The 41,529-nt window shown below is 36.5% G+C and carries 41 protein-coding genes and 1 pseudogene; 5 read left to right on the top strand and 37 right to left on the bottom strand.

What is annotated here, in order from left to right; all coding sequences use genetic code 11:
- The 4 genes and pseudogenes from CP368_RS03195 to CP368_RS03180 form a co-directional block, all read left to right on the top strand.
- Positions 1 to 176 (top strand): annotated as a pseudogene (locus tag CP368_RS03195) (IS30 family transposase); the annotation flags it as partial.
- Positions 177 to 340: 164 nt separating this feature from the next.
- Positions 341 to 562 carry a DNA-dependent RNA polymerase subunit epsilon gene (locus tag CP368_RS03190; RefSeq protein WP_025005032.1) on the top strand — a complete coding sequence of 74 codons (222 nt, stop codon included), beginning with the start codon at positions 341 to 343 and terminating at the stop codon, positions 560 to 562.
- A gap of 6 nt (positions 563 to 568) precedes the next feature.
- Positions 569 to 2,248, top strand: a complete 1,680-nt coding sequence (rnjA, locus tag CP368_RS03185; RefSeq protein ID WP_098045748.1) for a ribonuclease J1 — start codon at positions 569 to 571, stop codon at positions 2,246 to 2,248.
- A 45-nt stretch (positions 2,249 to 2,293) separates the two neighbouring features.
- Positions 2,294 to 3,241, top strand: a complete 948-nt coding sequence (locus tag CP368_RS03180) for a diacylglycerol kinase family protein (protein WP_098043743.1) — start codon at positions 2,294 to 2,296, stop codon at positions 3,239 to 3,241.
- A gap of 50 nt (positions 3,242 to 3,291) precedes the next feature.
- Here the strand turns inward: CP368_RS03180 and CP368_RS03175 are convergent, their stop codons facing one another.
- The 26 genes from CP368_RS03175 to CP368_RS03050 form a co-directional block, all read right to left on the bottom strand.
- Positions 3,292 to 5,646, bottom strand: a complete 2,355-nt coding sequence (locus tag CP368_RS03175; RefSeq protein ID WP_098043742.1) for an ATP-dependent RecD-like DNA helicase — start codon at positions 5,644 to 5,646, stop codon at positions 3,292 to 3,294.
- Entirely contained in the window at positions 5,646 to 6,290 is a 645-nt protein-coding gene (locus tag CP368_RS03170) for a lipopolysaccharide assembly protein LapB (protein WP_098043741.1), read from the bottom strand. Before CP368_RS03170 ends, CP368_RS03175 begins: the two co-directional genes overlap by 1 nt.
- Positions 6,290 to 6,949, bottom strand: a complete 660-nt coding sequence (locus tag CP368_RS03165) for a histidine phosphatase family protein (protein WP_025005037.1) — start codon at positions 6,947 to 6,949, stop codon at positions 6,290 to 6,292. Before CP368_RS03165 ends, CP368_RS03170 begins: the two co-directional genes overlap by 1 nt.
- 92 nt (positions 6,950 to 7,041) lie before the next feature.
- A complete protein-coding gene (gene mnmA / locus CP368_RS03160) occupies positions 7,042 to 8,169 on the bottom strand; it encodes a tRNA 2-thiouridine(34) synthase MnmA (protein ID WP_098043740.1) in 1,128 nt (375 codons plus the stop codon).
- 7 nt (positions 8,170 to 8,176) lie between these two features.
- Positions 8,177 to 8,518 (bottom strand): DUF1831 domain-containing protein, encoded by a 342-nt coding sequence (locus CP368_RS03155; protein ID WP_025005039.1) that lies wholly within the window; start codon positions 8,516 to 8,518, stop codon positions 8,177 to 8,179.
- A 47-nt stretch (positions 8,519 to 8,565) separates the two neighbouring features.
- Entirely contained in the window at positions 8,566 to 9,723 is a 1,158-nt protein-coding gene (locus CP368_RS03150) for a cysteine desulfurase family protein (protein ID WP_098043739.1), read from the bottom strand.
- Position 9,724: 1 nt separating this feature from the next.
- Positions 9,725 to 10,420, bottom strand: coding sequence for a 5'-methylthioadenosine/adenosylhomocysteine nucleosidase (locus CP368_RS03145; protein WP_098043738.1), 696 nt, complete (start codon positions 10,418 to 10,420; stop codon positions 9,725 to 9,727).
- Positions 10,421 to 10,438: 18 nt separating this feature from the next.
- On the bottom strand, positions 10,439 to 10,747 hold the full coding sequence (locus CP368_RS03140; RefSeq protein WP_098043737.1) for a hypothetical protein: 309 nt from the start codon (positions 10,745 to 10,747) through the stop codon (positions 10,439 to 10,441).
- Positions 10,748 to 10,749: 2 nt separating this feature from the next.
- On the bottom strand, positions 10,750 to 11,319 hold the full coding sequence (locus CP368_RS03135; protein ID WP_025005043.1) for an NUDIX hydrolase: 570 nt from the start codon (positions 11,317 to 11,319) through the stop codon (positions 10,750 to 10,752).
- A 19-nt stretch (positions 11,320 to 11,338) separates the two neighbouring features.
- Complete coding sequence (locus CP368_RS03130) at positions 11,339 to 11,542, bottom strand: cold-shock protein (RefSeq protein WP_003627651.1); 204 nt, start codon at positions 11,540 to 11,542, stop codon at positions 11,339 to 11,341.
- Positions 11,542 to 14,325 carry an isoleucine--tRNA ligase gene (ileS, locus tag CP368_RS03125; protein WP_098043736.1) on the bottom strand — a complete coding sequence of 928 codons (2,784 nt, stop codon included), beginning with the start codon at positions 14,323 to 14,325 and terminating at the stop codon, positions 11,542 to 11,544. The genes CP368_RS03130 and ileS overlap by 1 nt, the downstream gene beginning before the upstream one ends.
- Before the next feature lie 220 nt (positions 14,326 to 14,545).
- Positions 14,546 to 15,343 (bottom strand): DivIVA domain-containing protein, encoded by a 798-nt coding sequence (locus tag CP368_RS03120; RefSeq protein WP_087175793.1) that lies wholly within the window; start codon positions 15,341 to 15,343, stop codon positions 14,546 to 14,548.
- A complete protein-coding gene (locus CP368_RS03115) occupies positions 15,319 to 16,119 on the bottom strand; it encodes an RNA-binding protein (protein ID WP_087175792.1) in 801 nt (266 codons plus the stop codon). The genes CP368_RS03120 and CP368_RS03115 overlap by 25 nt, the downstream gene beginning before the upstream one ends.
- Positions 16,119 to 16,421, bottom strand: coding sequence for a YggT family protein (locus tag CP368_RS03110; RefSeq protein WP_087175791.1), 303 nt, complete (start codon positions 16,419 to 16,421; stop codon positions 16,119 to 16,121). Before CP368_RS03110 ends, CP368_RS03115 begins: the two co-directional genes overlap by 1 nt.
- A complete protein-coding gene (locus tag CP368_RS03105) occupies positions 16,421 to 16,861 on the bottom strand; it encodes a cell division protein SepF (RefSeq protein ID WP_025005048.1) in 441 nt (146 codons plus the stop codon). Before CP368_RS03105 ends, CP368_RS03110 begins: the two co-directional genes overlap by 1 nt.
- A gap of 17 nt (positions 16,862 to 16,878) precedes the next feature.
- Positions 16,879 to 18,237: a cell division protein FtsZ gene (gene ftsZ / locus CP368_RS03100; protein ID WP_087235781.1), complete on the bottom strand. Its 1,359-nt coding sequence runs from the start codon at positions 18,235 to 18,237 to the stop codon at positions 16,879 to 16,881.
- A 14-nt stretch (positions 18,238 to 18,251) separates the two neighbouring features.
- Positions 18,252 to 19,610 (bottom strand): cell division protein FtsA, encoded by a 1,359-nt coding sequence (gene ftsA, locus CP368_RS03095; RefSeq protein ID WP_025005049.1) that lies wholly within the window; start codon positions 19,608 to 19,610, stop codon positions 18,252 to 18,254.
- A gap of 62 nt (positions 19,611 to 19,672) precedes the next feature.
- On the bottom strand, positions 19,673 to 20,530 hold the full coding sequence (locus tag CP368_RS03090) for a cell division protein FtsQ/DivIB (protein ID WP_098043735.1): 858 nt from the start codon (positions 20,528 to 20,530) through the stop codon (positions 19,673 to 19,675).
- 16 nt (positions 20,531 to 20,546) lie between these two features.
- Entirely contained in the window at positions 20,547 to 21,653 is a 1,107-nt protein-coding gene (gene murG, locus CP368_RS03085; protein WP_087175788.1) for an undecaprenyldiphospho-muramoylpentapeptide beta-N-acetylglucosaminyltransferase, read from the bottom strand.
- A 1-nt stretch (position 21,654) separates the two neighbouring features.
- Entirely contained in the window at positions 21,655 to 23,034 is a 1,380-nt protein-coding gene (gene murD, locus CP368_RS03080) for a UDP-N-acetylmuramoyl-L-alanine--D-glutamate ligase (RefSeq protein WP_098036559.1), read from the bottom strand.
- A 9-nt stretch (positions 23,035 to 23,043) separates the two neighbouring features.
- Entirely contained in the window at positions 23,044 to 24,012 is a 969-nt protein-coding gene (mraY, locus tag CP368_RS03075) for a phospho-N-acetylmuramoyl-pentapeptide-transferase (RefSeq protein WP_025005053.1), read from the bottom strand.
- A gap of 6 nt (positions 24,013 to 24,018) precedes the next feature.
- Positions 24,019 to 26,178, bottom strand: coding sequence for a penicillin-binding protein (locus CP368_RS03070; protein WP_098043734.1), 2,160 nt, complete (start codon positions 26,176 to 26,178; stop codon positions 24,019 to 24,021).
- Entirely contained in the window at positions 26,178 to 26,540 is a 363-nt protein-coding gene (ftsL, locus tag CP368_RS03065) for a cell division protein FtsL (RefSeq protein WP_087175785.1), read from the bottom strand. The genes CP368_RS03070 and ftsL overlap by 1 nt, the downstream gene beginning before the upstream one ends.
- Positions 26,541 to 26,553: 13 nt before the next feature.
- Complete coding sequence (gene rsmH, locus CP368_RS03060) at positions 26,554 to 27,501, bottom strand: 16S rRNA (cytosine(1402)-N(4))-methyltransferase RsmH (RefSeq protein ID WP_087175853.1); 948 nt, start codon at positions 27,499 to 27,501, stop codon at positions 26,554 to 26,556.
- A 4-nt stretch (positions 27,502 to 27,505) separates the two neighbouring features.
- Entirely contained in the window at positions 27,506 to 27,937 is a 432-nt protein-coding gene (gene mraZ, locus CP368_RS03055) for a division/cell wall cluster transcriptional repressor MraZ (protein WP_087175784.1), read from the bottom strand.
- A 192-nt stretch (positions 27,938 to 28,129) separates the two neighbouring features.
- Positions 28,130 to 28,462, bottom strand: coding sequence for a DUF3397 domain-containing protein (locus CP368_RS03050; RefSeq protein WP_087175783.1), 333 nt, complete (start codon positions 28,460 to 28,462; stop codon positions 28,130 to 28,132).
- A 93-nt stretch (positions 28,463 to 28,555) separates the two neighbouring features.
- Here CP368_RS03050 and CP368_RS03045 point away from each other — a divergent pair, with 93 nt between their 5' ends.
- Complete coding sequence (locus CP368_RS03045; RefSeq protein ID WP_081776546.1) at positions 28,556 to 28,690, top strand: DUF4044 domain-containing protein; 135 nt, start codon at positions 28,556 to 28,558, stop codon at positions 28,688 to 28,690.
- A gap of 39 nt (positions 28,691 to 28,729) precedes the next feature.
- Here CP368_RS03045 and mreD read toward each other — a convergent pair whose 3' ends face one another.
- From mreD to CP368_RS02990, 11 genes are all read right to left on the bottom strand, one after another.
- Complete coding sequence (gene mreD, locus CP368_RS03040; RefSeq protein ID WP_098036556.1) at positions 28,730 to 29,269, bottom strand: rod shape-determining protein MreD; 540 nt, start codon at positions 29,267 to 29,269, stop codon at positions 28,730 to 28,732.
- Positions 29,269 to 30,120, bottom strand: a complete 852-nt coding sequence (gene mreC / locus CP368_RS03035; RefSeq protein ID WP_087175782.1) for a rod shape-determining protein MreC — start codon at positions 30,118 to 30,120, stop codon at positions 29,269 to 29,271. The genes mreD and mreC overlap by 1 nt, the downstream gene beginning before the upstream one ends.
- A 45-nt stretch (positions 30,121 to 30,165) precedes the next feature.
- On the bottom strand, positions 30,166 to 31,170 hold the full coding sequence (locus CP368_RS03030; protein WP_025005061.1) for a rod shape-determining protein: 1,005 nt from the start codon (positions 31,168 to 31,170) through the stop codon (positions 30,166 to 30,168).
- A gap of 95 nt (positions 31,171 to 31,265) precedes the next feature.
- Positions 31,266 to 31,889, bottom strand: a complete 624-nt coding sequence (locus CP368_RS03025) for a RadC family protein (RefSeq protein WP_098043732.1) — start codon at positions 31,887 to 31,889, stop codon at positions 31,266 to 31,268.
- A 39-nt stretch (positions 31,890 to 31,928) separates the two neighbouring features.
- Complete coding sequence (locus CP368_RS03020) at positions 31,929 to 32,606, bottom strand: HAD family phosphatase (protein ID WP_087175780.1); 678 nt, start codon at positions 32,604 to 32,606, stop codon at positions 31,929 to 31,931.
- On the bottom strand, positions 32,596 to 33,870 hold the full coding sequence (locus CP368_RS03015; RefSeq protein WP_087235783.1) for a folylpolyglutamate synthase/dihydrofolate synthase family protein: 1,275 nt from the start codon (positions 33,868 to 33,870) through the stop codon (positions 32,596 to 32,598). The genes CP368_RS03020 and CP368_RS03015 overlap by 11 nt, the downstream gene beginning before the upstream one ends.
- Entirely contained in the window at positions 33,871 to 36,510 is a 2,640-nt protein-coding gene (locus CP368_RS03010; protein WP_098045747.1) for a valine--tRNA ligase, read from the bottom strand.
- A gap of 298 nt (positions 36,511 to 36,808) precedes the next feature.
- Positions 36,809 to 37,897: a glycerophosphodiester phosphodiesterase family protein gene (locus CP368_RS03005; RefSeq protein ID WP_098045746.1), complete on the bottom strand. Its 1,089-nt coding sequence runs from the start codon at positions 37,895 to 37,897 to the stop codon at positions 36,809 to 36,811.
- Positions 37,898 to 38,013: 116 nt separating this feature from the next.
- Positions 38,014 to 39,897: a flavocytochrome c gene (locus CP368_RS03000; RefSeq protein ID WP_098045745.1), complete on the bottom strand. Its 1,884-nt coding sequence runs from the start codon at positions 39,895 to 39,897 to the stop codon at positions 38,014 to 38,016.
- 166 nt (positions 39,898 to 40,063) lie between these two features.
- Positions 40,064 to 41,185 carry a hypothetical protein gene (locus tag CP368_RS02995; RefSeq protein ID WP_143468302.1) on the bottom strand — a complete coding sequence of 374 codons (1,122 nt, stop codon included), beginning with the start codon at positions 41,183 to 41,185 and terminating at the stop codon, positions 40,064 to 40,066.
- A 3-nt stretch (positions 41,186 to 41,188) separates the two neighbouring features.
- Positions 41,189 to 41,416 (bottom strand): hypothetical protein, encoded by a 228-nt coding sequence (locus tag CP368_RS02990; RefSeq protein ID WP_143468301.1) that lies wholly within the window; start codon positions 41,414 to 41,416, stop codon positions 41,189 to 41,191.
- Positions 41,417 to 41,529 lie beyond the last annotated feature (113 nt).

Here is a 41,529-nt window from a genome sequence, read left to right as displayed (position 1 = left end):
GCACCAATGAGAACTGCAATGGTCTTTTGCGTCAATTCTTCCCTAAGGGCAAGAGCATGAAAGACAAGTCAAAAGCTTATGTTCAACAGGCAACTGATGCCATTAACCACAAATATCGCCGAATCCTCCAATATCACACAGCAGAGGAACTCTTCAAGCAATATATTTCTTCATAGCCTAACTGTTGCACTTAATTTGACAATTCAGGATAATTTTCAAATGAATATAGATCTAAACATATTTATATACTTACCTTTACAAATATGATAAAATTTTTATTAGCTATAGAGTGATTTCACTCTAAATTGAACGTTTATACATTAATTAAGGAGAATCATTTATGATTTACAAAGTTTTGTATCAAAAAGACAAAATTGTCAACCCACGTAGAGAAACTACTCAAACTCTTTACATGGAAGCTGACAACATGGTCGAAGCAAGAAGTACGGTTGAGGACAACACCCCCTATAACATTGAACTCATCCAAGAATTAACAGGCAATTCTTTGGCTTACGAAAAAGAACACGCTGACTTTAAGTTAACTACGTTCGATAAGAAGTAATAAAGAGTGCGAATTAAAAATAATGAAGTAGCCGTTTATGCAATCGGGGGTTTGCATGAAATCGGTAAAAATATGTATTGTGTCCAGTATCAGGATGAAATTATCATCATGGACTGTGGTATTAAATTCCCCGAAGACAATTTATTAGGTATTAACTACGTTATTTCAGATTATTCATACCTAATCAAAAACCGTAAGAAGATTAAGGCTCTTGTAGTTAGTCACGGACATGAAGACCACATTGGTGGTATTCCATTTTTATTGGAAAAGATTCCTGAAATTCCTGTTTATGCAACTCCATTTGCCCTCTCATTAATCAGAGGCAAATTGGAAGAACATGGTATTTTGAAGACTACCGAACTGCATGAAGAACATGAAGATACGGTTTTAAAATTTAGGAAATTATCTGTTTCTTTCTTCAGAACCACACACTCCATTCCTGATACTTTAGGAATTGCTGTTCATACACCGCTTGGTGCTGTTGTCTTTACCGGTGACTTTAAGTTTGACTTAACTCCTGTTATGAATCAACCTGCACCAGATTTCCAAAAAATGGCTCAATTAGGTAAAGAAGGTGTACTTGCCCTTCTTTCAGATTCTACTAACGCTGAAGTTAGTCAATTTACTAAATCTGAAAGATTCGTTGCACAGTCGCTTCATAATATTATTACTGGTATTCATGGGCGAATTATTTTCGCTACATTTGCCTCTAACCTTTATCGTGTTTCTACAGCTATACAAGCAGCTATCGATACAGGTAGAAAAGTTGCCATTTTTGGACGTAGTATGGAAAATGGTGTAGATAACGGAATCGATTTAGGATACTTAAATGTTCCAAAGGATTTAATTGTTGATGCAGAAGAGATTAACAAGCTGCCACCTGACAAAGTTATGATTCTATGTACTGGATCACAAGGTGAACCATTAGCAGCTCTTTCAAGAATTGCCAATGGTACTCACAGACAAATAACTTTACAGCCTGGCGATACAGTTATCTTCTCTTCTAACCCTATTCCAGGAAACACATTGAGCGTTAACCACTTAATTAACAAATTAATGGAAGGCGGCGCTAATGTCATTCATGGTCGTGTTAACAACGTCCACACTTCTGGTCACGGTGGTCAAGAAGAATTAAAGATGATGGTTCGCTTATCTAAGCCTAAGTACATGATTCCAGTTCACGGTGAGTACAGAATGCAGGTTATTCATACACAGTTAGCACAAGAAGCTGGTGTACCTGCTGAAAATACTTTCGTGTTGTCCAACGGTGAAGTTGTTTGTTTTGGGCCAAATGGAGCTAGAATTGCTGGTAGAATCCCTGCAGGCGATGTTTATGTTGATACTTCGGGTACTGCAGATGTTGGTAATGTTGTCGTACACGATCGTCAAATTCTTTCAGAAGAAGGTTTGGTTGTCGCTGTAGCAACTGTTGATTACAAACATAAACGTGTCTTAGCTGGTCCTGATATTCTCAGTCGTGGTTTCGTCTACATGCGTGAATCAACTGAACTGATTAACCAAGCACAAAAGCACGTCTACCACGTTCTTCGAAATGAAATGGCTAAATCAGACAAGCCTAAAGAAAGTGATATCAAGAAGGCAATTTCTGAAAATCTTTCTGATTTCCTTTACTCTAAGACTGAACGGCGACCAATGATTTTGCCAATTATTATTGAAAAGAAATAAAAAATTAGACTCCTTCGGGAGTCTTTTATTTTGAATATAAGATATATGAATAAAAAAATTAAAGTACATTTATTAGTTAATGAAGTAGCTGGAAATGGAAATGCTGTTGCAGCTGACCATTCCTTGCAAAAGGTATTAAATAATCTAAATATTCCATTTAGTCATAAAAAGAGCAATTATCCTGGCGAACTCATTAAGTTGGCTGAAGATTATGCCAATAAAAATCCTAACCCAAATGATATTTTAATCGTTGTGGGTGGTGATGGATCTTTCAATGAGGTTTTAAATGGCATTAAAAGATCAAATTTCCCTGAAACACCTATAACATATTTACCTGCTGGAACTGGCAATGATTTTGCGCGAGGAGCTGGATTAACTAACGATCCTTTGCAACTAGTTAATAATTTATTGCAAGATCCCGAGCCGGAACGCGTTGATTGCGGATTCTTTACTTCAAATATAGCTAAAATGCCGCATGGTTATTTTGTTAATAATTTTGGAATCGGCTTTGACGCATTTGTGGTTCATGAAAGCAATAATGAGAAACTAAAGAAAAAGTTAAATCATGTTAATTTTGGTAATTTGATTTATGGCTTAAATATTATTAAAGCTCTTGCAAAACAGAATACATTTACGGTTACGATCAAAACGGCAAATGAAACTGTGCGCTACGGGGATGCTTATTTCGTGACTACTACCAATCATCCATATTTTGGTGGTGGAATTGCGATTTTACCCAAAGCTGACATTTACAGTCATCATTTAGATACTGTGATCGTAGAAAAGCCCAACTTATTCAAATTTATCCATCTTTTTGGCAAATTATTAAAAGATGGATCACATGTAAATGCTCCCCAATTTCACTATATAGAGGCTAAAGAGATTCAAGTTACAACTCAAAAGCCAGAGTTTGCACAAATTGACGGTGAAGATTATGACGCCCAAGATTTTAAATTAACATTTAAAATAGATCACTTTAATTTGTTGAAATAAGCAAAAAAGCTAAGGTTTTCATTCAGATGAATGATTATCTTAGCTTCTTTTTATAATTTAATATTTTCCATTCCAATCATTGGATCTATCTCACCTGAATAAATCTTTTCAGGCGTCAAAATATAATCCTCTGGTTCTTGTTTTTCAGATTCAGGTGCTGCAACTTCATCTTTTGTTTTTTCTTCACTAGTTTCAGTAACTTTAATACCCAATTGAGCACAGATTTTATCTGCCAATCCAGTTTTTCGATCATTTCCTGGCGTATTAAAAGCTGCTGCAAAGGCTCGTGGATCTCCTACTAAAACCAAATTTTTCTCAGCTCGAGTAATCGCCGTATAAAGCAAATTTCGTTTAAGCATCACATAGTTCTGCATAGTCAAATTCAAGATAACTAATGGAAATTCTGAACCTTGTGACTTATGAATAGTAATCGCATACGCTCTGGTTAAATCAGTTAAATCTTTTTTACCAAAACTTACTTCCCGGTCATCAAAATTAGCAACCATGCATTCTTTAGAATTATCTTCATCGATACTAATTATTTTACCAATTTGGCCATTATAGATATCTTTTTCAGGATTATTTTGCAATTGTAAAATTCGATCACCAATTCTGAAAATTTCATTGCGTACTTCTAAAAATTTACTCTTAGCTTTAGGCGGATTCATTATTTCTTGAATAACATCATTTAAATTGTTTACTCCGCCGCTACCATGATACATGGCACTCAATACTTGGACATCATCCTTATCAAAGCCACGTTTTAAAGCTAATTTGACAATTTGTCCTACTGCATCCCCCACCAACTCAGGTCTACAGCTAATAAATGAATAATTCTTAGTCTTCTTAAATAAAGCTTGTTGGTCTCTGCCCTCATTTACATCGTGAGCCAGCGTAATAATCGTTGACTCATCCCCTTGTCGGTGAATTTGCTTTAAAACTGTAGTCGGAAAAGCATGTGACTTAATTAAATCGCTAAATACGTTCCCCGCACCGACAGAAGGTAACTGATCCTTATCTCCTACAAACACAATATGACGAGTTTGGTTAATGCTAGAAAGAAGCTGCTTAAACAAGAACATGTCGACCATAGACATCTCATCGATGATCAAAATTTCACCATTTAGCTCATTTAGATCTTCAGCATTTGCGTCTCCAATGCCTAACCCTAGAAGTCGATGAATCGTTTTGGCACTAATTCCGGTTATTTCTCCCATTCTCTTAGCAGCTCTACCAGTTGGCGCTGCTAATAAAAATGGTGGATCTTCACTATATAGCGATGAAGCAGGTATTTCTGCCAATTTTCTTAATGCTAGCAATATTCCATTGATAATAGTGGTTTTACCTGTCCCAGGACCACCTGTCAAAATCGAAATAGGATTGTTCAAAGCATTCTTGATAGCAAGCTTCTGTGTGTCATCATACTTAATTTTTAATTCTTGCTCCGCATCCTTGATAGCTTGTTCAATTTTCTTATCGCTATACTGTTCATCATCCTGTGCTTTTCTACTTTCCATCAAACTCTTCATAGAACGGGCAATATCGACCTCTGTTTGATAAATATTTTGTAAAAAAGCATTTTCACCATCAACTATTACTTTGCCCTTTTTCTGCAATTCATTTACACAAATCGCAATTGGATCAAATTGTGGGATTTGCAATAATTCTTTAGCACCAGTCAGTAAATCGGATAGTGGAACATAAGTATTGCCTTCACCACTCAAAGCGTCTAGCAGAACCTGATAAATGGCCCCATTTATTCTTCTTGGATCATCATTGGGTATCTCCAATTGCTTGCCGATGGTATCTGCCGTTTTAAATGCATAACCTGTAATTTCATTAACGGCAGCATAAGGATCCTCTTTTAATTTATCTAGAGCTGCTCCATGATAACATTGGTAAATCCTAGCGGCTACCTGTTTCCTTATTCCATATTGAGCTAGTTTTAAGACGATTTCAGAATAAGAATCCATCGAATTTAGACCCGACAATAAGCTATCTTTTTGCTTTTTAGTTAAAGATAACGTGTCGATTTTAGCAGGATTTTCTTTTAAAACATCTAAAGCATTTAATCCCAATTCTTCAATAATGGTACCCGCTGTTTTTTTACCAATACCTGGGAATTTATTAGAACTCAAATAATTAGTGAGTGAGCCTTCTTCATGAGGCATGATCGGCTTATAGCTATTAGCGCGAAATTGTAAACCGAATTTTTCATGCATAACCAGTTTACCATCGAAGCGATAGCTACTACCAATTTGCACATCACCAAAATTACCAGTTACCTTAATTTCGCTACGTGAATAATTTTCGAGTGAACCAATGATTTCAACATCGAGGATTTTATATAAATCTTTATCATTTTCAAAAACAATCCCGTTAATTTTACCGGTGAATTCGCTCATTACTTTTTCTTTTCCTTATCATTCAGCATTTTCATAATTGAAGCATATTGATCCATTGCCCGCTTATAGTATTTTTCATCCATTGCTTTCGCTTTTGCAAAATATGCTTCTGCCTGAGTTCGATCTTTTTCCATGGTAGAAACACCAAGCAAGAAATATATCTTAGCTGTTCGCCTATCTTTAGGAATCATGAGATAGGCTTGCTGGGCTTGAGCATTTTCGCCTAAGCTCATCCAAATATCCCCTAATAATTCTTGCACCTTATCATCAACTTTTTTGATTGTTAAAGCATACGCAAGAGCTTTTTGGCTCTGACCTAATTTTAAATAAGTTAATGCCTTCTGATATAAAGTCAAATCGTCATTAGGAATTTGGTCCAATAATGCCAAAGCTTTATCAAAATCACCCTGCATATAGTAGCTAACAGCTAAATTGTAATTTAACTCTTGCGGCTTTTTAACTAAGTGCTGCGCTTGTTCCAACAGCTGCTGTGCCTGATCTACACTACCTTGTTCAATTAAATAAGTTGATAATTGCAAATAGTTTTCAATTTTCTGTGGTTTTTGATCAATTTTTTGAACTAATAAATGAATCGCCTGATCAACCTTGCCATTATCATAAAGCTGTGCAATTTTTTTATCCATTACAGTGAATCCGTCTTTGATAACTTTCTGCCTAAATAACTAGTTTCGTTCCAAACAACTGGTTTAAAAGTCTTACCACCATCAAGCGTTTCAAGTACTGTTAAACTGGTATTGCTTAAACCGCCATTTTTACGAATATCTTTTAAAGGATAGCCTAACAAACCACCCATAATTGCTGATAAAGCTGCTCCATGACTGACTGCTAATACTTTATCATCATCATTCGGGAATCTTTCAGCCATTTCTTTAGCAAAAGACTTGCCACGAGCAATTACGTGTTCATAATCTTCACCATGTAATTCGGTGGGATCATACTTATCCGGATGATGCCAAAAGTTGTTCATTTGCTCAGGAAACTTCTTTTCTGCTTCCGCAAATTTCATTCCTTCCATATCACCTAAGTTAAATTCACGTAATCGTTCATCAATCACTACTGGCAAGTTGGCATTCATAGCATTATCAATACCTTGAGCAGTATTAAAGGCACGATCTAAAGGACTAGCAAAAATACCTCTAAACTTAGTTCCTTTTAAATGTTCACCTAACTTCTTTATATCTTTTAAGCTTTGTGGCAAGAGTGGTGAATCACCATGTCCACCTTGAAAACGACTTGCTAAATTCCATTCAGTTTTACCATGACGAACAAAATAAATTTGCATTTTTATCCCCCAAACATGTTTAATTGATATAACTAGTTTAGCACAAAGAAAAGGGCGTTCGAAAATTCGAACGTCCTTTTTTAAAATTCATTTTATACTAATTGCAATTGCTTGTCTTCTTGGTAAGCAGCATCAATATTTCCACCACCAAGACATTCTTCACCTTGGTACAAAACAAGAGCTTGACCAGGAGTAACTGCACGAGCTGGTTCATCAAAGCAAACGTCAGCAGTATTATCATCTGCATGATACTTAACAGTTACACCAACATCACATTGACGATAGCGGAACTTAGCGCTGCAGTGAAATTCCACATCATGATCTGGCTTACCAGTAAAGAATGACATATCACTAGCCTTCAAGCGACTCGCGTAAAGAAGCTTACTATCATAACCCTGTTCTACGATTAATTCGTTCTTCTTTAAGTCCTTACCAACAACAAACCATGGATCTGTTGATTCCCTAGTTGAACCTAAACCTAAACCTTGTCTTTGACCAATAGTGTAGTACATTAAGCCGGCATGTTCACCAACCACTTTGCCATCAGGGGTAACCATCTTACCTGACTTAGCTGGTAAAAATTCGCTCAAGAACTTTCTAAAGTTTCTTTCACCGATAAAACAAATACCAGTAGAATCTTTCTTCTTAGCAGTAGCCAAACCATTAGCTAAGGCAATTTCACGCACTTGAGGTTTAGTTAAGTTAGCAAGTGGGAAAATAACCTTCTTAATCTGATCTTGATTTAATTGACTTAAGAAGTAAGTTTGATCCTTATTCCCATCCTTCGGACGCATCATATGAGTAAGACCATTTGCATCTTTAACAGTTTTAGCATAATGTCCCATTGCAATATAATCAGCATCTAGATCCATCGCAAAATCTAAAAATGACTTGAACTTAATTTGACTATTGCACATTACGTCAGGATTAGGCGTTCTTCCCTTTTTGTACTCATTTAAAAAGTATTCGAAAACACGATGCCAGTATTCTTTTTCAAAATTAATTGAATAGTATGGAATACCGATTTTATCGGCAACTTTCTTTACATCTTCGTAATCTTCAGTAGCGGTACAAACACCAGAATCATCAGTATCATCCCAATTTTTCATGAAAACACCGACAACATCATAGCCTTGTTGTTTGAGTAATAATGCTGATACTGATGAATCTACACCACCACTCATACCTACAACTACTCTAGTCTTGCTATTGTCAACCATTATTCAATCAATCCTTTACCTCAAGCAATATCTTACGCTCTTCAAGATCCTTCAAAATGTAATCTAAAAGATCTACAGTTGGCGCTAATTGCTTGTTTTTAAAAATATTAACCTTTTGCAAACCATTGCGATCAGTAACAACCATCGTTAAATGAGATAAATCCTTATTAACAGTCATCTTTAACTTAGTTGGTGCATTATAAGGTGAATCATTATACAAAGGATGTTCATAATTAAAATTACCCTTAGCAGTCTTCACAAAACCAGCATCAATTAAAGCATAAAGTTTTAACTCTGGATTTAAAGTAAACTTACGTTTATCACCATTAATCACAACTATATTTGCCATATTTTCCCTCACTTATTTATAATAAGTTACTTTCTTTTTAAAAGCAACTATTTTCTTTTAGATTGAATTCTTTGAACAATTTTTACCAGATTTTCAGCAAATGATTCTACTTCTTCATCTGTATTATACCGCCCAAACGAAATACGAATTGATTCATTAATTCGAGGAGAATCTGCACCAAAACATGCAATTAATACATGTGAAGGTTCAAGTGACCCTGCGGTACATGCGGAACCACCTGAGACAGCATAACCGTTTAAATCTAAATTAGTTTGTAATGAAGTAGTAGAAACACCCTTAAACCATAGATTTAAGACATGATGAGAATATCCAGGACCATGACCACCATTGATTTTATAATCAATCTTATTTTGATCAAGTTGGTTCAAAATAAGATCTTGGAAATGCGCATATTTTGCCTGAAGATCATCATGACCAATATTGGTCAGTTCTTTAACTGCTTCGCCAAAGCCAGCAATACCGGGTACATTTTCAGTTCCAGCACGACGTTTAGTCTCCTGTTCACCGCCTAAAACCAAATTTGGCAAATCAATATCAGAATTCTCATACAAAAATCCTAAGAATTTTGGTCCATTAATTTTATGAGCAGATACTGATAATAAATCAATATTCATTGCTTTGACATCAATATCAATCGTTCCCATGCCTTGAACATTATCAACATGGAAATATGCATTGCTCTCTTTGACCAATTCGCCAATTTCTTTAAGTGGCATAATGGAACCTACTTCATTATTTACGGCCATAATCGATACTAAAATTGTATCTGGCGTTAATTCTTTTTTCAGTTCATCTAAAGAAATATGTCCCGTCTCATCAACATTTAAATAGACAACGTTGTAGCCTTCATCTTCTAATCGCTTCATAGGATTTAAAACTGAAGGATGTTCAATTTGCGTGGTAATAATCTTCTTACCAATATTTTTTCGACTGTATGCTGTACCAAAAATGGCAGTATTATTACTTTCTGAGCCACCGGATGTAAAGATAATTTCATTATCTTTAGCATTAATACTTGCGGCAATTTGATGACGAGCTCGATCAATCACATTTCTTGCTTGACGTCCCAACTCATAAGTACTTGATGCATTACCAAAATCATTTTTCATTTCATCAGTAATTACATCAATTACCTTAGGAGACATAGGAGTAGTCGCAGCGTTATCCAAATAAATTTCACGCACGTTAATTCATCTTTTCTACGTAATCACTAATTAATTTAGCAGCCTTAGCTCCAACCTTTTTAACAAATACATCAAAGTCTTCACTTGCACTGCCATCACCATTATCAGAGATTGCCCGCATTGCAACTAATGGCTTATTAAAAGCATGAGCAACTTGAGCAAAAGCAGCACCTTCCATTTCACAAGCTAATGCATCAGGGAAGTTCTCTTTTATTTCATCCTTTTGCTTAGTTGAAGCTACAAATGAATCTCCAGTAACTACTAATCCTTCACTAAAAGCAACATTTTGCTTTTTAAGATATTCAGCGAATGCAGCTCTTTCTAGTGAATCAAGTACAAATTGAGCTGGTTGTTGTGGGATTTGGCCTTCTACATAATCACCTGCAGCAGTATTATGAGCATCATAATACATGAAGACATTAGGCAAAACTAAATCTTCTTGATGAATATCCTTATGTAAAGCACCGGCGGAACCAGTCATAAAGATAACATCAATATCTACATTGCTTAACAAACTAGCTAGGTTCATCGCAGCTTGAACTTTACCAATACCACTCAAACCTAAATAAACATCATTTCCGTTAACAGAAAAATGTTCGAATTCAGTTGATCCGAACATTTCTTTTTTTTCTGCGTGGAAATGATTACGATAAAATTCGGCTTCTTCAGCCATTGGAACAATAATCGCAATCTTCATAAATTTCCTCGTTTCAAATTATAAATGAAATAATGCTAAAAGCACTAAAATAATTAAAACAAACACTATCAGAATAGCACTGTTCAGTCTTTTTTTCAGTTTTAAAGACTTTTCTTCGCGCATCTTTTCTTTATCGATAGGCTGCTGTGCTTGATAAAACTCCTCTCCATCGCCTTCCAAAGGACGTCTTCTTTCAGAATCATCCCTTTGAAAATCAGGATTAACATTAACTTCTTCTGTTGCATCATTATCAGTAAAAGCAGATTTAACTTTGTCTACTAAACTTTTTTTCTGTCTTTTACGATAATCAGAACGCTTTTCTGTCATGATTACTTATTACTTTCAGCTTGAGCATTGCGCAATAGCATATTTTCCCAAACAGAAATGGCATAAATTGTCTTAGCATCGACAATTTTTCCTTCTGCTAATAAATTCTTTAATTCATCTAAACTATACCAATCAGAAGTTAAAAATTCATCTGCATCTAATGATCTCTTTTCAGTCAACTTAGTTAACGTATCACAATAGAAAAGATGCATTTTTTCATCACAAAAGCCTGGTGTAGAATAAAATTCACTAACTTTTTCCCAATATTCTGCCTTGTAGCCGCCTTCTTCATTCAATTCACGCTTCATAGCATCAAGAGGACTAGTGTCAGTTGGGTCAACAATTCCAGCTGGAATTTCTAAAGTGACTTGCTTGATAGCTTCACGCCATTGTTTTACCAAAAGCATTTCTTGTTGATCATTAATTGCAATAACACAAGATGCAGGGCGATGCTTAACTATTTCTCTAGTCGCAGTATCGCCATTAGGTAATTTGATTTTTCGAACAGATAAATCCAAGATTCTACCTTGAAAAATCTGTTGCGATGAGATTTCTGTTTCTTCTAAATCCACTAAGTCTCATCCTCCTTTTTTAAGCTAAATATACATTAACACATTGTAGGCCATTTTTTCCTTGAGCTAATTGATATTGTACTCGATCGCCTACTCGTAATGATTTATAGCCTTCTTCCTTAATAGCTTTATAGAAAACGAAGTACGATTTGTGGTTGCGATCGTCTTCAATAAAGCCATAACTGCTTCCTTCATCAAATTGTTTAACAGTACCTAAACGCATTATTTTTCTAATCCTTCTTGTACTGCTTCAGGGTAGTTTGCTTCAACAATTTCTGCACAACGACCACAAAGCATTGGTAACTTAGGATCTGCACCAATATCAGTTCTAATCATTCTACAACGTGGGCAAGCTTCACCTTCAGCATGCTTAACTACAACAGCAGCATTAGCAAGTTGTTCAGCGTCAGCTGGAGCTGGATCATCTGAAATAGTTAACTTAGAAACAATTAAAATTTCTCTGAAGTCAGCGTCTAATTCATCAAGCATGGCCTTAGTTTCTTTATCTGGATAAATTGTTACGGCTGCTTCAAATGATTTACCAATCAACTTCTTGTTTCTTGCATCTTCAAGTGCCTTCAAAACATCATCACGCAACTTCATGAATTTAGCCCAGTTTTCAAGCAATTCATCGCGATTTGCATAGTTTTCTACTTTTGGCATATTTGCAAGTTGAACGTAATCTTCGTCTTCCTTCAAGAAGCCCCAAATTTCTTCCATAGTGTGTGGCAAAATTGGAGTCAAAATCTTAGCCAACTTAACTGCAGCATCATAGATAACTGTTTGCATTGAACGACGTGCATGACTGTTTTCAGCTTCAATGTAAAGAACGTCCTTGGCAAAATCAAGATAGAATGCTGAAAGATCATTAGAAATGAAGTTAAAGACCTTCTTGAAGACAGTAGTAAAGTCAAACTTATCGTAAGCTGCTAAGCATTCTTTGATTAAGTCATTTAACTTAACTTCCATGTATTGGTCTACTGAACGAAGATCATCGTAAGCAACACGATTTTTCTTAGGATCAAAGTCGCTAGTATTAGCAAGCATGTAACGGAAAGTATTTCTGATCTTTCTGTAGCTTTCTGCAGATTGTTGCAAGATTCCCATTGAAACAGCAACGTCTGACGTAGTATCAGCTTGAGCTACCCAAAGACGAATAATTTCTGCACCCATTTGCTTGATTACGTCATTAGGTGAAATAACGTTACCAAGTGACTTAGACATCTTGTGGCCCTTATCATCCAAAACGAATCCTTGAGAAAGAACTTGCTTGTATGGAGCTTGACCAGTGACAGCAACTGAAGTAATCAAACTTGAGTTAAACCAACCACGATATTGGTCACTACCTTCAAGGTAAAGATCAGCTGGGTAATGTAAACCATCACGTTTTTCCATGACACCTGACCATGATGACCCAGAGTCAAACCAAACATCAAGAATATCCTTTTCCTTAGTGAATTCACCATTTGGTGAGTGTTCTGAAGTAAAGCCTTCTGGCAATAATTCCTTAGCAGTATGAGTATACCAAGCGTTTGAACCTTCTTTTTCGAAGATCTTAGCAACATGTTCAATTGTTTCTGGAGTAACGATTGGTGTGTCATCTTCAGCGTAGAAAATTGGAAGTGGAACACCCCATGCACGTTGACGTGAGATTACCCAGTCACCACGATCTTTAATCATGTTGTAAAGACGAGTCTTACCCCATGAAGGGATGAAGCTCGCTTTTTCAATTTGATCAAGAATTTGATCTCTAAACTTAGCGATTGAAGCAAACCATTGAGTAGTTGCTCTAAAGATAACTGGCTTCTTAGTACGCCAATCGTGTGGGTATGAGTGAGTAAAGACCTTAAGCTTAAGAAGTGCACTAGCATCCTTTAACTTTTCGATCATTAACTTATCTACGTCTTGGTAAAACATGCCCTTAAGTTCAGGTACTTCATCAGTGTAGCAACCGTGAGCATCTACTGGACTGAAGATTGGCAAGTTATATTTTTGACCAACGTTAAAGTCGTCTTCACCAAAGCCAGGTGCGGTATGAACTAAACCAGTACCATCATCCAAAGTTACGTGGAAGCCTTCAATTACAAGACTTTCCTTGTCATAAATTGGATGCTTAGCCTTCATGTATTCCATGTCGGCACCCTTAACTGTTTGAACAACCTTATAGTCATCCCAACCGATTTCTTCAGCTACTTTATCAAGCAAGCCAGTAGCAACAACGTAACGTTTATCGCCAACTTGAACTACTGAGTAATCAAACTTAGGATTTACACAGATTGCTTCGTTTGCTGGAATAGTCCAAGGAGTAGTAGTCCAGATTACGAAATAAGTATCCTTAGGATCGATGATGCCTTTACCGTCAGTTACTGGGAAAGCAACGAAAATTGAATTTGCTTCAACATCTTTATATTCAACTTCAGCTTCAGCTAAAGTAGATTCACTTGACCATGACCAGTAAACAGGCTTCTTACCCTTGTAAATGTAACCCTTCTTGTACATTTCACCAAAGACACGAATTTCTTGTGCTTCGAAGTCATGTTGCAAGGTAACATAAGGATGATCCCAATCTGCCATCACACCAAGACGCTTAAAGTCATTCATTTGCTTTTGAATTTGTTCTTCAGCATATTGACGACAAAGTTCACGGTACTTAGCACGATCCATACTCTTACGGTCTACGCCTTTTTTAGCAAGTTGTTGTTCTACTGGAAGACCGTGAGTATCCCAACCTGGTACGTATGGTGCATAGTAACCATTCATGTTCTTGTAGCGAACAATGATATCCTTTGAGATCTTGTTCAAAGCATGTCCCATGTGGATATTACCATTGGCAAATGGAGGGCCATCGTGTAAGTCAAAACGAGGCTTACCTTCATTAAGCTTTAATCTTTGTTCATATAATTTATTTTCACGCCATTGCTTTTGCCATTCTGCTTCACGAACTGGCAAATTACCGCGCATTTTAAATTTAGTTTTACCTAAATTAAGAGTGTCTTTAATTCTCATTAACAAATTCCTTTCTAAAAAAGAAAACCTCGCCCTAATTAGGACGAGGTTAACCGTGGTACCACCTAAATTGAACTTAAAAAAGTTCCACTTAATTTGCGTAACGTGCAAAAAACGTTTAGATCATTCAGACAGCTGATCAACCTTTAGGCTCTTATGCTAATCTTCCACCAACATTAGCTCGCTGAATTGCCCTCAAGTTTTACTGCCAATCTAATTTTTATTTTTTGTAATCATCCGGGAAAACAATTGTTGGACCTGATGAACTCTTAGGTACTTCAGGTTTTAAATTAATTGTCTCATGATGCGGACTATCGCCTGTCATTGGCTTAGGAGTAGTTTCTTCTTCATCATCAGAATCATCTGACAACTCCTCATCCAAATCATCAGGTTCTTGAGAAGAGTTTACGTCATTTACATCATCGTTGTCAATATCTTCATCATCGATTGCAGTTTCATTTGCGATTTCTTCTTCTTCACCGATTGGTTCTGCACCATTACCCGGATAAAATCGTTCCGTATGGAAATATTCATCTAAAGCATGCTGCCAAGTTTCATCATTTAAATTATTTATCTCATTTTGGAGCATTGCTTGCATATGACTACGAAATTCGCCTATTTGTTTCTTTAAACGCTTGTAATCATTAGAGATAACTTCTTGCTGTTGTTTTTGATAGCCAACTTCTGTTTGAGCTTCCTTTTTAGCATCATCCAGAATACGTTTGGCTTCTGCTTCCGCATTTTCTTTTAATTGATCTACAGTTTTTTGAGCAGAAATAAGCGACTTCTTCATATTACTATACTCATCTACTTGAGCCTGCATATCTTCTACTTTTTTATTTAAAGATACTACTTCGTTCTTTAAATCTACTACTTGATCAAGTGCATCCCCATAATTATCAACAACATCATCTAAAAAACTATCCACTTCATAGCGATCATATCCATTACGACCTCGATGCTTAAATTCCTTATTATGAATATCCATCGGCGTCAATTTCGTTTCTTTGTCTGCCAAAGTTTTAGCACCACCTTATATTTTCCTTTTCTTGTAGCCGAAACATTTTCAATCAAAACACGCCCAAAATGCCTCAAACTCAAAATATCATTCTCTTTAACCATTATATTAGAATCTGCTATGTCATGCCAATTTAATTTGACTAAATGGTTTTCAATCATTTTTTGAATCTGACCACGACTTTGTTTGCTAATTCCAGATAGTACTGCATCAATTCTCATTGAAGCAACAATTTCTATCTTTTCCGTTGAATCATCCTTCGGCACTAGAACATCTTTAAAAGAAATCTCTCTTAATTTTACTTGTGCTCTTCCAATCCGAGTAACCTGCTCTTCAAAAAAATCCACTAATTCTTTTTTAGCAAAAAATTGCCATTTACCATTTTCATCAGTAATTATATCGCCAAAAGTATCAGTCTCAATTCCAGAATTAGCCAGGGTACCTAAAATCGCACTATGATTAATTTTGATAAATTTTTGTGGATATTCAATTTCATATGGCTGAATTAAATAATCGCTGGGTTGCAAATTAACCCATTCCTCGCTTAAATAAACACGTTTTTTCTCCGCATTCGAATATCCGCCATACTCTTGCATAAAAACATCATTACCCACGATGGTTTTTAGAATTGCTCTTTTACCCGGATCTAAAAAATCGGTTAAAATTGGTTCATGTTTAAAAATTATTTGATTAAAAAGACCAGTAAAATAATCAATTACTGGTCTTTCTTCTTGATTAAAATGTGGGTAAAACTTACTTGCTTGTCGCTTTTGCATTAACCTAACACCCTCAATAAAATATTAAAAATCCAAAATAGAACATAATTCTGTACAAAGTACAAAATGAATAATCCAATAATTGGAGAAATATCAATTCCAGTAGAATAGGCCAACTTAGCAAACGGACCTTTTCTGAACAAGTTCAAGTATGGATTTACAATCTTATCTAAAAAGCGACCAATTACAGAATTACTTAACATTGGTACCCAACTTAAAATTGCATCAATAACAATAAATAGACTGTAAAGCCATAAGATCCAAGTAAGAGCTACGTAAATAAAATGTATTACGTTTAACATTAACTTAAATTATCTTTCTTATCAATTAAGTCACTAATTTTGCCATCTGTCACAAATTTAGGTGGAGTGGCTAAAAAGATCTTGTCACCGATGCGTTGAATTTCACCGTTTAATGCATAAACTGTTCCTGTGATAAAATCAACGATTCGTCGAGCGGAACTATCTTCCATTCTGCTAAAGTTAATTACTACTGCCTTATTATTCAACAAGTTTTGTGCAACATCTTTAGCATCAGAATAAACACGCGGCTCATACAACACAATTTTACTTTTGGCTGAATTTAATCCTGATTTAATCGAAACAACATTGTCTCGACTAACAGAATTCAGAGGTAAGTTTTCATTATCATCTTTGTTTGAAGTAGCATATTCTTCTTTTTCCAATTCATCTTCATCATCATTGGAAATGCCGAAAAATCTACCCAATTTATCAAAAGCCATCTGTATCTACCTCCAAACTAGTTTTCACCACGATGTTTGAAGAATGGAATATCATCACTATCATCACTATCGTCTTGAGCACTAGTTTCAATTTGAGAAATACTATCTTGATCATCATTGCTAAAAGTATCGAAGCTTTCATGATCACCCTTTGGCTCAGCAGGCTTAGTATTTCTTCTTTGATTATCTTGATTATCGTTCAATCCCCAAACACTGGTTGGATCAACCATTGTTTGCTTTGGCTTTTCCGCTTCATGATCCGCATCTGCATTATTAGATGGTTGAACAGTTTGTGGACGGTCAACAGTTTGCTTTTCTGGTTGAACAGTATTATTAGCAACAGGTTCTGCTTCCTTCTTAGGTTGAGCCTTAATTTGGTGGCTACGTCCTGGTAATTGCTTTGATGCGGCTTCTTCGGCTTTAGAATCAATACCAGTAGCAATTACAGTAACTACCACTTCATCACCTAAGTTAGGGTTAATTGATGTACCGAAGATAATGTTGACATCATCACCAGCAGCCTTAGAAACAATTTCTGAAGCATCTTGAGCTTCAAACAAAGTAAGGTCAGGGCCACCAGTAATGTTAAGCAATACTTGCTTAGCACCATCAATTGATACTTCAAGAAGTGGTGAAGAAATAGCAAGCTTAGTAGCTTCTACAGTTCTATTTTCACCACTAGCACGACCAATACCCATCAAGGCTGCACCTTGGTTTTCCATAACAGTCTTAACATCAGCAAAGTCTAAGTTTACGTAGTCAGTTGAAGTAATCAGGTCTGAAATACCTTGTACACCTTGCTTCAAGACATTATCAGCTTCTTTGAAGGCATCCATCATTGGGGTCTTCTTATCAACCATTTCAAGCAAACGATTATTAGCAATAATAACTAAAGTATCAACGTATTGCTTTAATTGGGTAATTCCTTCTGCTGCGTTCTTAGAGCGCTTAGGGCCTTCAAAGCTGAATGGGCGTGTAACTACACCAACAGTTAAAGCACCGGTCTCACGAGCAATTTTAGCTACTACAGGAGCTGCACCAGTACCGGTACCACCACCCATACCAGCAGTGATAAAGATCATATCAGCACCCTTAAGTGCATCTTCAATTGTTTGTTCACTTTCTTCAGCAGCCTTTTGGCCCACTTCAGGATGTGAACCAGCACCTAAACCTCTTGTTAACTTAGGCCCTAATTGAATCTTGTTTTCAGCTTTATTACTGTTTAAAGCTTGAACATCAGTGTTTGCTGCAATAAATGAAACACCTTGTACACCGTCATCAATCATTCGGTTAACAGCATTGCCTCCGGCACCGCCAACACCAATAACTTTGATGACAGCATTCTTATTGTCGTCTGAATCGAATGTAAAATCCATTAAATTAACCACCTTTAATCAAAGAATTTCTTAAAGAAACTCTTCAAGCCATTAGATTTTTCTTGATTATTATTTTCTTCGTCCACTGAAGAATCATCTCTTGCGGACATTTTGTTTCTATTATAAGCTTCTTTGGCTTCACTTTCACTAGTAGAAACAGTTCTTTTAGAATTCTTGGAAGTTTTTGGTTGTGAAACTGGTTCTTCAACTACATTTTCACCAAAACCGTAAATTACACTGTTAACAAGATAGTCTACTTCTGACATCTTGTAAGAATAATTTACTATTCCATATGCAGCTGTATAAATTGGGTTGCGCATACCAATTTGATCTGGTTGATAAATACGTGCTTTAACGTTTAAACCATTGGCTGTCAAACTATCAATTCCTTGAAGTAAACTAGTTCCACCAGTGATAACAATACCACCCGGTTGCTTCAAAGCATTATGCTTGGCTAAACCCTTGCCAAGACGAGTTAGAATTTGCTCAAGACGTGCATTAATGATTTCACTCAGGTAAACTTCATCAATCATTTGCTGTCCATTTGAGCCTACACTATTAATTGCAAATTTATCATTCTTAGAAGCAAATTGCGGATCAGCAAAGCCATAATCTAATTTAATTTGTTCAGCATCACGTTTAGAAATACTTAAAACAGCAGAAATATCATTAGTGATATCGCTACCACCTTCCAAATCAATATTAGCGTATTTGATTTGGCCTTCCTTAATTACTGTTGCTGTACTTACTCCACCACCGAGGTCAATAATTACAGAACCGAAAGTCTTTTCACTTTCATTTAATGCAACACTAGAAATTGCCAATGGCGTTGGAACAAAGAAATTGTTGTGATAGCCTGCACGTTCAATTGCTTTTTTAATGTTATGCAAAGAACCTGTTGGAGCTGTTAACAAAATACCGGTTACTCCAAGTGAACGAGCAATCATCTTACGAGGATCATCAACCTCAGTTTTTCCATCAATTAAGAATCGACTAGGCAAAAAAGCAATTGCTTCACGATCATCTTTTGCAGCAGCATGAATCGCAGAGCGAATCGTTCTTTTGACATCTTCATTATTTACTTCTTGTCCTTCTTCACCGACATTAGCAAATCCAGTTGCTGTCTCTAATTGCAACATTCCTACTGGAATTCCGGCTACGACACTATAAATTTTTGCATTAGTCTTTTCTGCCACGCCTTTTAAAGCACGGCTGATAGCTGCTGCAGTCTGATCAATATCAACAATTTGACCATGTCTCATGCCTGAATTGGGCGTAGTAACTGCACCAATGACTTTACCCGAATCTGCCACAACTGCTTTCACGCTTGTGGTTCCTATATCAAGACCCACTAAAAGATTTGAATTCTCCAAAATTAAGCCCCCATTAATATTTGCCTTGAAAAAATTCTAACATAAATAAACAAGTAAAACAGCTACGATACCCCGTAGGCTTTCTTTTCACTTGAAGTTAATGGCCTGCTAAACGCACCTATTTCTAAATCAATTAAGCTATTTTTTCCAGCTTTAACTTTAATTTCGTCATAATATTTTAGTTTGCTCTTTAACGTTACGGTACTGCCAATAATTACATTGCCATCTTTCATAACTAAAATTACTTGTGACTTTCGTCTAGTGTTCCCACTTAATAATTTTACCTGGTTTTGGAATGATTTGGGCAAACTATTAAATAAGTTTAAATCTTCTTTTAAAGAAGTTGCTTTATTATAGCCAACAAAAATAGGTTTATCTTGATCGACTTTTGCCCAAGTAATTGCAGTACTGCCTAACTTGCCATTACTTAAAATCTTACGATAATCATCGCCATCTTTTAAATAGCCTACGGTTTTACGTTGATTAATTTGCAATATGAGCTGGTTAACATGACCTAAATGTGCTTGGGCACTTTGTATTTCAGGATACTTCTTAGATAATTTTTGGCTCAAATCTTTTTGTTGAAACAAATAATCAAAAACCTTATCACTGGCTTTGATCTTAGATGCCTTCACGATTCCTTTAATTGGTAAATCCGAAGCACCAATCACCTTAACCGCACTTATATTGGCCAAGGGAGAAATATAATAGCCTAGCCCAGCAATCGCCAAAACTGAAACTGACATTATTAAACCAAGCCGCCGTCTTAGTGACCGTCGTCTTTCCGCCTGTAAACTAGAAAGTGAGGCAGAAATCTTGGCTTGCGATTTACGACTATTTTTTTGTTGATTGAATTCATGATTCAAATAAGGAGATAATTCCTTTCTTGGATCAATCCTCGTTACTGGTTTCTTTGCCATCTGCCTCACCGGCCTCCTAGCGTGAAATCTCTTCCATCACTTTAATCACTTGATCAGATGCATTAGGTACACCTAATGCCTTTGAAGCCTGACTCATTTCTTTAGCGTATTTTTCATCAAGCAAAATATGATCAATTGAAGAAACAAAATTATTAGGGTTAAGATCATCTTCTGGGATGACCAAGGCTGCGCCAGCCTTCTCTAAATCTAATGCATTCTTCATTTGGTGATTGTGCGTTACATTAGGACTTGGAATCAAAATTACAGGTACACCTAATGCAGTGAACTCTGCAATACTTGTTGCTCCAGATCTTGAAACAACACAAGTCATTTCTGGTAATAAACCGGGCATGTTCTTGATGTATGGCAAAACCTTAATATTATTACCAATATCTACGTTCTCTAACTTCTTTTGAACTGAATCAAAATAGTAAGTACCTGTAGCCCAAATAATTTGGTATGGCTTAGTCTTTAAATTCATTAATGACTTAAGCATAATTCGATTGATAGCTAAAGCACCACGGGAACCACCAAAAACTAAAACAGTTGGCATTTCTGGACTAAGTCCCCACTTCTTCTTTATATCAATCTTTTCTTCATGTAAGCTCAAAACCTGTTGTGATCTTGGATTACCTGTTTTAACTAGCTTCTTTTTTTCAGGGAATTCTTTTGCAGCATCGTCAAAAGTGTAACAAATGCGATCAACATAGTGGCCTAAAAACTTGTTAGCTAAACCAACAACTGAATTGGATTCATGGATCATAGTTGGAATATGCATTTTAGCTGCTTCATAAACCATAGCTCCACTAACATAACCACCTGTACCCAAAACGACATCAGGCTTAAATTCTTTTAAAATCTTCCGTGCACTCTTGGTAGCTTGCAAAAACAATTTAATGGTTTCAAAGTTTTTCAACGGATGCTTACGATTAAATCCTTGAATGTTAATTGTTTTGAAATTAACACCAGCTGCAGGAACAATTTTAGATTCCAATCCTTTTTTAGTTCCGACAAATAGAATTTCATCATTTTTGCTAATTCCACGTTCTTTCAAACGTTCAATAATTGCCATAATTGGGTAAATGTGACCACCTGTGCCACCGCCGGTAAATATAACTCTCATTTTATTTAGTCTTCAATTCCTTAATAAATTTTACAAAGTAATCGCCACGATCTTCAAAGGTTCTGAATTGATCCCATGAAGCACAAACTGGTGAGAATAAGATTACATCTCCAGGTTCACTTAACTCATATGCTCTTGGAACAGCTTCTTGAAGAGTATTAACAATTACAATATCTTTAATGCCAGCTTTTCTAGCAGCATCAGCTAATAGATATTTTGTTTCTCCATAAAGAACAATAGATTTAACATGCTTCTTGAACAATGGTACTAAATCATCAAACAAGAATCCTCTATCAAGACCACCTGCAATTAAAACTTCTGGTTCTTTGAATGCAGGAATAGCAACTGTAGCTGCTTCAATATTAGTTGACTTAGAATCATTATAAACCTTGCGTCCATCAAGAGTTGTTACATATTGTAAACGGTGCTTAGCACCAGTGAAAGTACTCAAAACCGCTGCAATATCATCATTATCTGCACCCATAATCTTTGAAATTGCAATTGCAACCAAGCTATTTTGTAAATTATGAATACCTGGTAATTTGATATCTGCAATCTTCATGATCTTTTCATTGTGACTCTCAAGATATTCATCACCAATAAAGTAATCTGCATTAGAATCTGTTTCTGAGAAAGTTTGCATCTTAGCAGGTGTTACTTCTTTTTCTTTAGCTAAAATATCTTTTTGATCAAAGTTAGCAATAAAGTAGTCATCACTATTTTGAGTTCTAGTAACGTTCAACTTAGCATTTACATAATTTTCAAAGGTCTTGTGATAGTCCAAGTGAACATTATTATAAATGTCGACAATAGCAGCCACCTTAGGATCAATATCTGTTACGCCAAGTAATTGGAAACTAGAAATTTCTACTACCAAGATATCATCCTTAGTTGCCTTAGGTACTACTTCAGAAATTGGCACACCAATATTACCTACTGCATAGGCATGATGACCTGATTTTTGTAAATGATGATCCAAAATTCTTTGAGTGAGCATCACAGTGGTAGTTTTACCATTTGAACCTGTTACACAAACATAAGGAGCATCACTACAACTTAAAGCAATTTCAGGCTCTGTAATAATTGGAATATTTAGTTCTTCAGCTTTTTTAACCATTGGATTCTCATATGGAATACCTGGATTTTTAACTAAATAATCAAAATGTTCTTTTTCAAGTAAATCAACTGGGTGATGTCCGCCAATTACATGAACGCCTTTAGCCTTTAGCTCTTGTGCTTTTTCATTTTTATCAAGATCAGCCTTGTCATTCAAGGTTAATTTAGCACCTAATTTTAAAAGTAATTCGCTAACTGCAAATCCACTTTTACCTAAACCTAAAACTAAAATATTCTTATTACTATAAGTTTTAATATCCTTCATTTTTTATTTTTATCCCCAAATTGCTAAATATAAAATACTACCTACTAAACCAACAATCCAAAAAACAATGTCTACTTTCCATTCTGACCAGCCTAACATTTCAAAATGATGGTGAATAGGAGTCATCTTAAAAATTCTCTTACCAGTAGTTTGGAAAGAAATAACCTGCATAATTACACTAGCAGTTTCACATACAAATACAATACCCACTAACAAAAGTGACCATGGTCTATTAAGCATAATACTTACTGTAGCAAGACCACCACCTAATGCAAGTGAGCCTGCATCCCCCATGAAGATTTTGGCAGGCTTATGGTTGAAAATAAAGAAAGCGATCAAACCGCCAATTACACTCATACAAAAGGCTAAAATAGCCAAATTCTTTTGTTTAAATGCGATATAAGCATATGTACCATAGGCTACTACAGATAACCCGGTAGCTAAGCCATCCAAACCGTCTGAAAGGTTAACAGCATTAGAAAAGCCAACTAACCAGAAAATAATGAAGATTACAAATAATGCTACGCTATGAACAACTCCAGCAAATGGAATGTATAAACCAAAATTAAAGTGATCGCTTGAAGCAATTAATACAATCACAATGGCAATAATAATTTGTAAAGCAAGTTTTTGCCATGCTCTTAAACCCAAATTTCTTTTGTAATACAGCTTGATTCCATCATCAAGGAAACCAATGATACCGTAACCTAAAAGACTGATTACTAAAATCCAAACAACTTTGTTCAAGCTATGTTGCCATGCAGCAACCCAGATAACAGAAATTACTGCTGCAATAACAAAAATTGTTCCTCCCATTGTAGGAGTTCCTGATTTCTTTTGGTGCCATTTTGGCCCTTCATCACGAATTTCCTGTCCTTCATGATGCGAATGCATAAACTTAATTAACAACGGTAAAAAAATTACCGTCAAAATTAATGAACTAATTAAAGCAACAAAACTTGCTTGCATAATACTCATCCTATGCTACTCCTTTAAATTAACTTTTATTTTTTCTCCAGATTTTAACTCTGCTCCCTTGGCCACACTTTGGCTGGTAACAGTTCCGGTTCCCTTTATGCTTAATTTAATACCTGATATATTAGAGAATTGATGTAAATCATTAAAACTCCACCCCTTCATATCAGGACAATTTATTTTACCTGAGGTATATACAAAGATCTTGTCCCCAGACTCCAATTTCTCACTGCTCTTAATTCCTTGAGCAGTAATTCTATCTTTTTCACCTACTTTAACTAAGTTAAGACCAACTTGCTTAGCTTTAGCTGAAGCTTGAGCAACTGTCATATTCTTGAAATTAGGAACACTAACAGTCGTGGTTGAATTATCACTTTTAGCCATTGTAATAATTCGACTCATCATTGGTTTAAAGATAGAAGCTAAAATCTTTTCAGCTGTTGTCCCAGCCAAATGAGGTTGCTTGATAGTTAGGTAAATACAATATCTAGGATCCTTGGTAGGGTAAACACCGACTACTGAGAAGATGTAGTTGCTATCACCTTTCAAATAGCCACCACCTTTTGGATTAGCTATTTGAGCCGTACCGGTCTTAACAGCAATATCTGCATTGCCCATCTTGTAGGCATTACCAGTACCAGATTGCTTATTAAGCACTCTCTTCATATTGGCCAAAACAACTTTTTTAGTCTTGTTGCTATAAATCTTTGAACCAACTTTTTTGATCTCATAGCCCTTAAGGGTTTTACCGTTAGAATCAGTAATCTTATCAACTAATTGTGGCTTTACCATTTGACCATTATTAGCCAAAGAACTATAAGCTTGCATCATTTGCATTACATTCACAGTAACGGCTTGACCAAAAGCAGTAATTGCTTGGTCAACTGGTGTTTTGAATGAAATGAAGCCAGGTTGTTCTCCCGGAAGTGTAATTCCAGTCTTTTGACCAATGTGGAACTTCTTTAAGTACTTATTCCAAGTCTTTGCACCCATCTTTTGTTCCAGCTTAACAAAACCAGTGTTACTTGAACGCTCAAATGCTTGTGAAAATGGAATCGTACCCCAACCAGAAGTCAACCAGTCGTGGATAGTTGAACCACCGACATTTACTGATCCTGAACGGTAATATTCATTCGGATTGTAATTGCCACTATTAACTACTGCCGGAAAAGAAAGAACTTTAAATACAGAACCTGGTTCATAAGTATCTTGAACCAAGATATTACGATATGCTTTGGTTAAACCTTTCTTAGTCTGAGGATTAAATGTTGGACGCTGTGAAGCTGCTAAAATTTTACCAGTCTTCATATCTTCAACAACTGCAGTTATCGAAGTAGGATCATATGCTTTTTGTACATCAGTCATATGTGATTCAAGATAACTTTGCAGTTGTGAATCAAGCGTCAAATATAAGTTATTACCATTTTTAACTGGTTTATATACTTGATTGCCATTAGGCATTTGATATTCTGAAGCATCAACTGAGGAAATTCTGTAACCATCAGTACCGGTTAAAGTCTTGTTGAAGTAAGCCTCAATTCCCATAGTACCAACCAAATTTTGTTCATTGGTCTTTTTATCATATACAGGCTGAGCTAAACCAACAATATGAGAAGCAAAATTACCATTAGGATAAAGTCTTGATGGCGTAGCTAAGAATTTGATTCCTGGCAATTTCATAGCTTCAATCTTTTTCTTCTGCTTACTCGTTAATCCACTACCCGCTGTACCAAATTGAACCTGGAAAGCCTTCTGCTTGGGATTCAAATAGCGATAAATTTTATCTGCCGACATCGGCAAAACTGTAGCCAACTTTTCAGCTGTTTCAGACTTATTCACAACATATTCTGGCTTATTCTTGTAGTTGATCGATGACTTATCCAAAATCGCGTAAATAGTATATAAATGTGAGTCTTCCGCAATTGCTAATCCATTCCGATCATATATCGTACCACGTGTTGCTTTAATAACTTGATTACGCTTATAAAGCTGCTTGGTACGTGCGGATAAGTTCTGTCCATTAACTGTTTTGGATATACCTATATATAAAAATCTAGCCGTAAATACAAGAAAAACCAAAGCGACAGCTACTTGGAGAAATCTCCCCACTGTAAAGCGGTAGCTGTGGGCTTTGGATTTTTGTAATTTTAAATTACTGTTTTTTTTCATTAGCGAATTGTCCTAATGTTTTTATTAATCAGAGTTAATCCTTTTTCACGCGCAATCTTGTTTAAGCGTGAAGTAGAAGTTAACTCACCAATTTCTTGACGTAAATCGGTGATCCTATTCTGTTCCTTAGCAACTGTCTGCTGAGTTTGACTTAGCTCATGTTGAGCCGAAGTTGCAGAAATACTAGAAGAAACCAAGAAGATCATCATTCCCAAGGTGACGATACTTCCTATTGCTAGTAAAGTCTTTTCTAAAATATTGTAAGGAACTTTATGCGGATCAAGGGTAATTCGTTGACGTTTCTGCGAACCATTCTGTTTTCTAGGTTCATATTCAATTTTTCTTGCTGAGCTGTCAGCCATAGCATTTTCCTCTTTATAACTTCTCTGCAACCCGTAGTTTTGCACTGTGTGAGCGGTTGTTGTTTTCTAACTCGGAAGTTGAAGCAGTAATCGGTTTGCGATTTACCAAACGAAGTGTTGGTTTCATATCGTCTGGCACAAAGGGCATTCCTCTTGGAACCTCAACCTCTGAATACTTCTTAAAAATCTTTTTAACGATTTTATCTTCATGGGACTGAAAGGTAATCACGCTAAGTCTGCCACCAGGTCTTAAAATCTTAATAGCTTCTTCAAGTGAAGCCTGTAAAACATCAAGTTCGTGATTAACAGCAACTCGTAAAGCTTGAAAGCTTTTCTTAGCTGGATGTCCTCCAGTCCTTCGTGCATACGCGGGAATCGCCTCTTTAATAATGTCAACCAATTCAAAGGTTGTCACAATTGGCTTATCCTTACGTCTTTCTACGATCCTATGAGCAATCTGCCGGGAGAATTTTTCATCTCCATATTGATATAAAATATCTGCTAGCTCTTTTTGACTTAAGGTATTAACTAACTGATATGCATCCGTATCTTGACTTTGATCCATTCTCATATCTAACCTTGCATTATAACGATATGAGAAGCCACGATCAGCTTGATCAAACTGAGGTGATGAAACACCTAAATCGTAATATATGCCATCTATTCCATCTGCGTAACCCAGCTTAACTAGATCCTGCTCCAGATTACTAAAGTTGTCATGTACTAATTTCAATTTAGGTTCACTATCTGGCTGCAATAAATCAGCGAAGTTCAACTCTGCCGATTTTATCGCATATTCATCTTGGTCAAAACCGACTAACGTACCAGTTTCAATTTTACTTAACAAATACTTGGCATGCCCACCGCCGCCAAAAGTTGCATCTACATAAAGACCACCGTTTTTTGGTTTTAAATTATCTATAGTTTCGTGTAAGAGTACACTGGTGTGTTTGAATTTCATAGTTTTATAGTTCAATGTCGTCCAAATTTTCAGCAATATCATCATAGTCTTCGTTAGCTTCTTCCTCAAAGCTATCCCAACGTTCCTTAGCCCAGATTTCAATTCGGTCAGAAACTCCTACAATGACACATTCTTTAGTAAGTCCAGCATGAGCTTTTAATGTCGATGTAAAATTGACACGCCCCTGCTTATCGAACTCACTTTCCATCGCACCAGAGTAGAATAAACGCATAAATTTACGCGTATTCCTCTTAGTCAACGGAAGTTTTGCTAATTTGGCTTCTATCTTTTGCCATTCTTCCATCGAATAGCCAAAAATACAGCCTTCCATTCCTCGAGTAAATACCATTTTATTTCCAATTTGATTGCGAAGTTTCGCTGGTATAATTAGGCGACCCTTGCTATCAAGATTGTGGTGATATTCACCCATGAACATGGTCTAGCCCCCTTCCACTAAATAATTTACCACAATTCACCACTCTCTACCACAAACTCTGGAAAAAAATACATATTTTTATGCTTATTTATCTTTTTATTTTATAAAATTTAAAAAAGCTGCAAAATATTATAATTTTGCGGCTTTTGCATATACAAATATTTTTACTTTATTAAAAAATTAGTAACTAAATTAATAAGCAAACATTAAAATTAATGAACCAAGATACCAAAAACAACTGCAAGCAGCTAAATAATCCCATAACTTGCGAATCGTTTTACCTAATGAAATATTTTTATTTTTAATTGCATCGTTTAAAGACACAATAACAACTAAGATAAAATAAAATAAAAATCCATATGGTAAAAAAGAAGGCAAGTTAGCATGTGTAGTGGCTAAATTGCATGCGGCAAACAAGAAAAAAGGCAAAACATCATAGCCTCTAAACTGAGCATGTGGGAAAATTTTATTAATTAAAAAAGCTGCTACCAAACCGATAACTGGTATTAAGAAAATAAAAAGCATAAAAGATCCTCCATCCTTTTTATTCTAAACTACAATTCATTTGAAAAAAACTATTAATAAGCATAAAATATTGTTCAAGTAGGAGGGCTTTTTATGGCACGAAAAAAGAAGAAGAAATCTGGTTTTCAAAAATTGACAATTGTAATGGCTTGGTTAATGGCAGTTATTACATTAGCCGCAGTTGTTGCTGGTGCTGTCGGTGCAATGGCCGGAGCAGGAATGTTTTAAAAAAGAGACGAGAAAAATTTTTCTCGTCTCTTTTTATTTTTATACACGATAAGCATTTAAATCAATTAAGAACGGATAATCTTGTGCTAGGTTACCCCAAATCCAGTATAAACAAACGAAGAATCCTGCCGTCCATCCTTGATTCACTAATAGACTCATTAATAAGCCATGAATCGACGTCGTAGCTATTCCTATCATGTTAAAGATCAGCCAACTATATGCTACAAAAATTGTCGTTCCTAATAAAACTACAATTAGTCTTGCCCAAAATATTTCTGGTAAAAAGCGAGCAATTTTTTGACAAATCCAACAGCTGAGGGGTAAGAAAACTGCATAAACTCCAATAAGGCCATAAAAGTAAATGTCAGCAACTATTCCCGTGCCTAAGGCCAGCCAAATTTCATTTTCATTGGTGTCATCAAAAAGTCCAATCAGCATTACACTAATCGGTAAAATTAGACTAGCGGCACCAAAACTTCCATAATCCATAAATTGATGCAAATAAAATGAACAAACACCATCTACAACAATGGCAACAAAAAGTCCAATTGCTAAAACCCATTTACGAAAAATAGACATTAGTTAGCCACCTGTCTTTCAATAACTGTAACAACTGACGGATCGCTAATATCACCTGCTGGTTTAATTCTAATTTGATCAGATAAACCAAATGAATCACGGGTAGTCTGAGTAACAGTACCAATTAAAAGTCCTTTAGGCGAATTACCACCCATACCACTCGTGTAAACTCTAGTGCCGGCCTTTAACTTGCGGCCATCAACTACCTGAGTAAAGGCTAATTGGTTATTAGCTGTAACAGTAATGATCCCGTGAACGGTCTTGCCATTAGCAACATCTGCTTGAACAGAAAAACGGTTAGCCGATTCATCTGTAGTAGTGATCAATTCGACTTTTGAAGAAGCGGCATTAGCTTCAACAATTCGTCCAATAACTCCACCACCACACATTACAGCCATATTCTTCTTAATACCTGAAGAACTACCTTTATTAATTGTAAGTAGATCTGACCAGGTATCTGGAGCACGAGAAATAACTGAAGCATTGATCAAAGTATAACCACTTAAAGTATCTTTCAAATTCAATGCTGCTTTTAACTGCCGATTTTCTTTCTCTAAGCTGGCATTACGGACCTTAGTTTGACCTAAATTAGTAATTTGGCGCTTCAGATGGTTATTCTCATCTTGTGCATTTAAAATCTCATGTGCATTATTCAAACCACCAGAAATAAAACCTACCGGAACATCAATAATTCTAGATCCTAAGGCTACAATATCATTTCCTAAGCTTTGAACAAGCAATGGAGCATTACGTTTATTACGTAAACTAACACTCCCACCTAAAACGGCAAAAATGACAATAATTACAATAAATGTTGATAATAACTTTTTATTTTGTAGAAATTTTTTCATTAAGAATTGATCCTAAAGAAAAACCGGCCATAGCCGGCTTTTTTATTATTTGCGACTTCTACGCATTACTTCAATATTCTTGAGTGATTCACCAGTACCAATTGCCACACAATCAAGTGGATCTTGTGCAATAAATACTGGAACCTTAGTTGCTTCAGAAATTACTTCTGGCAAGTTCTTAAGCAATGCACCACCACCGGTTAAAACGATACCGTGGTCGATAACATCGGCAGCAATTTCAGGAGAGGTTTGTTCTAAAGTTTCCTTAATTGCAACGATGATGTCTTGAACAACATCTTGAATAGCCTTAGCGATATCTTCAGCGTTGATATCAATTGACTTTGGCAAACCAGTAACCAAATCACGACCACGAATATTCATAGCTTCAATTTCCTTAGCTTTTTCAATTGAAGCAGAACCTACTTGAATCTTAATATCTTCAGCAGTTCTTTCACCAATCAATAAGTTAAAGTTGGAGTGAATGTAATTAATAATTGCATTGTTAAACTTATCTCCAGCTTGACGAATTGAAGTTGATGAAACAATACCACCTAATGAAATAGTAGCAACATCAGTAGTACCACCACCGATATCAACAACCATTGAACCAGTAGGATCCATAACTGGAAGGCCTGCACCAATAGCTGCAGCAAATGGTTCTTCAATCACGAAAGCTTCGCGAGCACCAGCTACTCTAGCTGCATCAATTACAGCACGCTTTTCAACTTCAGTAACACCTGAAGGAACACAAATCATTACTGAAGGCTTAGAATTGCCAACAGTCTTTTCCATAAAGTACTTAAGCATAGCAGCAGTAGTGTCGTAATCAGCAATAACCCCATCCTTCATTGGACGGATAGCTACAATACTACCTGGGGTTCTACCAATCATTTCCTTGGCTTCTGAACCAACTGCGATTACTTCACCTGTATGTGTATTCTTTGCTACTACAGAAGGTTCTCTTAAAACAATTCCTTTACCCTCCATGTAAACAAGTGTATTGGCTGTACCTAAATCGATACCAATATTCTTTGTACCTAATCCAAACACAAAAATCTCTCCTTAATTGTTGCGGTCTCTAAATCTTGAATAATTATAGCATACTATAACTTTAAAGGTGATTTTCACGCAAATTTTAAAGAAGTTTAAAACAATTCTTTTTCACGCATGCTCAAATATTGTCCTTGTCCCACAATAAAATGGTCTAAAAGATCAATTTTCATCATTTTTGCCGCCCGATATAGATCTTTAGTTAATTCAAAGTCGTTGGAAGACGGCATTAATTTACCACTAGGATGATTATGAGCAATAAAAATCCCCGAACAGTCATAGATTACGGCCCAGCGAAAAATTTCTCGCGGATGTGCGACTGATTTATTTAACGTGCCTTGAAAAACCTTTTTCTCAGCTACAATTCGATTTCCATTATCGACATATAATGCCCAAAGCTCTTCTTGCTTGTGACCTACTAATTTATCAGCTAAATATGTCCCAACTTCAACACTTGAGGTTAAAACAGGTTTGCGTTTAGATGACGCCATTCGCAGGCGATCCATTACCTCTTCAGCCGTAATCGCCAAATTGCTGGGGCAACTTGAACCTGTTATGAATTGAACTATATCATCGAAGGAATTAAAATCTCTTTTTCTTAAAAAAGACTCTAACTCTTCAAAAGTTCTAATTCCTTTATCCTTGAACTGCTCAAATAACTTAGCTAGTAATTCTAGGTCTGTATTTACAAAGTAATGATTTGAGTTTATTTCTATCATAAAAATTTCTCCCTTCATTACTTAATACGCAAAAAAGAGCTAAATTTTTTTAAGAAAATCAAAAAAGTTTTGACAAATCATTATAGCATTCTGTTTGTCTTGGTCAGTCGGAGCCATTAGATCTGGCACCATTACACATTTTAAGCCTGCATTTTTCGCAGCTTGGACACCAGTTGATGAATCTTCAAAAACCAAAATATTTTCTTTTGCTAGATTCATTTTTTTAGTAGCTGCTAAATAAATATCTGGTGCCGGTTTAGCTTTAATGTGTCCCTTTTGCACATCTAAATAACTTAAATGAAAATCAAAATAATTTCTAATCCCTGTTGCCCACAAAAAATGTTGCAACACATCTTCGTAGTTGCTTGAAGCAATTGCCATTTTCAAGCCACGATTTTTAAATTCATCTAATGCTTCTTGAACACCAGGACGTAACTTTAATTTTCCTTCATCGGTCCACTGCCAAACCAAATCATCGGTTCTTTTAATAAATCGGTCACGATCAGCATCAGTTTTGAAATATTTATGATAAAAATCCTGCATTTCTTTAACAGTTGCACCAGTTAACTTTAAATATGCATCCCTAGGCGTCCCAAGTTTTTCTTCTTCTGCAGCTTGGATATTAGCCTTCCAATACAATTCTTCAGAATTAACCAATAGACCATCCATATCAAAGATAATGCCTTGAATATCATCGTTTATCCCTTTAACCTGCATTGCCTTTTCCTTTCCAATTTAAAATTGCACTTACTAAATAAAACGATCCGGTCACCAGCAGAATATCGCTGGCATTCATCTTCTCTTTTAATTTAGCAAAGCCTTCCCGATAATCTCCTTCATAATTATATCGTCTTTGGACATCAATGGGAAAATCATTTTCTTTAGCAACACGAGGATAATCTAATGTTGTTAATAACACTTGATCATCTTGGTTAAATAAATTAAAAACTTGCTCTAAGTCTTTATCTTTCATCATAGTCACTAAAGCATAAACATGGCTATGCCGTTTTTTTGCTTCGGCATGAATTACTTCCAGCAAATTGGACATTGCTTGAATATTATGAGCTCCATCCAAAATGATTAATGGTTCTTTTTGCAAAATATGATAACGTCCAGGAATCTGAGTTTGATCAATTGCAGCTGCTATCTCTTGATTATCTAGCTTCAATTTAAGAAGTAAAAAGGTCTTAACGGCTACAGCAATATCATAGGCCTCTACCTGCGGACGAAAATCAAAAGAAATACTGCGTTTATCATCTGTATACTTCAACGCTCCATTTTGCGTTGTAATTGCAAAATCATGCTTTAATCGGAAAAGTGGTGCATGCTCTACATCTGCCTTTTTCACCAAAATAGGCAGAACATCATCAGGAACATTCCCTAATACTACTGGACGATTTTTCTTGATAATGCCACTCTTTTCTCGCGCAATATCTTGAATTGTCGGTCCAATAATCTTCTCATGATCTAATCCTACCGTAGTAATGATGCTTGCCTCTGGGACAATCACATTAGTTTTATCATGCTCGCCGCCAATTCCGACTTCAATCACGGCATAATCACAATGCTCTTGTTCAAAATAAACAAAGGCCATCGCAACTTCATACTCAAATGTAACTAACGAAAATTCTTTATCTTCTTGCTTAATTTCTTCAAAGGCAGCTTGAACCTTATTAGCCACATTAACTAAATCTTCATCGCTTATATCTTGATTATTTAATTGAATTCGTTCATTAAATTGATAAACATAAGGTGAGACAAAAAGGCCAGTCTTTTGACCGGCCTTTTTTAATAGATTTGCTAAGTAGTATGATGTTGAACCTTTACCGTTGGTCCCCGTAATATGAATCGTTTTTACCTGATCCTGCGGATTACCTAATTGCTGGAGCAACTTCTTGATAAAATATAAATCATTCTTAGGATGCAAATGAGGCAATGAATATAAATAATGGATTACCTCTTCAGCATTGGTAAATTTCAATTATTTACTCTCTTTCAAATCTTGAATTCGTTCACGAACACCAGCCAATTGGCTTTCGTAATCTGCTTTCTTTTCCTTTTCCTTGTTTACAACAGCTTCTGGAGCATGGTCAACAAAGCCCTTGTTTGCAAGTTTCTTTTCGGCACGTTGAACCTCGTCTTCAAGACGCTTTTCTTCTTTTTCCATCTTAGCCAATTCGTCATCAACGTTAACTAATTCAGTTAATGGAACAAAGATTTGTGCACCTGGAATAACGGCTGTCTTAGCAAGTTTTGGAGCTTCGATTTCTGCAGCTACAGTTAATTCCTTTGGATGTAAGAAGTTCTCAACGTAGTCAGCATTTTCATCCAAAACATGCTTGTTAGCTTCATCATCTAATTGAATCATAATATCAATTTGGCTAGACATTGGAGCATTAACTTCCATGCGGATGTTACGTACAGCCTTAATAATTTCAATTAAGAAGGCCATGTCACTATCTGCTTGCTTGTTTTCAAATTCTTTATGAGTAGTTGGGTATTCAGCTACCATAATTGACTTGCCTTCATGAGGCATTGAAAGCCAAAGCTTTTCAGTAACAAATGGCATAATTGGGTGCATCAAACGTAAGATTTGATCAAGAATCCAAATTAAGTTTTCTTGCTTTCTTGCCTTTAATTCTTCATCGTCACCATTCAAAGCAACCTTAGAAATTTCGATGTACCAGTCACAGAAGTCATTCCAGATAAAGTTGTAAGCTTCACGGCCTGCTTCACCAAATTGATATTCATCAAATAAACGAGTTACTTCACTAACAGTGTGGTTCAAACGATCGAAGATCCATCTATCTGACAAGTCAAACTTGCTTACATCTGGCATGTGTGCAGGCTTAGCATCAGCAGGCAAGTTCATAATTACGAAACGGCTTGCGTTCCAAATCTTGTTAATGAAGTTCCAAGCTGCTGACAACTTCTTAGGATCGTAACGAGTATCTTGACCAGGAGCAGTACCGTTAAGAAGGAACCAACGAAGAGCGTCAGCACCATACTTGTCTACTACGTCCATTGGGTCAACACCATTACCAAGTGACTTACTCATCTTGCGTCCTTGTTCGTCACGCATTAAACCGTGCAAAACAACATCGTTAAATGGACGCTTGCCAGTGAAGTGAAGACTTTGGAACATCATTCTTGATACCCAGAAGAAGATGATGTCGTAACCAGTTACTAACGCATTAGTTGGGAAGTAACGCTTGAAGTCTTCTGAATTAGTATCAGGCCAGCCAAGAGTTGAGAATGGCCATAATGCACTTGAGAACCAAGTATCAAGTACGTCTGGATCTTGCTCCCAGTTTTCGATATCCTTAGGAGCTTCTTCACCTACGTAAGTTTCGCCAGTCTTCTTGTTGTACCAAGCTGGAATACGGTGACCCCACCATAATTGACGTGAAATACACCAATCATGAACATCTTCCATCCAGTGGTCCAAAGTACCTTCGAAACGATCTGGAACAAAGTTTACCTTGCCATCAGTCTTTTGGTTTTCAAGAACCTTGTCAGCAAGTGGCTTCATCTTAACGAACCATTGCTTTGAAAGACGTGGTTCAACTTGAACGCCTGAACGTTCTGAGTGACCTACTGAGTGAACGATTGGTTCAACCTTAATTAAGTAGCCTTCTTCTTTAAGGTCCTTAACTAAAGCTTCACGACAGTCAAAACGATCCATGCCAGCGTACTTGCCGCATTCTTCATTCATAGTACCATCGTCGTTCATAACGTTGATTCTCTTCAAATTATGACGGTTACCTACTTGGAAGTCGTTAGGGTCATGGGCTGGAGTGATCTTAACTAAACCAGTACCGAATTCTGGATCTACGTGTTGGTCTTCGATAATTGGAATATGACGACCAACAAGTGGTAATACTAATTCCTTACCAACGATATCTTTGTATCTTTCATCCCCTGGTGCAACCGCAACAGCAGTATCACCAAACATGGTTTCAGGACGAGTAGTAGCAATTTCTACATAGCCTGAGCCATCTGCGAATGGATACTTAACATGGTAAAAGGCACCCTTGTCATCCTTGTGAATAACTTCGATATCACTCAAAGCAGTTTGAAGTGCTGGGTCCCAGTTAATGATGTATTCACCACGGTAAATAAGACCTTCTTTGTAAAGTTGGACGAAGACCTTCTTAACTGCCTTTGAAAGACCCTTGTCTAAAGTAAATCTTTCTCTTGAGTAGTCAAGTGAAAGACCCATCTTAGCCCATTGGCCCTTGATAATTGAAGCATATTCGTCTTTCCAGTCCCAAACTTGCTTAACAAAAGCTTCACGACCCATTTGGTGACGATCTTTGCCTTGCTTGCGAAGCTTAGCTTCAACCTTAGCCTGGGTAGCAATACCGGCATGGTCCATACCTGGAATGTAAAGAGTGTCGTAGCCTTGCATACGCTTGAAACGAATTAAAGTATCTTGAATTGCGGTATCCCATGCGTGACCTAAGTGTAATTTACCAGTTACGTTTGGTGGTGGGATAACAATTGAATATGGGTGAGCTTTCTTGTCACCGGATGGCTTGAATAAATCTTCATCAAGCCAAGTTTGATATCTGCCTTTTTCAACCTCATTAGGGTTGTATTTAGGTGCTAAATCTGTCATTAAAAATCCTCCAATAAAAAAGTCCTAGACAATGTTGTCTAGGACGATTTACTAACCGCGGTACCACCTATGGTTAAGTACAAAAATGTACTTCTCTTATAAGCGATAACGGCGCTGAAGTGTCCGGATTAACCTACTTAATTTCAATTAATCAGCTAATCAAGCTACTAATCAACTTCTGGCCTCTCAGCTGTTTGGCTTTTCTCTGTAAATAAAGTCGATCCCTCTTGATTCTTGCTTTGGTTACGATTATAACATGAATTTATTTTAGAAAAAAGAGATAGATGTATTGTATTCATCACTTAATCCACTGATTGCCACCTAAATTATAAACACGTTTGCCATGATATTTAGCTATAGCAAAGTAGTTCCAATGGCTGTGGGCACGCAAGGTTTTGCCGGCTGACTTTTTAAACGAAAGATCTGTCCAAACCGGTGTTGCTTTGTCAACTTTAACCAAACCTACTTGAGCACGAGGAGCTGAAGACTCATGGTGAAACAGATTTTTCTCACTCACCCACATGTTGGGTTGAACATGATACCACAATTGATTATTTACCAACTTAACTTGGTCAGCCTGCACTTGATTACCATTCTTTAACTTAAGATTAGCAGCAAGCTTTTCAGTCGGAAAAATTATCGATTGATAGTGAATGCGAAAATGATTATTCTCTTGCAGAATTTTGGCTAAACGAATCGGGAAATCAGTCAATAAACCGGTAACGCCCTTATCAGGATTTAAAAATTTATACATTTGCTTACTACTGTTTACGCCCCATAGCATGTATTTCTTGTTTTTATCACGTAAATAATTGGCAGCGTCACTAGTATAAAAACTAGCAGCAAAATCCTGACTGCGTCCGATCGCTTTATATGAGCCGGCTAATTGCGTGCGCGGAATTTCGGGTGCTAAGCGAGCTAGCTTACTGAGTGCTGAATCAGAAAATGATTCAAATAAAACCCGCTTTTGCAAATGATACTTATTAACTATTCTTTTGGCATCTTCCCCATTGCCTTTTGGCTCTAGCATAAACTTCACTTGCGGGTTATTTTGATAGCGTTGAAAAACCTCTTCGAGTGAATGAATGCTTTCCCCGCTTTGATTACGATAATTAGTTAACTTCTTAAAAGTATTTTTTTCAATTGATTGATCCACGCCAAAAACGCGACTCAAGTTGTTATCATGACTAACGACTAAAACATGGTCGGCACTTTCTTGCAAATCCAATTCTAAATAATCAACTTGTGCGCAAACGGCACGATCATATGCTGCAAAGCTGTGTTCAGCGTATTTCCCCTGCTCGTTATCGCCGCGGTGAGCGATGTTCATGAACCCACAAGTGAATGGAAATATTGCTAGAAATATTAATGTGATGAGCTTTTTCATTGATCTATCCCTTCTGCGTTTCATCTTCTTTATTTTACACAAAATTTGATTTTTAAACGCAAAAAGAGCAAGAATCAAATCTCACTCTTTTAGTTTTGATATTATTTCTTTCTCAATTAATTCTGTGAAGCTCCAGAAGTAGCGTCTGACTCCGTTGGCATATCTTCATAAGCAGTATTAGCAGCGATGCGGCCGAAGGTAAAGATATCAGCCAATGAGTTACCACCCAAACGGTTACCTGCGTGAATACCACCAGCATTTTCACCAGCTGAGTACAAGCCATCAATGATCTTGCCGTCTTTGTTAAGAACATGAGCCTTAGTATCGATAACCAAGCCACCCATAGTATGGTGAATTGCAGGCTTACGAGGGGTTGCGTAGAATGGAGCAACTTCACATTTCAAGCCCAATACATTCTTATGGAATTCTGGATCTTTTCCTGCATCAACATATGAGTTGTACTTCTTAATAGTTTCAACTAAGACATCTGGATCCATCCCAATTTGCTTAGCCAAACCTTCCAAAGTATCATCTCTAAACAAAGTACCAGCTTTAACTTGAGCATCAAGTGATTCTTGAGTAGTATTATAGGCTGTTTCCTTAATCTTATCATCAGCAATTTGATAGATTAATCCACCATTAGCAATGACTGCCTTAGCTAACACATCCCGTTCCGCAAATTCGTTAACGAAACGTTTACCATCCTTATTAACCATAATGTAGTTTGCCGGAGGAGTAACAACACCAGTGAATAATTCACCAGTTTTTGGATCAGCTACTGGCATCAATTGGATAAAGCCCATACCGAACAGGTCGGCACCAGCTTCAAGACCCAAGTTAATCCCGTCACCAGTAATTGATGGTGAGTTAGTTGTAGCAATATCATCATCAATCTTTTGCCAATAAGTATTGTACTTTTGGACCATCTTAGTGTTGGCACCAAAACCACCGGCAGTTAAGATGACAGCCTTTGAGTGAACAGTCAACTTGCTGCCATCGGCGCGAGTAGCAACTATACCGCGAACCTTGCCATCTTCGATGATTAATTTTTCAGCACGAGTTTCAAGATATGGATCAACACCGTAGTCTCTTACCCAGTCACCTAAAATATGGATGTAAGCATAACCCATCGGTTCAACTGGTTTGTGACCACGACGCCATAAACCACCAACTGGTTCAGTTACATCACTATTGTCGAACTTAACGCCTAAATCAGCTAACCATTTAACTGAGTTCAATGCATTTGTTACTAATTCATGAACTAAAGCATACTTACCGTGAATTTCATTTCCTTTAAGGTCAGTTCTCTTACCACCCAAGTAAGTTTGGATTTCGTGAAGTAAAGTTGAATCAAATAAGTAATCTGCACCTGAATCAACGTATTCTTTAATTTGCTTTTGTAATTCCTTAAAGTCATCTTGATATTCAGGATCAATTTGATCAATTGGAGTTGCAGCTAATTCCTTCAAAGTATCCTTTTCACCTGGAAGTGCCTTAAAATTCTTTTGCCAGTCAGGTTCGGCAGCGTTCATTGGACCACCGGCACGACTAGTATTACCACCAATTTGTGGGTACTTTTCTAAAATAGCAACTTTTTCACCATGTTGGATTGAGCGAACTGCAGCAGCCAAACCGGCACCACCAGCACCGACAACTGCTACGTCGACTGTTATTTCTTCATCTGTTGCTTTGGCAGCTACCGGCTTATTACGCTTCTTCCATTCTGCAGCATCCCCACCAGCTTCAGTAATTGCTTGTGCGATTCCATCTACAACGCCGTGACTTGAAATAGTTGCACCACTAACAGCATCAACATTTAAAGTTTGATTATCAACAATTTGCTTGGGCAAGCGGTTGAAGACTTCATCGGCAACGCCTTTAGTTTCGCCGGATGAATCAATTTCAATATTTTTGATCTTATCATCTTCGATAGTAACAGCCATTGGCATTGATTCTGAACCATGACCTTGTGCGCGTACTTGATATTTACCGTTCTTCATTATTTAACTTCCGCCTTTCTTTTTCTCTATATATTTAGAATAGCGTTTTCATGGCTCATAAATCAAATACTTATTTAACAATTGAAAAATAACAAAGTTGTTATTACGGTGAATTAAAAAGACCTATGTACTAAAATTTCAATAGTACATAGATTCTGTTAATCGTTTATCTTAAGCTAATTTTTCTTTGTTTTACAAAAATACCATACACAATCAGTGCGATCCAACCCAAAATACTGATCACTAGCAATACTTTAAACCAAATCGGCGTCATAAACTGCAAACTAGCGGCATTCTTGCCTTTCCTTGCTTTGATAATTGGCTGCGTAATAGTATTTTGCTTCATCTTAGTTTGGACCTCCCCATTCAAAGTTAAGCGAGATTGATGATACATCACAATTGGCAAAGTTTTCATCTTTGCTTTTTTACTATGCCAAGTAAGGATCAGCTTACTGCCTTGAACTTGGTAATGATAATGCTTAGCTTGATTCGAAATCCTCTTTTGATATGTCGCATTTGAAGCATGCTTAGTATATGGCATATAATCTGGCTCAGTATGGTTAATGGCCTCAAAGAGCTGATCATTATTGGTATAACGCAAAATGTGTTGCAACTTTTTGCGGTGTTTCGTAATTTTGCTGTAAGTTTGAATAATTACTACGTGATGTGGATCCAAGAATTCTAATGCTCTAGTTCTATTAGTCGTATAATTAGCAGCAAAGTTTTGAGCAAATGCTGAAACTAATCCAATAATCACCAACATGTTAACTAACTTGATATTTTTCTTCATCAAATTAGTCATTGAAATTCCTATTTCCAGTAAAAGCAATGGCCATGCACCCACTGTTAATCGGTAAGGAAACTGCAGTGAAGAAGTTAACTTAGGAAAAACTGCTTGGATCTTAGCCCATGGCATCAGATACGATGAAATCAACAAGATGAATAATCCAACAAAGGTAGTCAACGTATTAACAACCGATTCTCGCAAATGCGTCAATACATAGATCAGTTGAAAGACAAGAAGTAAAATCAGCGAGAATAAAAGAAACCCATGAATATTAGTGAATTTCTTATACTTGATGACATGATAATACAAGTTATATCTATTGGGCATTGAAATCTTATTATTCCAAAATAAGACTAACAACGCGCCCCAGATATTAGCTGTTAATACCAGCGTTGTGCCAACTGCCTTGAAGAAATCAATAATCATCTGCTTCTTTTCAGCAGTTTTAACTAGAGCATAAATGGCAAAAGGGACAAAGGTACAAGCTATGAAAATAGTCAATAGCTAGTGTACTTGAGCAATCAATGCCATGATTAAAGCTAAACTCAACCAATGAATTGGTCGTTTTTTATCTTCAATCATATAAAGTACTTGCATCATAGCATACGGAGCAAGTGCTGCACTCCACGCCATAAAGTTGAAACGCAGAATTCCCGCAACAATCCCAAATTGCAAATACAATATAGCAAGTAAAATGGCGATAACTTCATTGACCTTTGCCTTCAAAGCCAATCGATACATTCCAATTCCGGCGATTAAAAATACGATAAAAATTACTAGAATCTGGAAAGTCAACTACCCTAGACTGAAGTCTAGGGCTTAGTGGCTCGTTAGCTTACGCTAAC

Origin of the sequence: Lactobacillus sp. UMNPBX17 (assembly GCF_002553735.1) — a bacterium.
Lineage (GTDB): Bacteria > Bacillota > Bacilli > Lactobacillales > Lactobacillaceae > Lactobacillus > Lactobacillus gallinarum.
This window is presented reverse-complemented; position numbering and strand designations above follow the sequence as displayed.

Excerpts from the sequence above, each read along its gene's own strand:
- CP368_RS03190 (WP_025005032.1), top strand. The coding sequence starts at position 341 with ATGATTTACAAAGTTTTGTATCAAAAAGACAAAATTGTCAACCCACGT.
- CP368_RS03180 (WP_098043743.1), top strand. The coding sequence starts at position 2,294 with ATGAATAAAAAAATTAAAGTACATTTATTAGTTAATGAAGTAGCTGGA.
- CP368_RS03175 (WP_098043742.1), bottom strand. The coding sequence starts at position 5,646 with ATGAGCGAATTCACCGGTAAAATTAACGGGATTGTTTTTGAAAATGAT.
- CP368_RS03170 (WP_098043741.1), bottom strand. The coding sequence starts at position 6,290 with ATGGATAAAAAAATTGCACAGCTTTATGATAATGGCAAGGTTGATCAG.
- CP368_RS03165 (WP_025005037.1), bottom strand. The coding sequence starts at position 6,949 with ATGCAAATTTATTTTGTTCGTCATGGTAAAACTGAATGGAATTTAGCA.
- mnmA (WP_098043740.1), bottom strand. The coding sequence starts at position 8,169 with ATGGTTGACAATAGCAAGACTAGAGTAGTTGTAGGTATGAGTGGTGGT.
- CP368_RS03155 (WP_025005039.1), bottom strand. The coding sequence starts at position 8,518 with ATGGCAAATATAGTTGTGATTAATGGTGATAAACGTAAGTTTACTTTA.
- CP368_RS03145 (WP_098043738.1), bottom strand. The coding sequence starts at position 10,420 with ATGAAGATTGCGATTATTGTTCCAATGGCTGAAGAAGCCGAATTTTAT.
- CP368_RS03140 (WP_098043737.1), bottom strand. The coding sequence starts at position 10,747 with ATGACAGAAAAGCGTTCTGATTATCGTAAAAGACAGAAAAAAAGTTTA.
- CP368_RS03130 (WP_003627651.1), bottom strand. The coding sequence starts at position 11,542 with ATGCGTTTAGGTACTGTTAAACAATTTGATGAAGGAAGCAGTTATGGC.
- ileS (WP_098043736.1), bottom strand. The coding sequence starts at position 14,325 with ATGAGAATTAAAGACACTCTTAATTTAGGTAAAACTAAATTTAAAATG.
- CP368_RS03115 (WP_087175792.1), bottom strand. The coding sequence starts at position 16,119 with ATGCAAAAGCGACAAGCAAGTAAGTTTTACCCACATTTTAATCAAGAA.
- CP368_RS03110 (WP_087175791.1), bottom strand. The coding sequence starts at position 16,421 with ATGTTAAACGTAATACATTTTATTTACGTAGCTCTTACTTGGATCTTA.
- CP368_RS03105 (WP_025005048.1), bottom strand. The coding sequence starts at position 16,861 with ATGGCTTTTGATAAATTGGGTAGATTTTTCGGCATTTCCAATGATGAT.
- ftsZ (WP_087235781.1), bottom strand. The coding sequence starts at position 18,237 with ATGGATTTTACATTCGATTCAGACGACAATAAGAATGCTGTCATCAAA.
- CP368_RS03090 (WP_098043735.1), bottom strand. The coding sequence starts at position 20,530 with ATGGCAAAGAAACCAGTAACGAGGATTGATCCAAGAAAGGAATTATCT.
- murG (WP_087175788.1), bottom strand. The coding sequence starts at position 21,653 with ATGAGAGTTATATTTACCGGCGGTGGCACAGGTGGTCACATTTACCCA.
- murD (WP_098036559.1), bottom strand. The coding sequence starts at position 23,034 with ATGAAGGATATTAAAACTTATAGTAATAAGAATATTTTAGTTTTAGGT.
- mraY (WP_025005053.1), bottom strand. The coding sequence starts at position 24,012 with ATGAGTATTATGCAAGCAAGTTTTGTTGCTTTAATTAGTTCATTAATT.
- CP368_RS03070 (WP_098043734.1), bottom strand. The coding sequence starts at position 26,178 with ATGAAAAAAAACAGTAATTTAAAATTACAAAAATCCAAAGCCCACAGC.
- ftsL (WP_087175785.1), bottom strand. The coding sequence starts at position 26,540 with ATGGCTGACAGCTCAGCAAGAAAAATTGAATATGAACCTAGAAAACAG.
- rsmH (WP_087175853.1), bottom strand. The coding sequence starts at position 27,501 with ATGAAATTCAAACACACCAGTGTACTCTTACACGAAACTATAGATAAT.
- mraZ (WP_087175784.1), bottom strand. The coding sequence starts at position 27,937 with ATGTTCATGGGTGAATATCACCACAATCTTGATAGCAAGGGTCGCCTA.
- CP368_RS03050 (WP_087175783.1), bottom strand. The coding sequence starts at position 28,462 with ATGCTTTTTATTTTCTTAATACCAGTTATCGGTTTGGTAGCAGCTTTT.
- CP368_RS03045 (WP_081776546.1), top strand. The coding sequence starts at position 28,556 with ATGGCACGAAAAAAGAAGAAGAAATCTGGTTTTCAAAAATTGACAATT.
- mreD (WP_098036556.1), bottom strand. The coding sequence starts at position 29,269 with ATGTCTATTTTTCGTAAATGGGTTTTAGCAATTGGACTTTTTGTTGCC.
- mreC (WP_087175782.1), bottom strand. The coding sequence starts at position 30,120 with ATGAAAAAATTTCTACAAAATAAAAAGTTATTATCAACATTTATTGTA.
- CP368_RS03025 (WP_098043732.1), bottom strand. The coding sequence starts at position 31,889 with ATGATAGAAATAAACTCAAATCATTACTTTGTAAATACAGACCTAGAA.
- CP368_RS03020 (WP_087175780.1), bottom strand. The coding sequence starts at position 32,606 with ATGCAGGTTAAAGGGATAAACGATGATATTCAAGGCATTATCTTTGAT.
- CP368_RS03010 (WP_098045747.1), bottom strand. The coding sequence starts at position 36,510 with ATGACAGATTTAGCACCTAAATACAACCCTAATGAGGTTGAAAAAGGC.
- CP368_RS03005 (WP_098045746.1), bottom strand. The coding sequence starts at position 37,897 with ATGAAAAAGCTCATCACATTAATATTTCTAGCAATATTTCCATTCACT.
- CP368_RS03000 (WP_098045745.1), bottom strand. The coding sequence starts at position 39,897 with ATGAAGAACGGTAAATATCAAGTACGCGCACAAGGTCATGGTTCAGAA.